At 53.0% G+C, this 55,272-nt stretch carries 64 protein-coding genes (2 of these 64 cut by a window edge); 27 read left to right on the forward strand and 37 right to left on the reverse strand.

The features are described from left to right. Both H7F11_RS10135 and H7F11_RS10140 read right to left on the reverse strand, forming a co-directional pair. A protein-coding gene (locus H7F11_RS10135) for a glutathione peroxidase (protein WP_264674715.1) crosses the window boundary here: on the reverse strand, window positions 1–133 show its start. The gene continues 338 nt to the left of window position 1, outside the view; the window shows 133 of its 471 coding nt (coding positions 1–133); its start codon is at window positions 131–133; its stop codon lies beyond the left edge, outside the window. A 69-nt stretch (window positions 134–202) separates the two neighbouring features. Further along, complete coding sequence (locus tag H7F11_RS10140; protein WP_193650725.1) at window positions 203–946, reverse strand: hypothetical protein; 744 nt, start codon at window positions 944–946, stop codon at window positions 203–205. A gap of 324 nt (window positions 947–1,270) precedes the next feature. Here H7F11_RS10140 and H7F11_RS10145 point away from each other — a divergent pair, with 324 nt between their 5' ends. From H7F11_RS10145 to H7F11_RS10215, 15 genes are all read left to right on the forward strand, one after another. Continuing rightward, on the forward strand, window positions 1,271–2,239 hold the full coding sequence (locus H7F11_RS10145; RefSeq protein ID WP_193650726.1) for a cytochrome c oxidase subunit II: 969 nt from the start codon (window positions 1,271–1,273) through the stop codon (window positions 2,237–2,239). A gap of 29 nt (window positions 2,240–2,268) precedes the next feature. Further along, window positions 2,269–4,419, forward strand: a complete 2,151-nt coding sequence (locus H7F11_RS10150; RefSeq protein WP_193650727.1) for a cbb3-type cytochrome c oxidase subunit I — start codon at window positions 2,269–2,271, stop codon at window positions 4,417–4,419. Window positions 4,420–4,488: 69 nt separating this feature from the next. Then, window positions 4,489–5,127: a cytochrome c oxidase subunit 3 gene (locus H7F11_RS10155; RefSeq protein ID WP_193650728.1), complete on the forward strand. Its 639-nt coding sequence runs from the start codon at window positions 4,489–4,491 to the stop codon at window positions 5,125–5,127. Then, window positions 5,124–5,489, forward strand: coding sequence for a cytochrome o ubiquinol/quinol oxidase subunit IV (locus H7F11_RS10160; protein WP_010643010.1), 366 nt, complete (start codon window positions 5,124–5,126; stop codon window positions 5,487–5,489). Before H7F11_RS10155 ends, H7F11_RS10160 begins: the two co-directional genes overlap by 4 nt. Before the next feature lie 26 nt (window positions 5,490–5,515). Further along, on the forward strand, window positions 5,516–6,451 hold the full coding sequence (locus H7F11_RS10165; RefSeq protein WP_193650729.1) for a cytochrome C oxidase assembly protein: 936 nt from the start codon (window positions 5,516–5,518) through the stop codon (window positions 6,449–6,451). A gap of 21 nt (window positions 6,452–6,472) precedes the next feature. Further along, window positions 6,473–7,435: a heme o synthase gene (locus H7F11_RS10170; protein ID WP_193650730.1), complete on the forward strand. Its 963-nt coding sequence runs from the start codon at window positions 6,473–6,475 to the stop codon at window positions 7,433–7,435. A gap of 13 nt (window positions 7,436–7,448) precedes the next feature. Beyond that, complete coding sequence (locus H7F11_RS10175) at window positions 7,449–7,874, forward strand: RrF2 family transcriptional regulator (protein WP_193650731.1); 426 nt, start codon at window positions 7,449–7,451, stop codon at window positions 7,872–7,874. Window positions 7,875–8,366: 492 nt separating this feature from the next. Then, the gene (locus tag H7F11_RS10180; RefSeq protein ID WP_227485412.1) at window positions 8,367–8,777 is read left to right on the forward strand and encodes a DUF302 domain-containing protein; all 411 of its coding nucleotides are present in this window, start codon (window positions 8,367–8,369) and stop codon (window positions 8,775–8,777) included. 35 nt (window positions 8,778–8,812) lie between these two features. After that, window positions 8,813–9,316 (forward strand): thiosulfate oxidation carrier protein SoxY, encoded by a 504-nt coding sequence (soxY, locus tag H7F11_RS10185; protein ID WP_065973619.1) that lies wholly within the window; start codon window positions 8,813–8,815, stop codon window positions 9,314–9,316. Window positions 9,317–9,363: 47 nt separating this feature from the next. Then, on the forward strand, window positions 9,364–9,693 hold the full coding sequence (gene soxZ / locus H7F11_RS10190) for a thiosulfate oxidation carrier complex protein SoxZ (protein ID WP_227485413.1): 330 nt from the start codon (window positions 9,364–9,366) through the stop codon (window positions 9,691–9,693). Window positions 9,694–9,734: 41 nt separating this feature from the next. Continuing rightward, on the forward strand, window positions 9,735–11,468 hold the full coding sequence (soxB, locus tag H7F11_RS10195; RefSeq protein ID WP_193650733.1) for a thiosulfohydrolase SoxB: 1,734 nt from the start codon (window positions 9,735–9,737) through the stop codon (window positions 11,466–11,468). A gap of 42 nt (window positions 11,469–11,510) precedes the next feature. Next, on the forward strand, window positions 11,511–12,242 hold the full coding sequence (locus H7F11_RS10200) for a hypothetical protein (protein ID WP_193650734.1): 732 nt from the start codon (window positions 11,511–11,513) through the stop codon (window positions 12,240–12,242). Window positions 12,243–12,251: 9 nt separating this feature from the next. Beyond that, window positions 12,252–14,066, forward strand: a complete 1,815-nt coding sequence (locus H7F11_RS10205; protein ID WP_193650735.1) for a cytochrome c biogenesis protein ResB — start codon at window positions 12,252–12,254, stop codon at window positions 14,064–14,066. A 47-nt stretch (window positions 14,067–14,113) separates the two neighbouring features. After that, the gene (gene soxX, locus H7F11_RS10210; RefSeq protein WP_193650736.1) at window positions 14,114–14,497 is read left to right on the forward strand and encodes a sulfur oxidation c-type cytochrome SoxX; all 384 of its coding nucleotides are present in this window, start codon (window positions 14,114–14,116) and stop codon (window positions 14,495–14,497) included. A gap of 28 nt (window positions 14,498–14,525) precedes the next feature. Further along, window positions 14,526–14,945, forward strand: coding sequence for a hypothetical protein (locus H7F11_RS10215; protein WP_227485414.1), 420 nt, complete (start codon window positions 14,526–14,528; stop codon window positions 14,943–14,945). A gap of 55 nt (window positions 14,946–15,000) precedes the next feature. Here the strand turns inward: H7F11_RS10215 and tnpA are convergent, their stop codons facing one another. The 6 genes from tnpA to H7F11_RS10245 form a co-directional block, all read right to left on the reverse strand. Then, entirely contained in the window at window positions 15,001–15,432 is a 432-nt protein-coding gene (gene tnpA, locus H7F11_RS10220) for an IS200/IS605 family transposase (RefSeq protein ID WP_193649316.1), read from the reverse strand. A gap of 342 nt (window positions 15,433–15,774) precedes the next feature. Next, a complete protein-coding gene (locus tag H7F11_RS10225) occupies window positions 15,775–16,890 on the reverse strand; it encodes an anhydro-N-acetylmuramic acid kinase (RefSeq protein WP_227485415.1) in 1,116 nt (371 codons plus the stop codon). Window positions 16,891–16,964: 74 nt separating this feature from the next. Continuing rightward, window positions 16,965–17,447, reverse strand: coding sequence for an FKBP-type peptidyl-prolyl cis-trans isomerase (locus tag H7F11_RS10230; protein ID WP_193651234.1), 483 nt, complete (start codon window positions 17,445–17,447; stop codon window positions 16,965–16,967). A 55-nt stretch (window positions 17,448–17,502) separates the two neighbouring features. Further along, window positions 17,503–18,519 carry a ferrochelatase gene (gene hemH / locus H7F11_RS10235; RefSeq protein WP_227485416.1) on the reverse strand — a complete coding sequence of 339 codons (1,017 nt, stop codon included), beginning with the start codon at window positions 18,517–18,519 and terminating at the stop codon, window positions 17,503–17,505. Then, window positions 18,516–19,286, reverse strand: coding sequence for an exodeoxyribonuclease III (xth, locus tag H7F11_RS10240; RefSeq protein WP_193651233.1), 771 nt, complete (start codon window positions 19,284–19,286; stop codon window positions 18,516–18,518). The genes hemH and xth overlap by 4 nt, the downstream gene beginning before the upstream one ends. Window positions 19,287–19,291: 5 nt before the next feature. Continuing rightward, window positions 19,292–19,894 carry a glutathione S-transferase N-terminal domain-containing protein gene (locus tag H7F11_RS10245; RefSeq protein ID WP_193651232.1) on the reverse strand — a complete coding sequence of 201 codons (603 nt, stop codon included), beginning with the start codon at window positions 19,892–19,894 and terminating at the stop codon, window positions 19,292–19,294. Window positions 19,895–19,973: 79 nt separating this feature from the next. Here H7F11_RS10245 and H7F11_RS10250 point away from each other — a divergent pair, with 79 nt between their 5' ends. The 4 genes from H7F11_RS10250 to prmB are packed head-to-tail and all read left to right on the forward strand — an operon-like array spanning window position 19,974 to window position 22,810. Then, on the forward strand, window positions 19,974–20,822 hold the full coding sequence (locus tag H7F11_RS10250; RefSeq protein WP_193651231.1) for a 23S rRNA (adenine(2030)-N(6))-methyltransferase RlmJ: 849 nt from the start codon (window positions 19,974–19,976) through the stop codon (window positions 20,820–20,822). A gap of 33 nt (window positions 20,823–20,855) precedes the next feature. Next, the gene (locus tag H7F11_RS10255) at window positions 20,856–21,140 is read left to right on the forward strand and encodes a DUF2322 family protein (protein WP_193651230.1); all 285 of its coding nucleotides are present in this window, start codon (window positions 20,856–20,858) and stop codon (window positions 21,138–21,140) included. A 12-nt stretch (window positions 21,141–21,152) separates the two neighbouring features. After that, window positions 21,153–21,914 carry an exodeoxyribonuclease III gene (locus tag H7F11_RS10260; RefSeq protein WP_193651229.1) on the forward strand — a complete coding sequence of 254 codons (762 nt, stop codon included), beginning with the start codon at window positions 21,153–21,155 and terminating at the stop codon, window positions 21,912–21,914. Continuing rightward, the gene (gene prmB / locus H7F11_RS10265) at window positions 21,914–22,810 is read left to right on the forward strand and encodes a 50S ribosomal protein L3 N(5)-glutamine methyltransferase (protein WP_193651228.1); all 897 of its coding nucleotides are present in this window, start codon (window positions 21,914–21,916) and stop codon (window positions 22,808–22,810) included. The genes H7F11_RS10260 and prmB overlap by 1 nt, the downstream gene beginning before the upstream one ends. Here the strand turns inward: prmB and H7F11_RS10270 are convergent. Next, window positions 22,805–23,731: a LysR family transcriptional regulator gene (locus H7F11_RS10270; protein WP_193651227.1), complete on the reverse strand. Its 927-nt coding sequence runs from the start codon at window positions 23,729–23,731 to the stop codon at window positions 22,805–22,807. The genes prmB and H7F11_RS10270 overlap by 6 nt on opposite strands. Window positions 23,732–23,822: 91 nt before the next feature. Between H7F11_RS10270 and H7F11_RS10275 the strand changes: the two genes are divergently transcribed. Continuing rightward, window positions 23,823–25,391 (forward strand): MFS transporter, encoded by a 1,569-nt coding sequence (locus tag H7F11_RS10275; RefSeq protein ID WP_193651226.1) that lies wholly within the window; start codon window positions 23,823–23,825, stop codon window positions 25,389–25,391. Here H7F11_RS10275 and H7F11_RS10280 read toward each other — a convergent pair. Then, window positions 25,307–26,221, reverse strand: a complete 915-nt coding sequence (locus H7F11_RS10280; RefSeq protein ID WP_193651225.1) for a mechanosensitive ion channel family protein — start codon at window positions 26,219–26,221, stop codon at window positions 25,307–25,309. The genes H7F11_RS10275 and H7F11_RS10280 overlap by 85 nt on opposite strands. 161 nt (window positions 26,222–26,382) lie before the next feature. On the opposite strand from H7F11_RS10280, the gene argS reads away from it, so the two are divergent. Together argS and H7F11_RS10290 are read left to right on the forward strand one after the other, a co-directional pair. Continuing rightward, a complete protein-coding gene (gene argS / locus H7F11_RS10285; RefSeq protein ID WP_193651224.1) occupies window positions 26,383–28,122 on the forward strand; it encodes an arginine--tRNA ligase in 1,740 nt (579 codons plus the stop codon). Between the two features lie 6 nt (window positions 28,123–28,128). Further along, a complete protein-coding gene (locus tag H7F11_RS10290; RefSeq protein ID WP_193651223.1) occupies window positions 28,129–28,989 on the forward strand; it encodes an SPOR domain-containing protein in 861 nt (286 codons plus the stop codon). On the opposite strand, the gene H7F11_RS10295 is transcribed toward H7F11_RS10290, so the two are convergent. Beyond that, complete coding sequence (locus H7F11_RS10295; protein WP_193651222.1) at window positions 28,955–29,422, reverse strand: YbjN domain-containing protein; 468 nt, start codon at window positions 29,420–29,422, stop codon at window positions 28,955–28,957. The genes H7F11_RS10290 and H7F11_RS10295 overlap by 35 nt on opposite strands. Beyond that, window positions 29,419–30,222, reverse strand: a complete 804-nt coding sequence (rsmA, locus tag H7F11_RS10300) for a 16S rRNA (adenine(1518)-N(6)/adenine(1519)-N(6))-dimethyltransferase RsmA (protein ID WP_193651275.1) — start codon at window positions 30,220–30,222, stop codon at window positions 29,419–29,421. The genes H7F11_RS10295 and rsmA overlap by 4 nt, the downstream gene beginning before the upstream one ends. 65 nt (window positions 30,223–30,287) lie before the next feature. On the opposite strand from rsmA, the gene H7F11_RS10305 reads away from it, so the two are divergent. Continuing rightward, complete coding sequence (locus tag H7F11_RS10305; protein ID WP_193651221.1) at window positions 30,288–30,842, forward strand: HNH endonuclease; 555 nt, start codon at window positions 30,288–30,290, stop codon at window positions 30,840–30,842. Between the two features lie 35 nt (window positions 30,843–30,877). Here the strand turns inward: H7F11_RS10305 and pdxA are convergent, their stop codons facing one another. From pdxA to H7F11_RS10345, 8 genes are read right to left on the reverse strand one after another with little or no spacing between them, the layout of a single operon-like run. Next, entirely contained in the window at window positions 30,878–31,879 is a 1,002-nt protein-coding gene (pdxA, locus tag H7F11_RS10310; protein ID WP_193651220.1) for a 4-hydroxythreonine-4-phosphate dehydrogenase PdxA, read from the reverse strand. After that, window positions 31,879–32,127 carry an RNA-binding S4 domain-containing protein gene (locus tag H7F11_RS10315; RefSeq protein WP_193651219.1) on the reverse strand — a complete coding sequence of 83 codons (249 nt, stop codon included), beginning with the start codon at window positions 32,125–32,127 and terminating at the stop codon, window positions 31,879–31,881. Before H7F11_RS10315 ends, pdxA begins: the two co-directional genes overlap by 1 nt. A 14-nt stretch (window positions 32,128–32,141) precedes the next feature. Then, window positions 32,142–33,062 carry an ABC transporter ATP-binding protein gene (locus H7F11_RS10320; protein ID WP_193651218.1) on the reverse strand — a complete coding sequence of 307 codons (921 nt, stop codon included), beginning with the start codon at window positions 33,060–33,062 and terminating at the stop codon, window positions 32,142–32,144. Continuing rightward, complete coding sequence (locus H7F11_RS10325) at window positions 33,059–33,373, reverse strand: lipid asymmetry maintenance protein MlaB (RefSeq protein ID WP_193651217.1); 315 nt, start codon at window positions 33,371–33,373, stop codon at window positions 33,059–33,061. The genes H7F11_RS10320 and H7F11_RS10325 overlap by 4 nt, the downstream gene beginning before the upstream one ends. Then, window positions 33,370–34,011, reverse strand: coding sequence for a phospholipid-binding protein MlaC (locus H7F11_RS10330; RefSeq protein WP_193651216.1), 642 nt, complete (start codon window positions 34,009–34,011; stop codon window positions 33,370–33,372). The genes H7F11_RS10325 and H7F11_RS10330 overlap by 4 nt, the downstream gene beginning before the upstream one ends. A 12-nt stretch (window positions 34,012–34,023) precedes the next feature. Then, window positions 34,024–34,503 carry an outer membrane lipid asymmetry maintenance protein MlaD gene (gene mlaD / locus H7F11_RS10335; protein ID WP_075322054.1) on the reverse strand — a complete coding sequence of 160 codons (480 nt, stop codon included), beginning with the start codon at window positions 34,501–34,503 and terminating at the stop codon, window positions 34,024–34,026. Window positions 34,504–34,516: 13 nt separating this feature from the next. Beyond that, the gene (mlaE, locus tag H7F11_RS10340; RefSeq protein WP_193651215.1) at window positions 34,517–35,299 is read right to left on the reverse strand and encodes a lipid asymmetry maintenance ABC transporter permease subunit MlaE; all 783 of its coding nucleotides are present in this window, start codon (window positions 35,297–35,299) and stop codon (window positions 34,517–34,519) included. A 3-nt stretch (window positions 35,300–35,302) separates the two neighbouring features. Beyond that, window positions 35,303–36,127, reverse strand: a complete 825-nt coding sequence (locus tag H7F11_RS10345) for an ABC transporter ATP-binding protein (protein WP_193651214.1) — start codon at window positions 36,125–36,127, stop codon at window positions 35,303–35,305. Between the two features lie 315 nt (window positions 36,128–36,442). Between H7F11_RS10345 and speD the strand changes: the two genes are divergently transcribed. Together speD and speE are read left to right on the forward strand one after the other, a co-directional pair. Next, complete coding sequence (gene speD, locus H7F11_RS10350) at window positions 36,443–36,844, forward strand: adenosylmethionine decarboxylase (protein WP_010640598.1); 402 nt, start codon at window positions 36,443–36,445, stop codon at window positions 36,842–36,844. A 118-nt stretch (window positions 36,845–36,962) separates the two neighbouring features. After that, entirely contained in the window at window positions 36,963–37,799 is an 837-nt protein-coding gene (gene speE, locus H7F11_RS10355; protein WP_227485417.1) for a polyamine aminopropyltransferase, read from the forward strand. A gap of 22 nt (window positions 37,800–37,821) precedes the next feature. On the opposite strand, the gene H7F11_RS10360 is transcribed toward speE, so the two are convergent. Next, a complete protein-coding gene (locus H7F11_RS10360) occupies window positions 37,822–38,433 on the reverse strand; it encodes a histidine phosphatase family protein (protein WP_193651213.1) in 612 nt (203 codons plus the stop codon). Between the two features lie 125 nt (window positions 38,434–38,558). Between H7F11_RS10360 and H7F11_RS10365 the strand changes: the two genes are divergently transcribed. Further along, the gene (locus H7F11_RS10365) at window positions 38,559–38,930 is read left to right on the forward strand and encodes a rhodanese-like domain-containing protein (protein WP_227485418.1); all 372 of its coding nucleotides are present in this window, start codon (window positions 38,559–38,561) and stop codon (window positions 38,928–38,930) included. Between the two features lie 166 nt (window positions 38,931–39,096). Here H7F11_RS10365 and H7F11_RS10370 read toward each other — a convergent pair whose 3' ends face one another. Genes H7F11_RS10370 through H7F11_RS10380 form a run of 3 tightly spaced genes read right to left on the reverse strand, consistent with a single transcriptional unit; the run spans window position 39,097 to window position 42,301 of the window. Then, window positions 39,097–40,482 carry a sigma 54-interacting transcriptional regulator gene (locus tag H7F11_RS10370; RefSeq protein ID WP_193651212.1) on the reverse strand — a complete coding sequence of 462 codons (1,386 nt, stop codon included), beginning with the start codon at window positions 40,480–40,482 and terminating at the stop codon, window positions 39,097–39,099. Between the two features lie 3 nt (window positions 40,483–40,485). Next, on the reverse strand, window positions 40,486–40,866 hold the full coding sequence (locus H7F11_RS10375) for a hypothetical protein (protein WP_193651211.1): 381 nt from the start codon (window positions 40,864–40,866) through the stop codon (window positions 40,486–40,488). After that, the gene (locus H7F11_RS10380; RefSeq protein ID WP_193651210.1) at window positions 40,802–42,301 is read right to left on the reverse strand and encodes a sensor histidine kinase; all 1,500 of its coding nucleotides are present in this window, start codon (window positions 42,299–42,301) and stop codon (window positions 40,802–40,804) included. The genes H7F11_RS10375 and H7F11_RS10380 overlap by 65 nt, the downstream gene beginning before the upstream one ends. A 246-nt stretch (window positions 42,302–42,547) precedes the next feature. Here H7F11_RS10380 and H7F11_RS10385 point away from each other — a divergent pair, with 246 nt between their 5' ends. Beyond that, window positions 42,548–44,734, forward strand: coding sequence for a TonB-dependent receptor (locus H7F11_RS10385; RefSeq protein ID WP_193651209.1), 2,187 nt, complete (start codon window positions 42,548–42,550; stop codon window positions 44,732–44,734). Window positions 44,735–44,855: 121 nt separating this feature from the next. On the opposite strand, the gene H7F11_RS10390 is transcribed toward H7F11_RS10385, so the two are convergent. The 13 genes from H7F11_RS10390 to lptB form a co-directional block, all read right to left on the reverse strand. Beyond that, window positions 44,856–45,101: a hypothetical protein gene (locus H7F11_RS10390; RefSeq protein WP_193651208.1), complete on the reverse strand. Its 246-nt coding sequence runs from the start codon at window positions 45,099–45,101 to the stop codon at window positions 44,856–44,858. A gap of 482 nt (window positions 45,102–45,583) precedes the next feature. Beyond that, window positions 45,584–45,856, reverse strand: coding sequence for an oxidative damage protection protein (locus H7F11_RS10395; protein ID WP_010640613.1), 273 nt, complete (start codon window positions 45,854–45,856; stop codon window positions 45,584–45,586). A gap of 76 nt (window positions 45,857–45,932) precedes the next feature. Next, complete coding sequence (gene mutY / locus H7F11_RS10400) at window positions 45,933–47,045, reverse strand: A/G-specific adenine glycosylase (RefSeq protein ID WP_193651207.1); 1,113 nt, start codon at window positions 47,043–47,045, stop codon at window positions 45,933–45,935. Further along, window positions 47,042–48,280 (reverse strand): hypothetical protein, encoded by a 1,239-nt coding sequence (locus H7F11_RS10405; RefSeq protein WP_193651206.1) that lies wholly within the window; start codon window positions 48,278–48,280, stop codon window positions 47,042–47,044. The genes mutY and H7F11_RS10405 overlap by 4 nt, the downstream gene beginning before the upstream one ends. A 31-nt stretch (window positions 48,281–48,311) precedes the next feature. Next, window positions 48,312–50,024: a phosphoenolpyruvate--protein phosphotransferase gene (ptsP, locus tag H7F11_RS10410; protein WP_193651205.1), complete on the reverse strand. Its 1,713-nt coding sequence runs from the start codon at window positions 50,022–50,024 to the stop codon at window positions 48,312–48,314. Then, window positions 50,021–50,293, reverse strand: coding sequence for an HPr family phosphocarrier protein (locus H7F11_RS10415; protein ID WP_075322050.1), 273 nt, complete (start codon window positions 50,291–50,293; stop codon window positions 50,021–50,023). The genes ptsP and H7F11_RS10415 overlap by 4 nt, the downstream gene beginning before the upstream one ends. A gap of 129 nt (window positions 50,294–50,422) precedes the next feature. Continuing rightward, window positions 50,423–50,830 carry a PTS sugar transporter subunit IIA gene (locus H7F11_RS10420; protein WP_193651204.1) on the reverse strand — a complete coding sequence of 136 codons (408 nt, stop codon included), beginning with the start codon at window positions 50,828–50,830 and terminating at the stop codon, window positions 50,423–50,425. Beyond that, complete coding sequence (gene rapZ / locus H7F11_RS10425) at window positions 50,827–51,726, reverse strand: RNase adapter RapZ (RefSeq protein ID WP_193651273.1); 900 nt, start codon at window positions 51,724–51,726, stop codon at window positions 50,827–50,829. The genes H7F11_RS10420 and rapZ overlap by 4 nt, the downstream gene beginning before the upstream one ends. Beyond that, window positions 51,726–52,658 (reverse strand): HPr(Ser) kinase/phosphatase, encoded by a 933-nt coding sequence (hprK, locus tag H7F11_RS10430; RefSeq protein WP_193651203.1) that lies wholly within the window; start codon window positions 52,656–52,658, stop codon window positions 51,726–51,728. The genes rapZ and hprK overlap by 1 nt, the downstream gene beginning before the upstream one ends. 20 nt (window positions 52,659–52,678) lie before the next feature. Further along, the gene (locus H7F11_RS10435; RefSeq protein WP_193651202.1) at window positions 52,679–53,125 is read right to left on the reverse strand and encodes a PTS sugar transporter subunit IIA; all 447 of its coding nucleotides are present in this window, start codon (window positions 53,123–53,125) and stop codon (window positions 52,679–52,681) included. A 9-nt stretch (window positions 53,126–53,134) separates the two neighbouring features. Beyond that, window positions 53,135–53,476, reverse strand: coding sequence for a ribosome hibernation-promoting factor, HPF/YfiA family (gene hpf / locus H7F11_RS10440; RefSeq protein WP_193651201.1), 342 nt, complete (start codon window positions 53,474–53,476; stop codon window positions 53,135–53,137). A 116-nt stretch (window positions 53,477–53,592) separates the two neighbouring features. Beyond that, on the reverse strand, window positions 53,593–55,026 hold the full coding sequence (locus H7F11_RS10445; RefSeq protein ID WP_193651200.1) for an RNA polymerase factor sigma-54: 1,434 nt from the start codon (window positions 55,024–55,026) through the stop codon (window positions 53,593–53,595). A gap of 12 nt (window positions 55,027–55,038) precedes the next feature. Continuing rightward, on the reverse strand, window positions 55,039–55,272 hold the 3' portion of the coding sequence (gene lptB, locus H7F11_RS10450; protein WP_193651199.1) for an LPS export ABC transporter ATP-binding protein. 492 nt of this gene lie beyond the right edge of the window; the window shows 234 of its 726 coding nt (coding positions 493–726); the start codon falls outside the window, past its right edge; it ends in the stop codon at window positions 55,039–55,041.

Genomic DNA, 55,272 nt, shown 5'->3' on the forward strand with positions numbered 1-55,272 from the left:
TTGTGTATAATTTATTCAGTCCAGCATATTGCGGAGTGAATCCGCACGCGCTGGCAGTGTTGACGATCAAGACAACCTGCCCCTTAAAGCGGCCAAAACTTATTGCTTCTCCGGTAATGCTGCGGCCCTGCATATTATAGAATGGGCTCATTTCAGTGCGGTTCTCCTCAAATTATGCTAGTACCCAATTTTTAACATTTAATTATAGCGGTTCAATGCTACCTTCAAGAAATTTCCCAAGCGTTTCTGACTCCTGCCTGTCCTTAAAAATAAAGGCAAAACCCAAAAGAGTAAAGCCGTTATGGTCGACGGTCACGCCGTCAGAATCGGATGGATTTTGTGTTACCAGTGCCGAGCGCTGCAGTTCAGCCTGGCTTTTCCAACTGCTGCGATCAGATTTGAGCAGAATGATTTCTCCATGCTCATGCAGGTGTAAGTTCAGTTTGCCATCATCATAGGCAGCCATATGCATGCCACCCAGAAAGCCACCATAACTCACATCCATGACCTGTCCATACATGGGTTCATCCAGTTGTGGGTTACTCCAGTAGGCGGTCATATTAACCGTTAGGCTGAAACGTTCATGTTTTCTGGTATTTCGAAGCCATAACTGTTTTGGATAGTCGATATACATTCCTGAGGCGTCGATTGCCCTGATGGTAGAGAGGAATCCCAGGGACTGGTCTGTACCGTAGTACACACAGAGTACTTTTTCCCTGATTTGTCCGAGAAGACTCAAGGGGTTGTCCGTGTTTATCTGAATAGAGGTGGGCGTCATTTTTGTAATGGCAATTTGCTGGGTGAGGGCAGTTTGTTCGCGAAACAGAGTCAGATATTTATTTTGTAGGCGCAGTTCAATCAGCAATTCCGGGATATTTTCGGAATCTGCGGTGTTCCAGGAAAGGAACAACTCCTGCGCGTGTTCGTATAGAGGTTTGTTAATCATGACAGACACTCTGGTGGATTTTGTAAGCATATCATGGTTAGCGATATTCGCTAATCAAATAATCACATTTTAATTATATTAAATATTAATAATATTAATTTTATCCACTTTTAATAAGAAAGGCGATCCCATAGATTTTTTATAGTTGTTCTACAGATAGTAGTAATGTATATATCGCATAACACTATCCAATATAAATCAGGATTGAGAGTATAAAGAGTAGAGCTAATTATTTAACCTGATGAATATAATTATAAATTTTCACATTGGAATAGTGGTTTAGTACCTTTTTCTAATAAATACCTCATTGAAGGAGAGGTGAATATGTTGAAGAAAGCAAAGCTAAGTCATTTGCGTTATTTGGCGATTGTTCCGTTACTGCTGTTATTGAATGGCTGTGCAAAACATTCCATCTGGTGGATATTTAATCCCAAGGGAGTAGGTGCCAAAGCCAGTTATGATTACATGATGATTGATGTGGCCGTCATGCTGGCGATTGTTGGAATTACGGCCATTTTGATTGTCTGGTTCATGTGGAAGTACCAAAAAGGCAAGAATCGTGGCACCTATGATGGGAAATGGGAGCATTCCAGAAAACTGGAGGTGGCATTCTGGGGGATCCCGATCGTTGCCGTTGCTTTTCTTTCCTGGGCCGTAGCCATACATGGCAGTTTCGCGGTCAATCCCTACAACCCTACCATCATTACCAAGCACATGAAGCCGAAAGGCGATCCCATACAGGTCGATGTTATTGCGACGGATTGGCAATGGCTGTTTATCTATCCTCAGTTTAACAACATGGCCGTCGCCAATGAACTGGTCGTGCCAGCCCATACGCCGGTGTTTTTCAAGTTGACCTCTACGGCGGTCACTACGGACTTTTTTGTACCCCAGTTGCTGGGCATGATTGATGTGATGCCGGGCATGCGCACTAAAGATGCTTTAGAAAGCAACAATCTCGGGACCTATCAAGGGATTGCTGCAGACTATTGCGGGGCAGGGACTTCGTGGATGCTCTTCAAAACCAAAGTGGTCAGTATGGCCGATTTCAAACAATGGGCTGAGGGTGTTGAAAATAACCCGAATACCATGGATTACGCAGAGTTCAACCGTTTTGCTGAGCCCTATATCAATGTAAAGGATAAAACCCCGGTTTATGGGCATGTTGAGCATGGTCTTTTTAATCATCTGCTACTGGAGGTAATGGACGGTAAAAAATGGCCTTTACCGATGTTTATGACTGAAAACATGTTTCACTACTTAAAACTGCAAGCCGCAGAACATCGCGCCTGATAACTACAGACTCGCAATGGAGAACCGCTATGCTGGTTAACGTACCTGGACCCTGGAGTCCTTTGCTGGGGCGTCTCGCCCTGTCCGAGATCCCTTACACCAATCCCATTCTTGCGCCGCTCTTTGTGGTGATCGTTCTCGCTGGAATAGCGCTGGTGGCAGCTATCACTTATTACGGAAAATGGGGTTATCTCTGGAAAGAATGGTTTACCACGGTAGATCACAAGAAGTTGGGTGTCATGTATATCATCCTTGGTCTGGTTATGCTTTTTCGAGGATTTATTGATGGTCTGATGATGCGTACCCAACAAATGCTGGCGGTGGGGCCTGGTGATAATGGTATGAAAGCCATGGGTGCAATTCACGGCTATTTGACCCCATTTCATTTTGGTCAAATATATAGTGCGCATGGATTAATCATGATTCTGCTGGCGGCTACACCACTATTGGTAGGCATCATGAATATTATTGTCCCTCTGCAAATTGGTGCTCGGGATATGGCTTATCCCTATCTGAATGCTTTGGGTTTATGGATTACTGCCGCCGCTGTGTTTTTGATCATGATTTCTCTCTTTGTAGGGGACTTTTCGCACAATGGCTGGTTTGGCTATGCGCCGATTTTTGAACTGGCCTATAGTCCGGGTGTAGGGGTAGATTACTGGATATGGACACTGGAACTGGTGGCCCTGGGTACGACGCTGGGCAGTATTAATTTTCTGGCTACCGTAGTCAAAATGCGGGCACCTGGAATGACCTGGAGTCGTCTGCCAATTTTTACCTGGTCTGCTGTTTCGGCCAATATTATTGCTTTAACTTCCTTTCCCTGTTTGCAGGTGGCCTTGGCACTGGTGGGTGCGGATCGCTATCTGGGTACTCACTTTTTTACCGCCGGATTTGGTGGAAATTTGATGTTGTACACCAACCTGTTCTGGCTCTGGGGTCATCCAGAAGTTTATTTCGTCATTCTTCCGGCTTTTGGCATGATTTCTGAAATTATTCCTGCTTTCTCCGAAAAGCCGATTTTCGGTTATACGGCTATGGTATTGGCTACTTTTGCCATTGCTGGCGTGTCCTGGATTGTCTGGCTGCATCACTTTTTTACCATGGGTATGGGTCCTTATGTCAGTACGGAGTTTAGTATTGCGACTATGCTGGTAGGTATTCCTACGGGTGTAAAAGTGTTCAATTGGGCAGCAACCATGTACAAGGGAAGGCTCACTTTTAGCGCAGCCATGCTCTGGGCCATTGGTGCTTTGTTCCTGCTGTTGATTGGTGGTCTGACCGGAATGATGCTTTCTATTCCAGCGGTTAACTACATGGTGCACAACAGTGTATTTGTGGTGGCGCATTTCCATATGATGCTGCTTTGTATTGTCTATGCGGTTTTCGGTGCAGTGATTTTCTGGTTTCCCAAGGTTTTCGGTTTCAAGCTCAATGAAGCCTGGGGAAAAATCATGTTCTGGTTATTTAGTGCCGGTACTTTCCTGGTTTTTTTCCCGATGTTCATGCTGGGCTTTATGGGCGAAACACGGCGCCTGGATTGGCCCTTTGATCCGCATTGGGCAGTATGGTTTGATGTTCAGGAAATCGGCATCGTCGTTTATGTACTGTCAGTACTGGCATTTCTTTGGATGATTTATGTCAGTATTCGGGATCGGGCGCATCATCGTGTGGGTGCAGATGCCTGGGGTACTTCCCGGAGTCTGGAATGGCTGACCGATTCACCTGTGCCTTTTTATAATTACGCTATGGTTCCTCATATCAATGCTCGGGATGAAGCGGCCTGGCGTCGGGAACACGGTTTTTCACAAAGTCGGCCAGATCACTTTGCTGCCATACATATGCCCAATAACACAGGCGTAGCCGTTTATATTGGTGCATTAACCTTTGTCATAGGTTTTGGACTGACCTGGCGGATCTGGTGGTTGACCGTTGCGGCGTTGATTTTAACGGTACTGATCATGATTTATCGTTCCGGTAAAGGTGATCCGGGTTACGTTATTTCTGCAGAAGAAATGGAAAAGCTGGATCGGGAATCCCGGCAGAACATGTCTGATGGTCAACAACATCTCCCCAAAGGCGGTGGTTATACCGGAGGAACAGTAACGGCTTATTCCGCCGCAGCAAGTGATCAAAGACCTCAGGGTACTCCGCCTGGAAATTCCCGACCGTTGTCTTGATTCCACCGGATAGCGTGGCGGGTTGAATACTGCCACGCATTGGCCCAGCACTTAATGAAGGAGTTTGATATGAGTTCTTCTCATGATAAGCCTGTAGATCCCAACCAGGTGGTTTTGTGGTCGGATGATTACGAAGGGCATGATGTAATTTCAACCCGAACCTTCGGGTTCTGGATGTATATTTTAAGTGACGGAATGTTGTTTGCGACACTTTTCGCAGCTTATGGCGTGCTGAGTTATTCTCATAGTTATTATACCGGTCCGACACCGGCACAATTTGTTGCTCCATGGTACACCTTTATTCAGACCATGGCCTTGTTTCTGAGTGTGCTGGCTTACGGGTTTTCCATGGCTTCACTGAAAACCGGCAGTAAGGCCGGCGTTATCAATGGAATAATGGCCTCCATGGTTTTGGGTATCGTCTTTGTTGGTCTGGATATTCATGACGTGTTGCGCATGATCAGCATCGGCGTAACGCCGGAAGTCAGTGGCGGTCTTTCCGCCTTTTACGCCCTGACCCAGGTCCACGCCGCCCACATTTTTGTAGGCCTGATCTGGATGCTGGTGATGTTGTATCAAATCTTGAGAAAAGGCTTTACGGAAGATGTGGTTGGACGTCTGATCAGTTTGCGCATGTTCTGGCAGTTTCAGGCGGTAATGTGGGTCTTTATTTATGTGTTTGTTTATTTGTGGGGGTATATGTCATGAGTCATGGTCATAGCAATCCGATTGAACATCCGGAAGTACAGATGGCGAGTCGTGGGAGTTATTTGACAGGATTTATTATTGCATCTTTATTGATGCTGGCTGCTACCATTCTGGTCAGTGGTCAGGTCCTGGCACCTTTCCCCCTGTTGCTGACCATTATGGGTTGTGCGGGTCTGGCGGCCATCGCCCAGATTTATTTCCTGCTGCATATCGACATTTCTGAACACAACATCTGGAATACGGTGGCTCTGGTAATGTTCATTCCCTTGTTTGTCATCACGATCGGACTGACCTGGTGGATGTTCTCACAGTTATACCTGCGCACTATGCCGATGATTCCGGGTATGCCAGGCATGCACTGAAGGGTGACTATATGGGTGAGAAAATCATGAGACAAGCTGCTGAGTTAGGTGGGGCAGGCGGGGAAGGGCAGCTCCCCCACGCCATAGAAGGGGAGATGACGCCGGTAGTGCGTTGGATTGGCCGGATGATCACCGCAGCCCTGCTGCTGGCGGTGGCGGCGGGCCTGTGGCAGGGCTTCAGCAGTCACGGACTGCTGAATGGCCTGGTCAACGGCCTCAAGGCCAGCGAAGTCGGCTTTGCCATCGTCCTGATCCTGCTCGGCAGCATCGTTGAAGGCTTTGGCTATGGCCTGTCTCTGGGGACCAAATGGCCCTACACCCGCAATATTGTGGTGCTGATGGTCCGGGGTGACCCGGAAGCCGCCCATCGGGTCGTCGCCACCCTGGTCGGACTGGTTGCCCTGGCACTGGTCATTCTCGCCCCCACGGTCACCACCATCAGTGGTCTGATTCTGATTATCGTGACCGCCCTGTTCGGCATGGGCACCCTCTACGTGCTCGCCGGCCGGGCCCCGGCTTTTGTGCACGGCACCCATGGCCTGCTGGCTTATGGCGTGTTTCTGATTTACCTCACCGGGCTGGCCTATCCCGGTCTCAATTTCTGGACCTATCTCGGTGCCATGGGCGCGCTCCATGCGCTGCTGCTCGCGGTCTTTCTGGGGGGCATGACCACCGGACAACGCGGCTTCGGCACCGCGATCGGCGCCTTCGTACAACCCCGGAAAGCCTCGCAGTGGACCGTTGCCGCCCACATCACGGCGGGCCTGATTCTGGTCGCCACCCTGGGCTACATGATGCCCGCCTACCCGATTGCCTTCTATCTGGCCGTCGGGCAGTTCGCGGTTGGATTTTTACTTTTTCACGCCGTCAGCCTCAAACCCAAGGACCCCGGCATCATGGTCGCCTTTCACCAGAGCATGGTACTGCTCATGGCCCTGGCCATTGTCCTGGTCTGGCGCTGAGACACGGCCACAGGAACCCCCATGAAAAGTCACGTGATCACCGCTACCCCCACCGACCCCGACGGCATTCTGCCCGCCGCCAGCTCGGCACAGAAAAACCCCTTCCGCCCCGGCCTCTTTCTCCATGACCTCTGGGTCCTGGCCAAAGCCCGGGTCGTCTCCCTGCTGGTATTCACCGCCGCCGTCGGCGAAATACTCGCCCCCAACGCCCTGATCCACTGGCAGTCCGCTCTCGCCGGACTGTTCGGCATTGCCCTGGCCGGTGGCGCGGGGGGCGTGCTCAACCAGATCGTCGAACCGGACCTCGACCAGCACATGCGCCGCACCCTGCACCGGCCGCTGGCCGAAGGGCGCATCAGCCGCCGGGGCGCCATCGTCTACGCGGCTCTGCTCATGAGTGCCGCCATCGCCATTCTCGCCTGGGGCACCAACCCCCTGACCCTGATTCTGACCCTGGCCGGCACCGTCGGCTACGGCGTGGTCTACACCCTCTACCTCAAACCCAGCACCCCCTGGAACATTGTCTGGGGTGGACTGGCGGGTGCCCTGCCTCCCCTGATTGGCTGGACCGCCATCACCGGCAGCATCGCCGCCCTCCCGGTGGTTCTGGTCCTGCTGGTGTTTGTCTGGACCCCCGCGCACTTCTGGCCCCTGGCCATCAACTGCCGGCGCGACTACGCCAAAGCCTGCATACCCATGCTGCCCTGCACCCACGGCATCGACCGGACCCGCAAGGAAGTCCTGAACTACGCCATCCTCACCTGGGTGGTCAGCATGATCCCGGCGTTTCTGACCGGAGACTGGATTTACGGCGGCATTGCCTGGCTTTCGGGGGCCTGGTTTGTGGGCATGGCCTTACGCCTGAAAGCCCTGCCCGAAGGCCAGGAAATGGATCAATACGCCCGCAGCATGTTCGCTTATTCCATCTCTTATCTGTTTTTGCTTTATACCGCACTCATTCTGGGCAAATTGCTTTTAGGATAAAGAGGATTGGCAAATGATGTTCAGCAAAAGCAGTGAATGCGCGTTGCGGGCCATGATTTATATTGCCGCCCAAAAACCGGGTACGCCGGTGTTAAGTCGCGACGTAGCTGAATATCTGGGAATGCCGATTCAGTGCATTACCAAAATCATGCGTGGACTGGCCAAGCGGGGATTGCTGGAATCTTTGAAAGGACGTGGTGGCGGTTTTGTACTTACGCGCAATGCGGACAGTTTGAACATTCTGGATGTTGTGGAAGCGGTGGAAGGGCGCTTAACCCCGCATTGCCTGCTGGGTTTGAAGGTGTGTGCCGATGAAACCGCCTGCCCGGTTCATTGTCAGTGGGCGCAACTGCGCGGGCAGGAAATGGAAGTGCTGCGTCAACAAAGCATTGGTGCCATGGCACAGATGCTGTTTGCTAGCCCGGGGAATGTGGCATAGGTCCCCATGTGTTCATTGGGAGGTTGTGCACATATCGGGACCAAGATTAGCTGGTTCTGTGCCATCTGGACCAGTCTGGTCCTGGACCAGGAATAAGCGGCGAATGGATGGGGTGCTGCGGGGTCCTACAGAGAAGCAACTGCCGTGTGTCTTTACCACAAATATACAATCAAAGTTTTGTTCTGTTTGATAAAATAATTAAATAAATGGCGCCATCAGGGATTTTTTTGGGTCTCAACGGGCGCATTTCAAGGTTTGGCATACAGTTTGCTAAAGACTAATCAGTTTAGATTTGGCGGCTCCCATGATGAGCTTGATCAGATTGCTGATGTGAAAAATCAACAGAACGTGATGTTTTTGTCGTGAACAATTGGAAAGGGGTCGCCCAGAATGAAATTTCGAGGATTGGTAGCACTGAGTGTGAGTGTTTGTGCAAGTTTATTCGTCACTGCGGTAGCAAGCCCGGTGTATATCGAGAAAGTCGATATGCCCATGAAAGCGGCCATGTCAGAAGTCAAAAACGTTTTGCATGATGGTGGTTATAAAATTGTGCTTCATCTCAATATTTTGAAGCTGATTCAATCCCAGCAGAAGCAACTGAAAATACCCAATTTTAATCAGCATAAATTTACCGATGTACAAGCTTTGGTATTTTGTAATCCGTATGACTTCAGTAAGTTGCTGAATGCCGATTGGCCTGCTGCCGCAGGTTGTCCATTGACTTTGGATGTGTTTTCAAAAGGACAAAACAGTTACATCGTTTACGGATTACGGGCTGACTTTGCGAATACGCCGGCTTCCAAAAAAATCACACAATCTTTTGACAGTGCCGTTATTAAAGTGCTGCAGGGTATTCCCATGTCTCGGCAGATTACCAAAATCCCTGACTTTTCAGGGGAATGATTTGTAAGTTCACGTTTGGCTAGAAGGAGAGATCAATGGAACAGATGAAAAGACGGAAATTTTTGGGAGTGTCAGCAGTGGGTATGGCGGCAGTAGCCGGTTCCGGGGTGTTGGTACCCGCTATAGCCAATGCCGCCAATGTGGCAGGTTGGCCTGCAGCGGCATTTGATGCCAAAAAGCTGGATGAGGCGATGAAGGACAGTATTGATACAACCTCGGTAAAAACTTCGGCGAAAGTCCGCCTGACCGCACCAACCATAGCGGAGAATGGCGCGGCAGTTCCGGTAACCGTGGATGTGGATCATCCCATGACCGCCGATGATTATATAGAATCAGTATATTTATATGTAGATCATAATCCTACGCCATTGGCCAGTGCCTTTCATTTTACGCCGGATAGTGGTCATGCCTATTTTCAGGAACGCATCAAGATGGCGAAAACCGATATGGTCAGAGCTGTAGCCAGGACCAACAAGGGCGTGATGATGTCTTCCAAGCCCCAGGAAATCAAGGTAACCATCGGCGGTTGTGGCGGATAAATATCAGAAAATTCCCAAGCAGCTGAATTGATTAAGGAGAAATTATTATGGCAGCAATTGGTAATCCAATGATCCGGATGGCTTCACACGCCAAAAAAGGACAAATTGTTGAAGTACGTTCGTTGATCATGAATCCGATGACTACGGGACTGAGCAAAAATAAAGCGGGCAAGTTGATTCCTGCGCATTTTATTCAGACAGTCACCGTGACTTTCAATAAAAAGCCACTCTGTAATGTAGATTGGAGTACAGCGATCAGCGCCAATCCCTATATGGCTTTTAAAATGCGCGCTGTTGAAAGCGGTACGCTGGAAATGACCTGGAAAGACAATACGAATGGTGTTTGGTCCAGTAAGGCAGCTATTACTGTCGCCTGAATGAACGAACCTTTTCACAAAAGATAACCCGCGAGGTGAGTATGAATCTGTCACGTAGAGATTTCATGGCGATGATGGGTATTGCTGGAGCAACAGGATTTTTATCGCCATCTGCAATTGCTTCTTCCTGGGGTTCAGGTAAGGACCCCTATGAAATACCCGAATACGGTAATGTCACGTTACTCCATATTACGGATACCCATGCACAGTTGCTGCCCGTTTGGTGGCGTGAGCCGGGAACCAATATTGGCACGCGTGAACAAAAGGAATGGGGCGTCACACCACATATGGTGGGTGATAAAAAGCTCGAATATTACGGGATCAAAGCCGGGACGCCGGAAGGTTATGCTTTATCCTGCATGGATTTTGATACTCTGGCGCATAAATATGGAAAAATCGGCGGTTATGCGCACATTGCCACCCTGGTCAAACGGTATCGGGAGCAGGTGGGCAAAAAAGCCATTCTGCTGGATGGCGGCGATGCCTGGCAAGGATCTGCAACCAGTCTTTGGACCAAAGCCGAAGATATGGTGGGCGCCCAGAACCTGCTCAAAGAAGACTACTTTGTCGGCCATTGGGAGTTTACCTATGGTGCTGACCGGGTTGAGTATCTGCTCAAGCATAAGCTCAAGGCGAAATTTCTTTCCCAGAATGTGTTTACGATTCCATGGGACGAACCCGTGTTCGACCCCTACGACATTCGCGAAGTGAGCGGACGGAAAGTGGCTGTTATTGGCCAATCATTCCCTTTTACACCTATTGCCAACCCCGCTTATTTTGTTCCTAAATGGTCTTTTGGCATTCATCCCGGACACATGCAGAAAATGGTGGATGAATGTCGGCAAAAGCATAAAGCCGATATTGTTTTAGTACTTTCCCACAATGGCGCAGATGTCGATAAAAAAATGGCATCCCAGGTCAATGGTATTGATATTATTCTTGGTGGGCATACCCATGAAATCATGGGACCACGTCCGGTGAAAATCAATAATACCTTGATTATTAATACCAGTACCAATGGTAAGTTCCTCGCCCGCTTTGATCTGGATGTGGGTAAAGGTAAACTTAATGGCTGGCGTTTCAATTATCTTCCCATCATTTCCAACATGATTCCGGAAGACCAGGAAATGGCTGATTATATTAACAAAGTACGTGCACCCTATGCCAAGAAACTGGCTGAGCCTTTGGCCGTTACCGAAAGTCTCCTGTATCGCCGGGATAATTTCAATGGAACTTTTGATCAGATTCTCTGTGACGCGTTGCGTGAAGAAATGGATTGTGAAGCGGCGTTTTCTCCGGGATTCCGCTGGGGATATTGCAAACTCCCGGGGGAGACCATCACCATGGAAGATGTCATGGGGCAGACGGCCATCACCTATCCTCAGGTGACTGTCACTGAATACACCGGCGCCGAGCTGAAAAATGTGATGGAGCAGGTGGCCGATAACTTGTTTAATCCCAATCCCTATTATATTCAGGGTGGGGATATGATTCGGGTGGGCAATATCCAGTACACCATGAACCCCGGTGAAACCATCGACAAGCGTATTACCGATTTGCGGGTAGGTGGCAAGATGGTTCAGGCCAACAAGCGCTATAAAGTGGCTGGTTGGGGTGCCATGCAAAAGGTGGAAGGGACGCCAGTCTGGGATATTTTCGCCAAATGGTTGCGGTCTAAAAAGACCGTGTCGGCCAACCCGCGTGACTTACCGGTGCTCACTAAAAACATGGCCGGTAATCCAGGAATTGCATTTCCCAAAGAATACGATCTCTAAAAGATTTTATGAGTTTGGGTTTGATTGGGAGTCGAGCCGATTATGCGTAGCTTGGCAGATCTCAGTATGGCTGAAAAAATCATGCATACGGGTTTCATTTTTCTGGTGGGTTTGGGTCTCCTGGTTGCGGAGGCCTACACCTATGTCACCCATGCAGGACTGGATGGTAAGCCGGGTATATCTGTTCAGAATGTAGCCATGTCTTACTATGGAAATCGCAAGTCCAGCAAGCTGCAGGAAATGTTACCAGCCATGATGCCCATGGCGCATGTGCCCGTCAGTGAGCGGCCTAAAATGGTCCAGGCCGTCAACCATTGGATTGCCAATGGCGAAACCCGCAATGATTATGAACAGGAGGTCAAGCCATTAATTAATGGCTCCTGTTTGAAATGTCACACCATGGGTATGCCGAATATTGGTACCTATAAACTACTCAAGGCCCAGGCTCATGTAGATATGGGTATGCCTTATTCAGAGATGCTGATGTTGGGTATGGTCCATCTGACCACATTGGGTGTCATTTTCTGGATTGCGGGCTGGATATTCAGTAAGGCACGTTTCCCGCGTGTTCCTAAATATTTGATGATTGGTGTACCGTTTTTCGCTTTTTTCCTGGATTTTGCAGGTTGGTTCCTGACCAAGCAGGACCCTAATTGGGTCTGGTTGGTATTAATTGGAGGGATACTGTCCTGTCCACTGGTATTGGTTGGCATGGCCATCAGTTTATATCAGATCTGGTTGTTTCCCCGCCAGGAGGAAGTGCCACCCTTGTGAGAGAAATTTATGCCAGAAACCCAAGCCTGCGTTTATACCGAGCCCTTGAGCTTCCGGATTGTTTTCCGGGTTCTGGGCTCCATGCGCCTGGCGGTCCATTTACTGCTGTTTGTCGCCATAGCCTCAATCATTGGCACTATTCTGCCGCAGCAGGAAGTGTATACAGATTACCTGCATCAATTCGGAACCTTCTGGTTTAACGTATTTGGCAATCTGGATTTGTATGATGTTTATCGCTGTGGATGGTACATGGGGATTGTCGCCTTTTTGATTGTGTCAACAACTGTCTGCGTATTTCGTAATGCACCTCCCATGCTACGGGAAATGCGTCATGTGAGATCCAACCCATCAGATAGTTTTTTAGAAAGTAGACCGGTTCAGTTCGAATATTTTTCATCAAAATCTGATACAGAATCTATTCAATCGGCAATAGCCACCCTGGGCGATTTTGGTTATCAGGCCCGGGTACTCAAGACCCCCACCGGAGACACGGTCATTTTTGCTCAGAAGGGTCGATTTTATCGAACCGGGTATTTGTTAACCCATGTGGGAATTATTTTATTTTGTGCGGGTGCATTATATAACGCCAATCTTCCCTTGAAATGGGCTGAATGGACGGGTACCGTACATCCTGAAAAGAATTTTGATCTTCCTCTGTCAAAAATTCCGCAGTCCAGTTGGCTATCCGCTTCAAGTTCAGCATTTCGTGGAATTATCACCATTCCGGTTGGACAAACAGTCAACGCCATGTTTGAGCTGGTAGGTGATGGTTTTTTGGTTCAGCATCTTCCATTTATGTTGCGGCTGGATGCTTTCAGGGTCACGCATTATTCCAACGGTCTTGCCAAGGATTTTGTCTCGACGATTTCTCTTTATCATCACGATGGGAAAAAGTTCAAAACCGGTATTGTCCGCGTCAATCATCCCATGTCGGTGGATGGTGTGCAGATTTATCAGTCCAGTTATTCCGACAGTGCTTCAAAATTACACCTGCACAATTACCTGTTGTCTGCACCAGCGTTGCCACCAGCCACTATTTCCACCAGTGTGGGTGAGCATCTTAAAACTTTTGGTTCACAATATGCGATTTCCATTACTGACTTCAAAACCCAGAATGTCATACCCCGTAAAGCTGTAGGACTTTCTCCAGGACCGGATCATGGAATGATCAATATGGGGCCGACCGTGAGTTATCTGGTGAATAATGATCGGGATCATACCTGGATTATTCTTAAATCCTACATGAAAGCTTTTTCCCGGCATGGTGAAGCCTATCGGTTGATTGGGTTTAGAGAGAACGGATCGAGTGCTTATCACTATCTGACAATTCCACAGGGGCAAAAAGATGGTATCCACTTGTTTATGAGGTATCTCTCGGACCTGGAGCAGGCGGCCAGAAATGGTGAGAATGCCTCAAAAACAGTTTTTATCAGTAATCTGAAAAAGGCCGAAGCACAAACTCAGGTTTTCCTAACGCCTCATGAGATGGATGTTTTTTTGCAGTCCAGCCTGAAAGCCATGCAGGAGTTGCGCGCCTATCCATTGCCATTTCTGACCGTATTTCATGATTATGATTTGCATTGGTCCGCAGGCCTGGAAATAACCCGTTATCCCGGCATGAAAGTTATTTATGTGGCCTGTTTCGCCCTGGTTTTTGGAATATTCATTTTATTTTATGTTCCACGTCGGCGTATCTGGATTCAGATGAGTGAGGATGATGATAAAGGGCGTCGGCTTAAGCTGTTTGGGGATAGTTCAAGAAATGAAGAAGATTTTCATCGAGACATGGAGGAACTGAATGATAAATTGCAGGAGAGACTATGAAGGGACACCTTTTTAACGCGTGTTGGGAATTTTAACAGGAGGTCGTTATGAAAACATCAAAACTAGTTGTCATAGCCGTCATAACATGCGCTGCTGGTTTTATAGGATCTGAAACTGTCGCTGTGGCTGCACCTATGACTAATGCGCAAAATATTGCAGCCGGAAAGTCCATTGCATTTAACCGTACGCAAGGTAATTGTTTGGCCTGCCATGTGTTGCCTGGCGGGACAATGGCAGGTAACGTCGGTCCCGATCTGTCGGTCTTGCCCCTTAAAGCCATATTTAAAACAAAAGAAAAACTCGTAGATTTTTTGTATGACCTGGAAAAGGTGATCCCGCACATCAATATGCCCCAGTTTGGTAAAAACAAAGTGCTGACGCATCATCAGATGGAGTTGGTGGCCGATTACTTATGGTCATTGAAGGGCTAGGATCGTTATCCCGATATGGAGTACAATCATGAAAAAATTATTGATAGTTGCTGCCGCGATCAGTCTGGTAGGCGTTGCCGGGAGTGCAGAAGCGATCGTCTGGTGGAATCTGGGTAATATTAAAGTGGGTCCTGAACAAACCCTCAAGGATTTTCACCAGTATTTCAAGGAACAATTTCCGAAAATGTCCCTGCAAAAATATGCGCTCGGCAGTTACGCCTTCAGCCCGGAAATGTATCAACAATATCAGGAAGCCATTCAGTTTAATCCGGGAGATCTGACGCTCAGTCAGGGTAAGGCCGCCTGGGAGAAAAAATTTCCAGACGGGAAAACCTATGCGTCCTGCTTTAAGGATGGCGGCAAAGGTGTGGCCGCCAGTTATCCGTATTGTAAATATCTCCCGGCAAAGCCGGGAGCTTTAGTTCGTGAGCCGCTCAAAGCGGCTTAAAACGGGGACGCTAACGCGGCCCCTCAGTTTTGGCGCCACCACTGGGTGGCCCGGATCAACTCCATATGTTCAACTGATCTACTCGTTCATCCTCTTTTTCCTGATGGCGAATATAATCTCGAATCATCGCCTCATCTCTACCCACCGTCGATACAAAATACCCACGCGCCCAAAAATGCTGGCCCACGAAATTACGCTTCCGTTCACCGTAAGTCCGCGCTATATGGATCGCGCTCTTGCCCTTGATGTAACCCACCACACTGGATACTGCGTACTTCGGCGGTATCGAAATCAGCATATGAACATGGTCTACCATCAGATGCCCTTCTTCTATCCGGCTTTCCTTATGCCGGGCCAAAGCCCGAAATACCTCCCCAAGATCATTCCGTAACTGACCGTACAACACCCTACGTCGGCACTTCGGAATAAATACTATGTGATATTTGCACTCCCACTTGCTGTGCCTTAGGCTCAATCCTTCGTCCATCGGTTTCTCCTTCATCGTGTGCTTGGCGGCTCACAACGTCGGTTCTCCGATGGACTCCCCTATATGTCAAACATCTACTGTCACCCCGGCAGAGCCGGGGGATTTCCTATTTTTGGTTAATCACAAATCTAAAAAACGGCAGAGGGTCGGGAGGCTTTGCCGCGACTTTGTCCCGCGCCGTTGTTGTTCTTGGCGAAATCCTGCGCCCATCAGGAGAGCTGTTTGAGCCCGTAGGGCGAGTTCTCTCCTGACAGCAGGATGAGCCTTAGAACAACAGGCAAGGGGCGTTGGAGCAAAAAGCCTCCCGACCCTCTGCCGTTTTTTAGATGACAGAACCAGATATTAAGCGTGGGCCAGTCGAGATAATAATTCCGCCCAGTTCCTGCCCGGCAGAATATTGCCCAAGACCACGGCTTCCCGGACTCCCGTCACCTGACCATAGGCTAGTGCTTTTCCTCGCAAGCATTGTTCACCCAACCAGGCAAAAGCCAAAGCCTCAAGTGCCTGACTGGGAATCCCGCTTTGTTCTGCACCATGATGTACCTGCAACTCAGGTAAAGCCGACTGCAATTCCCGCATCAGCGTTGGATTTTCAGCGCCGCCGCCAAACACCAGCAATTCTTTTGCATCCGGTGTCCATTTTCGCAGGGCATCTGCCACCGTTATGGCCGTCAATGCCGTTAACGTAGCAACAAAATCCGCCCCCGAATATTTCCAGTCATTCCACCATTGATGGACCAGCCGATCATCAAAACTTTCCCGACCGGTACTTTTGGGTGGAGATTGCCGGAAATAGGGGTGTTTCAGCCATTGGGCGAGGGGCAACGCCTGAACTTTACCTGCCGCAGCCAATTTGCCGTCCAGATCGCAACAGGCTTCGCCTCCGCTCAGAATCCGGACCGCAGCATCAATCAATACATTCCCGGGCCCGGTATCGAAGGCCTGCAAAGCCCGGGAGTCATCACCGCCAGGGATCCAGGTTAAATTTGCCATACCGCCCAGATTCAGGACCAGACGTGGCTGCTGTGCCTGAAACAGGCGCTGATGAAATGGGGGAACCAGTGGTGCGCCCTCACCACCAGCGGCAACATCTGCTCGCCGAAAATCATGGACCACCGTCAGACCCGTAGCGATAGCTACATCGGCGGCTGAACCGATCTGCAGGGTAAAACCGGGAACAGCACGCGGCTGATGCCGAATGGTCTGGCCATGCAGGGCAATAAAATCCACCGGCCCCAGTTTACTGATGGCAGTCTGTGCCACCTCCGCATAACAGGCCCCCAGTTGCCGATCCAGTACGGCCATTTGCTCGACACTGAGGAGGCCATTGGCGGCAAGCACCATCTTGCGCAAGGGCGCGGCAAAAGGCTGGCTGATTAAACCGGCATAACCCTGTGCAGGAGCAACATCGAAATCCAGCACCGCCGCATCAACGCCATCGGCACTGGTTCCGGACATCAAACCCAAACCGCGCAAGCCGTTACCGCTTCACTACAGGATTCAGAAATTGTTCCTGCTGCGAACAGCCTCCCTCAATGTTCGTGACCGTGCTCACCATGTACGTGACCGTGAGCCAGTTCTTCTGCTGTCGCATCACGTACATCCAGTACCGTGACATCAAAATTCAGCGTCATTCCGGCCAGTGGATGATTCAAATCTACGGTCACATCATCGCCTTCAATATCAATCACCGTGGCCAGACGGGCACCTTCGTCCGTCTCGGTTTCAAACTGCGTCCCGATTTCGAGATCTTCCGGATCATCAAAATCTTCCTTGGCAACCACTTCCACCAGATCCTCATCCCAGTCGCCATAACCTTCTTCGGGCGGAATGGATACTTCAACCTTGTCGCCCGCGCGATGCCCGGCCAGAGCCTGCTCCAATCCGGGAATGATTCCGTGGTGTCCGTGCAGATAAATAAGTGGTTCTTCACCTACAGAGCTGTCAATCAGCTCTCCCTCTTCATCGGTGAGGGAATAGTCGATGGTGACTACTTTGTCGTTGCTGATGATCATATTGGGCGTCCTATAGATGAGGGCTGGAGGATAAAGACTGATTTCAGTGAGAATTCTAGCTTGACTGGGCAGAAACGGCAAAATTTTCCGGGGCCTCCCAAAACTGCCAGGAAGGCGCAAGAATCTCACTGAATGCCTTGATCCACATAGGATTTTCATTAAGTGCCGGAATATATCGTAAAGTTTTTCCGCCAACATTCAAAAAAGTTTCTTTGCCCTCCAGCGCAATTTCCTGGAGGGTCTCCACACAATCCGCCGAAAATCCGGGGCAGAGGACATCCATTTCCCGAATCCCCTGCCGGGCCAGACCCATCAGGGTTTTATCCGTATAAGGCTCAAGCCATTTAGCCGCGCCAAAACGACTCTGGAAGGTCTGAACCCATTCGCCCTGATTCAGGCCCAACTCCTGCACCAAAAGTGCCGTGGTGGTTTCGCACTGCTGACGATAAGGATCACCCAACTGAATGGACCGCTGTGGCAGGCCATGAAAGGAAATGAGCAACTTTTCAGCGCGACCGTTTTCCTGCCACCAGTGACGGACACTTTCTGCCAGCGCATGAATATAGGCAGGGTGGGCATGCCAGTCCCGGAGCATGCGTAATTCGGGAATATCCCGCATACCGCGCAACACATCGGCGACCTTGTCGAATATGGAGGCCGTAGTAGCAGCGGCATATTGGGGATAGAGCGGCACCACCAGTATTTTTTCGCAACCCGATTGGCGCAGTTCTGCCATTTTCTGCTGTAACGACGGCTTTCCATAGCGCATGGCCAGTTCTATGCGTAACTGTCCGGGAAAATGGGTATCACAATACTGCTGTAAGCCATCCGCAAGGCGCTGACTATATACCATTAAAGGAGACCCTTCGGGCATCCAGATGCTGGCATAATTGCGCGCCGAACGCGCCGGACGGAAAGTCAGAATCGGACCATTTAATATGGGCCACCAGATAATCCGGGGTAATTCCACCACCCGCCGATCACTGAGGAACTCACGCAGATAACGGCGTACGGCTGCCGCTGTAGGAGCCTCAGGCGTACCCAGATTGACCAGCAGAACACCAATCATCATTCCTCCTGCAGTTGAATCAAAACCGGCGCGTGATCTGAAGGTCGTTCAGCAGCCCGTGCATTCCGATCGATGGCTACATCCTGAACCTCCGCCATCAAGGCGTTGGAGGCCAGAATCAAATCAATCCGCAACCCGCGATTACGGCGGAATCCTGCCGCCCGATAATCCCACCAACTCCATTCCTGAAGATCACCATGTTGGTGACGCCAGCTATCCTGCAGCCCAAGATTCAGCAGGGCCGTCAGGGCTGCCCGTTCGGGGGGAGAGCACAGGACATCTTCACCCCAGGCGACCGGGTCATAAACATCCCGGTCATCGGGTGCAATATTAAAATCTCCGACGAGCAGCAGTCGGGGCCACTGCTGCAATTCCTTTGCAATCAAAGCTCGCAGACGCTCCAGCCACTGTAGCTTGTAGGGATATTTGTCACTTTCCAATGACTGGCCGTTGGGCACATACACATTTACCACCCGGGTGCCCGCGAAAGTGCCCGCGCAAAGCCGCGCCTGACCGTCGCTTCCATCTGGCCAATCGCAGCGCCCATCTTCCGGTACGCTGCGACTGAGTATCGCCACGCCGTTATAGGTAGGCTGCCCATGATATAGTGCGTGATAACCCGCTTCAGCCAGTTCGGCAACGGGAAATTTTTCATCGGTGAGCTTGGTTTCCTGCAGACACAGCACATCCGGAGATTTTTCCTGCAACCACTCGAGCACTTGCGGAAGCCGCACCTTCAGTGAATTGACATTCCAGCTGGCCACTTTCATGGACATTACTGCGGTAGTGTCGCATTAACACTGGGCCGTAAACGCATACTGTGCATCCAGGCCAACAAATCGGGAAACTGGACCAGAAAGTCCGGAGCCCGCAGATCCACATAACCCACTGCAGCTACCGTCGCAATTTGTGACAGATTCAATACTGGCGCAGATGCCGCGTCTTTCCACACCCTGGTTTCCTCCTGAAGCATGGCCAGCGCCGTAGTCACCTTGCCACGCGCGCGCTGCAACATGTTCAGATCCTGACAATCAGCCGCGTGACGTTGTTCCAGAACCCAGGCAATGGTCGTATCCATGATGCCGCTGGCCAGTGCTTCCACACGCAGGGCTTCAATACGCGCTTCTGGATCTTTGGGAACAATCGCCGGATCAGGACGCAACACCTCCAGATACTGAACAATCACAGCAGAATCATAAACCGCCGAACCATCACTACGCAGCAGTACGGGGATTTTGCCCAGCGGATTGTGGGTGAGGGCAGCATGGTCCTGAGTCCGCAAATTGACCCACTCGACTTCGCAGGGGATGTTTTTTTCCAATAGCACCATACGGACCTTGCGGGCATAGGGGCTGGTTTCGGTAGCGAACAGGCGCATCTTTTTCTCCTTATGGGTAGGCCAGCGTTGACTCTGTTATCATGACTTAAATTATCATCCCTAGCCAAGCCCAGGAATCATGAACTACCAACATCATTTTCATGCCGGTAATGCGGCAGATTGCACCAAACATCTGGCGCTTTTTCTTGTTTTGGAGGCCTTGACCCGCAAGGACACCCCACTGGCCTACATCGACACGCATGCCGGAGCAGGCAGTTACCCAATGGGCAACAGCGGAGAACATCTTGGCGGCATTACGCGCCTCTGGGCAGATCGACGCAGCCTGCCCCAATCCGGGGAATGGCTCAAATGCATTCAGCAGATCAATCACGACAAACAACTGCTGCACTACCCCGGCTCGGCCCGGCTGGCCGCCGAACTGCTCAGGCCTCAAGATCGGATGATTTTATGTGAAACAGAGGCGGAAATTGCCTTGCAGTTACGAGCAAACCTGGGCAAAAGATCGCATACCAGCATTTTGAACGAAGACGGATATCGCGCCCTTTTTGCCCATATTCCTCCGCAGGAAAAACGCGGTCTGGTGTTCATTGATCCGCCCTTTGAGCGCCGGGACGAATGGGAAATGCTCGCCGATACCATACTGCGTGCCTATCAACGCTGGCCTCAGGGAACCTATCTTATCTGGTATCCCATAAAAATACGGGGTACGATCACGCGGTTCTGGCAGGCCATACGTGGCAAGATTGCGGCGCAGGTGTTTGAACTGACACAACGGCCGGAAGATGGACGCGAAGCCCTGGCCGGTAGCGGATTGTTGCTGATCAATGCGCCCTGGGGCGTCAAGGAAGCCCTCAGCGCCGGTCTTACGGAACTTGGCCCGCTACTGGCCGACCCACAATCGGGAGGATTCTGGTCTCTGCGTTGCAGCGGCTGGGCCGCTCCTGAAAAAGCCGGTCAAAAAAAATGATTCATCTCAATCACGCAGAGAAAGGTTAAGCGGATGGACAAAGAAACTCTTCCCAATATCGATCATATTCAAAAGCTGCTGCTTTATGGCGGCCCTTCCGCGCAGCTACAGCAGGAGCTGGTCAAAACGTCCGGTGCCGAAATCAGTGTCGCCGTCCTTTATCAGCTGGCCCTGCGTCATGGCGTCATCAGCCCGACTGCAGCGCGTGAAGGTCTGGCCCTGCTGGCGACTGCGGGAACAGCCGGCGACAGTGGTCGTAAAATTCTGGAACAAGTGATTGCCGACAGCGATTTTCTGGCTGTACGGGTCATGCGCTGAGGGAAACGGACATTGCGTCTTTATAGCTGGAATGTGAACGGCTGGCGGGCAGCCTGCCGCAAAGGCCTGCGGGACTGGGTGGAAGAGACCGGTCCCGATCTGCTCTGCACTCAGGAAACCAAAGCGGATCCTGCAAAACTGACCGCTGTGGAAAGCCGCCTGGAGGGATATGGCAGCTGCTGGGCCGTGGCCGAACGGGCCGGTTACAGCGGCGTCGCCACTTTCAGCAAAATTCCCGGGCAAACTTCTCATGCGGGTCTGGGCATAGAGCATTTTGACCGCGAAGGCCGGGTGGTTGTCACCGATTGCGGCGATTTTGATTTGTACAACGTCTATTTTCCAAACGGCAAAAAAGACGGCGAACGACTGGCCTTCAAGCTGGATTTTTATGCCGCCTTTCTGGCGCATATTAACCAGAAAGTGGCGGCAGGCCGCCCGATTATTTTTTGCGGCGATGTGAACACGGCGCATCAGCCCATCGATCTCGCCCGCCCCAAGGAAAATCAGCGCATTTCCGGCTTTCTTCCCGAGGAGAGAGCCTGCATGGACCAATGGCAACAGGCTGGTTGGGTGGATAGTTTTCGTCACCTTCATCCCGATGAGGCCCGTTACTCCTGGTGGAGCCAACGCACCGATGCCCGCAGTCGCGACATCGGCTGGCGCCTCGATTATTTCTGGGCACACCAGAGCCTTCTGCCGCGCCTGCGCGCTGCGGGTATCGCTACGGAAGTCATGGGTTCTGACCATTGTCCCGTCTGGCTGGAGATTATTTGATGCGCCTAGAACAGTATGTGCAACTTGCCGAAAATGACCTGTTCACCGTGGCAGACTTGCGGCGCTGGGGTAGCAGCCGCTTTGCTGCCGCTGATCTGGACTTCAGTCAGGGGCAGCAAAATCCCCGCGCCGAGGCCGATCTGATCCTGGCGCGCGCCCTGCACCTGGAACCCGAAGATCTTGCGGACTTTTCAGGTGCCCGGCTGCTGCCGGATGAAAAGCGCCGGGTATTGCAACACTTTTATGCGCGTGAAATTCTCCGCAGGCCGGCCGCCTACATCACCGGAGAAACCTGGTTCGCCGGTCTGCGCTTTATGGTCGATGAGCGGGTATTGATCCCCCGCAGCCTCATTGAGCCCTTTATTGAAGAGGGTTTTGCGCCCTGGGTAGAAGAATCCCGAATCCTGCGTATTCTCGAAATCGGTACCGGTTCCGGATGCATGGCCATTACCCTGGCCCTGCGTTTTCCCCGTGCTGAAATAGATGCCGTGGATATTTCTCCAGAGGCCCTGAACGTGGCGCGCAGCAATGTCCAGAAACACGGGCTGGAAGATCAGGTGCATTTATATCAGTCCGATTTGTTCTCGGCTTTGCAGGGCCAACGTTACGATCTGATTATCAGCAACCCCCCCTACGTGGATGCCGCAGCCATGGCCGAGCTACCCCCGGAATACACCCATGAACCACGCCTGGCCCTTGCCGCTGGTACGGATGGACTGGATTGTCTCCTGCCCCTGCTGGAACAGGCTCCCCGGTATATGGAAGCAGGCGGAGTATTGATTGTGGAAACCGGCGACGCAGAAGTAGCCCTCAGCGAACAGCGACCCGATTTGCCGCTGATCTGGCTGGAGCACCCTGCGGGTGGCTCCGGTGTTTTCCTGATGACCTATTCATGAGTCAGTACGAGTGCCTTCAATGGGATGTTTTTCCTCGCTGAACAGCAGCTGTAAAAACACCCGCACCGCCCGCGACTGAAAATCTGTCTGCGGGCGAATGAGAAACAGCGTCCAGAATAAACCACGCGGCGGCTCCAGACGCAGGGAAGCCAAGGGCCAGCGGACCTTGTCCAGTGCCTCTACCGAGGCAAAGCCAATACCCAATCCTGCCGCGACCGCGTCGCGCAGGGCTTCGACACCCGTCACCTCCACGCTGTAACGGGCACACAATCCGGCATGGGCAATGGCGGCCTCCACGCGGCGCCGGATTCCTGAATGGGCTTCTCTCCAGACAATGGGTTGTTGCAGAATTTCCTCCCAGCGCGCCGATTGCCGTCCTTCCTGCACCCAGGGATGATCCCGGGGCAGAATGGCCACCAGTTCATCTTCCCGCCAGGCTTCCTGCTCCATGTGTTGGGGCAAATGATCTGCAACAATTTGTTCTTCGGTAAACAGCAAATCCCAACTCCCCAAAGAAAGGGCATCCGGCAAAGGACCCGTTTTCAATTGCAACTGGATACTCGGGTAGGCACTGCGGAAGCGCGCCAGATGTTCCATCAAAAAATAGTTGGCGACCGTATTGGTAGCCGCAATGCGTAAACTGCCTTCCTGCAGGTTCTGACGCCGCGCTGACCAGCTTTCGACCTCCTCCAGGCTTTCGCGCAGGCGGCGGGCATAGGGCAACAGGGACTCACCCGCTGCCGTCAGCTTGATACCGCGACCACTGCGTTGATAAAGCGGTTCTCCCAAATTCAGCTGCAATGCCCGCAGCCGCTCGGAAACAGCGGGCTGGCTGCGCTGCAACATCCGGGCCCCACGTCCTACCCCTTCGGCTTCGGCAACAGCCAAAAAGGCCAACAATTCTTCTGCATGTATTTTCAATAGGATTTTCCGATGAATGCGTGCAAATCAATCTATTAGTTCTATATTAGTGACAGCGCTACAGTAGGGCAAATTTGATGGGAGACACCCGATGGAGCGCATCCAGCCATTGTCCAGATCCTGGCCACTTTTTGCAGGCGTAGCACTGGCTTTGGGTATGGGCTCTTTTGATGGCGCCTCGGTACAGGGTATTTTTCCTTATGTGGCGGGCGGCCTTTCCACCAGTAACGATCACGCCCTGTGGACCCTCACCTACTTCATCGTACACTGGTCCCTGGGTATTACCCTCATGCCCTGGACCACCCAGCGTTTTGGCATGCGGCGCGTATTCCAGATGGCCGTTATGGTCGCCGGCATCGGCACCATCATCAGCGCCACCACCAGTAATCTCTGGATCATGCTGCTTTCCCGTGCCCTCGAAGGGATTGCCGCCGGACTGCTGGTCCCCCTGAGCCAGAGCCTGTTTCTGCGCCATAGCCCCGAACGACAGCATGGCCTGGTCACCATTTTCTGGAGTAATGCCATGCTGGTTCCCTTTTTTTTCGGGCCGGCCCTGGGCGGTTTACTGGCTACAGACCTGGGTTATCGCAGTATTTTTCTGCTTTCCCTGCCTTTCTGGATACTGTCATTACTGCTCGGTAGCAGTGGTATCCCCAAAGATCAGGGTCGAAAAAACATGCCACCCTTTGACGGCTGGGGATTCGGCCTGCTCTACGCCGGACTGATGAGCCTGCAAATCGTACTTGATCAGGGCGAGGAATATGGCTGGTGGCACTCCGCATTTATTCTGAAAATGACCCTGATTGCTCTGGCTTGTTTTTTGCTGTTTGCCTGGCGCGAAAGCGAAACAGACCACCCCTTGCTGGAAATCCATTTTCTGAAGCGGCGCAATTACTGGTTGGGGCTTTTGTTACTCTGCCTGGGATGGGCCATGTTCATGGGCTGGGCTTCCATTTTACCGCTTTGGGCGGAAGAAGATTTGGGCTTCAACGGATTCTGGGCCAGCCTCGTTCTTTTTCCCATTGGGCTGGGGGCGATCCCGCTGTCCACCCAGATGGATCGTCTCCGGGGTCTGCTGGGCTTGCGTCGTCTGGCTACCTTGTGTTTCAGCATTTTTGCCTTCGCCTATGGCAATGCTTATCTCAGCCCCATCAGCAGTCTGTCTGACCTTTTTATTCCCATCCTCCTGATAGGCATTGGCGTCGGCATGCTCTTTGTGCCCCTGACTCTCATCATTCTTTCGGGTCTGGATAGCGAAGAAATCCCTTCAGCGGCAACGACCAGCAACTTCATCCGGGTATTCAGTGCAAATATCGGCGTCAGCCTGCTGAGTGTCTATTGGACCCGTTACAGCGCCATGGCTGCCGATCACTTGCGCGGACAGATCAGCCGCTTCCAGAGCCATCAGGATTTTTCAGCCACCATGTTGCACAGCATGATCATGGTCAAAGCCGACACCCTCAGTATCGACAACCTGTTGCGGCTGTCCATGTGGATTTGCCTGGCCGCCGCCCTGATAGCCTACTTTTTCATCTTCCCCCCGAGCCGCATGAAAACAGCCAGCGGCCCGCAAAACTATGTGGAAGAGGAGGAAGAAGAAACCGGCTTTGCCGCTTCGACAAAAGCCGAAGCAACCGACGGCGCCAGAACCACTTCCTGACGTGGCCGGGGAATTTCTATACCAGCGTTTTCGAGAGCTTCCGCCAACGCCCAGTTAAAAGCCGCATGGGTACTGCCAGGGCGCATCAATCCGTCACGCTCTACCCAAACAATCATCTCGCAATCATATCCTGCTTCACCAAAAGCGTTGAGCCAGAGTGAAGGTGGGTACTGCTTGTTTGGCGTACATAAGGGATGCGCCAAGGCGGTATTCACCACCAGCTCACGGAGTTTTTCCCGGTCAGTCCCATAGGGAACCCGAAAAGGAACGTGAATACGCATGACCGGATCATCCAGACTCCAGTTAATCACTTCCCCATTCACAAACTGGGAATTAGGGACCAAAACATCCACATGGTCGTTCGTCATTATCTGGGTATAACGCACGCTGAGTTTTTTGACTTCGCCGTGCAGGCCATTTTCCTTGATCTGAATATAATCTCCGACCTTGATACTGTGTTCAAAAAGCAGAATCAGACCAGAGGCAAAATTGCTGAAAATATTCTGCAGACCAAAGCCCAAACCAACACCGACTACGCCACCGAGAATACTCAGACTGCTGAGATTGACGCCCACCGTTTGCAAGGCAATCAAAATACCCAGAGCAATGACGATATAGTAGGTCAACCTGGAAATCGCATAAGCAGTAGCCGCGCCCAGACTCCGGGTCAGGGTTTTCCGCGTCAGCCTTCTCAGCCAGATAGCGCCCCACCAGAGGAAAAACAGGATCAGCACAAATTCGATAATCCCCAGGGGTTCAATCAGAATATTGCCCGGCAAATGCCATGGCGTGGTAAACCATCGCCAGAAAGCCCCCCAATAATCATGCATATTCGGTTTCTCCATCGATTTTTTTGTCCAGGTTAGGGTGTTTGTCCTGGATTATTCCTAGTCTATCAGAATGCGCTCCGTGACAAACATACAACAACCCCTGCCGCAAAGCGTCCACATCAGTTACACTAAAGCAAAAATTGACTGGATAAGGTAGCCCCGTGAAAGCATTTGTTCTCCAGCCCCTGCAAGAGGCCCTCAATGCCCTGCTGCAGCAGGGCGTCATCCCGGAAGTTCCGGCTCAGCTCGAACTGGATCGTCCCAAGCAGGTGGAGCACGGCCATCTGGCCAGCAATATCGCCCTGCTTCTCGCCAAAAAGGCGGGGCGTAAACCCCGTGACCTGGCCGACGCCATTATTGCGGCCTTGCCCGCCAGCCCGTGGATAGTGCGTACGGAAATTGCCGGACCGGGGTTTATCAATTTTTTCCTGAGCCCTGCCGCTTTTCATGCGGTCATCGAAAAAATACAGACCGAACAAAACCAGTTCGGGTCCAGCCAACGGGGTGAACAGCAAAAGCTGCAGCTGGAATTTGTTTCGGCCAATCCCACCGGTCCGCTTCATGTGGGGCACGGTCGGGGTGCTGCCTACGGTGCGAGCCTGGCCAATATTTTGCGCTTCAATGGGTATGATATTTTCTGTGAATATTACGTGAATGATGCCGGTCGGCAGATGGATATTCTGGCCGCCAGTGTTTATATGCGTTACCTCGAAGCGGCCGGACTGCTCCCCTGGTCCTTTCCTGACAACAGTTATCGCGGCGCTTATGTGCGCGAAATTGCGGCACAGCTACGCGCGCAATGTGGCGACCACTTGGAGCATGCCGCAGCAGGCATCCCCAACCTGCCGGCCATGGAAGACGCCGATGCAGCTGTGGACGCACTGATCGCCCATCTCAAACAAAGTCTGGGGGATGATTACCGCGTGCTGCACAGTGCCGGGCTTGATGAAATCCTGAACGACATCCGCAATGATCTGGAACAATTCGGCGTGCATTACGAACGCTGGTATTCAGAACGGCAACTGGTCGATTCCGGTGCCGTAGACCGGGCAGTGGCTGAACTGCAATCTGCCGGACATTGCTATATTCAGGATGGCGCGATCTGGTTCCGGTCAACGACTTTTGGCGATGACAAGGACCGGGTTCTGCGTCGGGAAAACGGCGCGTACACCTACTTTGCATCGGATGTGGCTTACCATGCCGAGAAATTTGCCCGTGGTTTCACCCATGTTGTGGATATGTGGGGAGCCGACCATCACGGCTACGTTCCTCGCGTCAAGGCAGCGCTCCAAGCACTGGGGCTGGACGCCGAAAAGCTGGAAGTCGTACTGGTCCAGTTTGCCATTCTTTATCGTGGTGCGGAAAAGGTATCCATGTCCACCCGTGCCGGAGAATTTGTCACCCTGCGCGAGCTGCGCGAAGAAGTTGGTAATGATGCCGCCCGCTTTTTTTATGTGCTGCGCCGCGCTGATCAGCACCTCGACTTTGATCTGGATCTGGCCAAAAAGCACTCGGAAGAAAATCCGGTGTTTTATATCCAGTATGCCCATGCCCGGGTTTATTCCATGCTCCGCCAGGCTACAGAAAAAGGCTTGAGTCTTCCTGCCGATAATGAGCGCGCACTGGATTGTCTGCAAGATTCCCGCGAGCTGGTTCTGGCCGATGCATTATGGCGTTTTCCGGAAGTCGTACACAACGCCGCCCGGGATCGGGAACCACATCAGATTGCTTTTTATCTGCGCGATCTGGCCGCCGCTTTTCACACTTATTACAACTCCACCAAGATTCTGGTGGAAGAAACACCCCTGCGCCACGCCCGCCTGACGCTTTGCAAAGGAGTCGCCCAGACCATTGCCAATGGCTTGAAACTGCTTGGGGTCTCGGCACCGGAGCAGATGTAACCCGTCATGCGCGATTATAAAAATCAGACCAGCCGCCCACCTTCCGGAGAGCAGCGCCCGGCGCCTCCACCCCGCAGGCCGAGGGAGCCCGAACCCGAGCAGGAAATGGATGAAGAGCAGGAAGCACTGCATTCTAACGAAGATCGAGGTCCCAGACGCTGGCCATGGTTATTGCTCTTCATCATCCTGCTGCTCAGCGCCCTGGTGTGGTGGTGGATCGCGCAATTACCCATCAATACCGGCAAACTGGGGCTCCTGTCGAAAAATTCAGGCAGCACTGCCGCCACCGCATCAACCAGCAGCACCGCCAAGCCTGCAACAGGGGGCAACTCATCAAGTGCCAGTTCCATGGCATTGGCTACGGCCATCGCGTCCTCCGCTGCCCCTGTCCCCAGCACCAGCAAAAACGGGACAGCAGCCAGTACCCCGTCAACAGCCGCTGCCGCTTCCACACACAGCGGCGTGGATTTCAACTTTTATCAGATCCTGCCGAAAATGCATGTCGATATACCGGCAGACATTCTCGGCAGTGGTCCGGGCATTCCCTCCGCAAGCACCAACAGCGCTGCTGCCGTGGCCGTACATCAACCGGTGACGATTCAGGTGGGAGCGTTTACGAATAGGGCTGCCGCCGTCGTGCTCCGCGACCGCCTGTCGCTACTGGGCGTCAGCACCGGCATGACCAAAGTGGATGGCAATGGCAGTAACACGCTTTATCGCCTGCAAACCCAAACGTTTGATTCTTTGGCCGATGCCCAGCCCACTCTCGCCAAAATCCGTGGTATGGGCATCACCCCTTTGCTGATTGGCAACGGCATCATCGGTGCAGCAACTAATGCACCGCTGTCCCAGTCTCCAGCGCCTTGATGGCTGCAGCGGGAGTTTCCTGACCGGCCAGCACCTTGTCCAACCCGGGCAGGTAATGGTTTATGGTTTCCACACCCAACAACAGGTAGGGACGCAACAAGGCCGTGGATAATACAGCTGCCGGTGCCTGCAAAATCGTCTTGAAATTGATTTCACCATCTTCCATATCCAGCTCGAAATTACCCAGAGACAGGCCATAGTTGGCACGGGTCACAAATTCGGCCACCGCCAACCGCTTGTTCGCCGTAATATCGAGATTCTGTGGACGCAAATAAAACAGGATGCGCTCACGATCTGCATGAACATGACAGAAAATATCCAGGGTGCCATTGGGTACCTGCAGTGCACAGGTCATGACCGGATAATCCGGAAGCATTTTGGCTTCCCAGTCCAGTTCCATAAACAGTTTTTCAACCACTTCCACATGATTCATTGTTGGGATCCTTGTTCAGAAAAAGCCTCGGCGAGGCGAAAAAAGGCAGCCTGATCCAGTGTTTCTGCACGACAGGACGGATCAATGTCCAAGCTCTGCAACTGCTCCGCGCTGAAAATGCCGCGTAAATTATTGGCGATGGTCTTGCGGCGCTGCGCAAAACTGCTGGTGACAATCCGGGCAAAAGCCGGGCGCAGACCATCGGTCAGCAAAACCGGCTTACAGGGTAGCAAACGCATGAAGGCTGAATCCACCTTGGGCGCCGGAAAAAAATTCCCGGGACCCACCGTGAAGAGGGACTCCACTTCACACCAGGCCTGAATCATCACCGATAGTCGTCCATAGGTTTTGCTCCCGGGGGCCGCCACCATGCGTTCGACGACCTCCTTTTGCAACATGAAGTGCATGTCCTGAACCCGCTCTACCGACTCCAGAATATGAAAAATAATGGGGGTCGCGACGTTGTAGGGAAGATTACCCACCACCCGCAGCGACTTGTCGCTGTCACCCAGACGCGCAAAATCCACCTTCAGGGCATCGGCCTGCAGGATCGTCATTTGCCCGGGGGCCGCCAGCGCTTCAAGGCCGGGGATCATGTCCCGATCCAGCTCAATCACGGTCAGATGATCCAGAACCTGGAGCAGCTTTTGGGTCAACGCTCCAGGCCCCGGCCCGATTTCCAGCAGAACGTCCTGCCGATCCGGGCGAATGGCATCCATGATGCGCTCCACAATATAGGGTTGCACCAGAAAATTCTGTCCAAAACGTTTTTTGGCTGCCGGCAAGGCCCCCACTTGCATTCTCAACCTCGCTTCATGCTATATTTGGGTGACGCCTCTAGCAGGCGATGCGAAACGGAAAGTCCATGCACCTCGTGCTTCGTCTTGACGTCGGTGGTCGTCCCATGGCCTGGGAAACCTGGGAAGAAGCCGCCGCCCATTATGTCCGGGGTAATGTGGCCTGGACCCTCGGGAATCCTTTTTTCACTGCTCACGGTGGAGTATGCCGGCGCAGTGGCATCCATTCCCAGCTCGATATTCATCCGGTCATTGCCGTGCGCGGTCGGCATCTTGGCAAAATCAGGCCTCCCGCCCTGACTAATCAAACCCTGTTCCACCGCGATCATCATCTCTGCATGTACTGTGGCAAACATTATCCGGTGCGCGAATTGACCCGTGACCATATTATTCCCATTTCTCGCAAGGGCCGGGATATCTGGACGAATGTGGTGACCGCCTGCCGCAGTTGTAACAGCCGTAAGGACGATCGAACTCCGGACGAGGCGCACATGCCCTTGCTGGCGGTACCTTTTACGCCGACCTGGGCGGAATATCTGTTGCTCAGCAATCGCCGTATTCTCGCCGATCAGATGGAGTTCCTGCTGGCTCAAGTGCCCGAAGGGCGCAGCCGGATAGGCTGAGCGCCTGTCGCTCTCGACCTGAACCAACTTCTCCATCAGAGCAGGTTCATATGCCGGTTACGGACAATTTCTGTTGCAACATCAAGTGCATGGAGGAGACTTTCTCCTTGCGCCCGCCCCGTGCCCGCCACATCCAGGGCCGTGCCATGATCCACACTGGTGCGCACAATAGGTAAACCCAGGGTAATATTCACGGCCTCACCAAACGCATGATATTTCAGCACCGGCAACCCCTGATCATGATACATGGCCAGAACTGCGTCGGCGTCCTCCAGCAAGCGGGGCGTGAACAGGGTATCTGCCGGCCAGGGGCCAGAAACCCGCATACCCTCCTGTTGCAGAGCATGAATAACCGGGATAATGATGTCAGTTTCTTCGTGCCCCAGATGCCCACCCTCACCGGCGTGCGGGTTTAAACCCGCGACCATGATACGGGGCGCAGCCAGAGCAAAATCCTGAATCAGGGAAGCCTGCAGAATCCGCAGGGTCCGTTCCAGACCACCCTGGGTAATGGCGCTTGGCACTGCGGCCAAAGGCAGATGGGTGGTGGCCAGAGCAACCCGCAACCCGCGTCCGGCCAGGAGCATCACCACCTCGCTTTGCCCGCAGGATCCAGCGAGGTATTCGGTATGTCCCGTAAAGGGAATACCTGCGTCATTGATGACGCCCTTGTGCACAGGAGCAGTGACCATAGCGTCCGACAGCCCCACGCGCAGCAAATCCAGGGCCTTGTCCAGACTGCGCAACACCGCCGGAGCATTGGCAGGATCCAGATGTCCCGGCCGGCAACTGTGCAGCAGGGGTATATCCAGCACGCACAAAACACCGAGCTCGGGCTCAGGCCACGGATCCCCTTCCTGCCAGGACTCCAGACGCACGGGCAACCCTAATATCGTCGCCCGGCTGCGCAGGCAATGCAGATCCCCCAGCAGAATGACGGCTGCAGGCAGGGGATGAGTAGCCAACTGCAGACAAATATCCGGACCAATTCCGGCAGGTTCGCCAACAGTCACCAACAAACGCGGCAATGTATTCATCACCCGAATTCCTCTGGCAGCATTTCAACGATGCCCTCTGGTCCTTCCACACGCTGAGGCAAGCACAATATCCGCGCCCGCAGCAAACGGTCACGAATATCCACGGTCAACACATCTCCTGGTTTTACTTCTGCTCCGGCCTTGGCAGTCCGACCATTGATCTGCACACAACCCGCATCACAGATTTCCTTGGCCAGACTGCGGCGCTTGATGAGGCGCGACATTTTCAGGAACAGATCCAGGCGCACTGAAGCAGAGCCTTTCAGCGCATCTGTCCAAGGATGTCGGTGAAGGCATCCTCCAGACGTGGTTCCTGCAAATGCAGATCGAGAATTTGCGCAGGCAACTGCTGCAACTGGGCGAGGACTGCACCCAGAGGATTGCGCTGAGCATCAATGCGGAATACCCGGATATTTTCACTGGCCCCAGTCAGCAAATCCTCCAGCGCTGGACCCAGTTCTCCCGGGTCATGATCAAAAGTCACTTTCAGGATTCGCCAGCTTGCCGCACTCAACAAGTTCTCTTTTCTGTCGAGGGCGACAATTTTTCCATGCTGCAGGATGGCAATCCGTTCGCACAACTCCTCAGCTTCTTCCAGATAATGGGTGGTCAAAATGACCGTTCGGCCTTCGGCATTGTAGCGCCGTATGAACTGCCAGAGTCCCTGGCGCAACTCCACATCCACGCCTGCAGTCGGTTCGTCCAGTACCACTACCGGTGGCCGATGTACCAGTGCCTGGGCAATCAGCACCCGCCGTTTCATGCCTCCAGATAAATTTCGCAGATTGGCATTGGCCTTGTCTGCCAGATCCAGTTCTGCCATGAGTTCATCAATCCAGTCATCATTATGGCGCAGGCCAAAATAACCGGATTGCATGCGCAAAAATTCACGCACGGTAAAAAAGGGATCATACGCCAGCTCCTGAGGAACTACTCCCAGCAATTGCCGGGTTCGACGAAAATCTCTTTCGACATCGAACCCGAAAATTTCCGCCACACCACTGGAGCGGCGGACCACGCCCGCAAGAATATTGATGAGAGATGACTTACCCGCACCATTAGGGCCCAGCAAACCGAAAAACTCACCGGCGTGAATATCCAGATCCACACCCGCCAGCGCAAGATGTCCGCTCTGATAGGCTTTACGTAAACCCTGAATGTGAATGGCCGGGCTATCAGTCATGGTCCAATGTGCAGCATGTCCTGTAAACGATAAAGCGCCACCAGTTCGCGGAAGGGCTGCGCCATCCCGCGAATTTGCAAGGTCATCCCTCTGGACGTCTGGACCTGGGTCCATTCCATGAGCAGGGCCAGGGTGGCACTGTCTCCGGCCTCAAGCTCATTCAGGGCAATCACCGTACAGCCCTGACTTTCCCTGCTCCAGTCAAAGCCTTTGAGCAAGCCATCCAGATACGCAACCCGCCAGTCGCCCAGCAGGAAAAGCTGGGACTGCCCATCGACTTCACGGCGCTGCCAGCTGGCTCTCAGACTCAAGCGGGCTGCTTCCCGGAGCTTTTTTCAGTCGCATCTTTCTCGGTCATTTGCTGGAGCAAGGCGGGGATTCCGCGACTGGAAGCTATCTGCCCGAAACTCTGTCGATAATTCAGAACCATACTCACACCATCGATGTAGGTGTTATATATCCGCCAGGTATGATCGGTGTAGAGCAGGGCATAAATGACCGGAATATCCGGACCACCATCGGCTTGGCGAATAACCATGTTGACCTGGGCTACGGGCGGGTCCTGGGAAACCTGCTGGCTACCCGTGATTTTTACCGTCTGACCTTGATAATGATTCAGCGCATTACTGTAGGTACGCACCAGCAGATCCTTGAAAAGGACTACAAACTCTTTCTGCTGCGCAGGATTCATCTGCCGCCAGTATTGCGCCATGACATATTGGGACATGGTAGTGAAGTCCATATGCGGCAACACAATATCAGCTACCTGCTTTTTGACGACCGGAGTGATGGGTTTACCCTTGTTGGCACGCAGCACCTTCAACACATTATTGGTGAGTTCATGGACAACGGTGACGGCGCCCTGGGCGTTGGGGGCATCCGTAGCACTGGCCGGCACAGTCCAGGCGAAAATCAAACATAACAGCGCAATCCAGGTGATCTGACGCATCAAAATTTCTCCTTATTGACTTCCTGAAGACTTGCTACTTCCTGCAGCCTTGCTGAACACCATCTGACCAATCATCTGATCGATATTGACTGCACCCTGGGTCATGGTAATGGTCGCACCGGGCTTGAGGTTCTGCGGCATGCCACCCGGCTGAATGGCAATATACTGTTCTCCCAGCAGCCCCTGAGTATAAATCGAGGCTCCCGTATCAATCGGCAGCTTGATGGACGGTTCGATACGCATGGTCACATTGGCCATATAGGTTTTCGGATTCATACCAATATGGGTAACTTCACCAATAGTGACGCCACCAATTTTAACCGGGCTGCGAGTCTTGAGACTGCCGACATTGGTAAAATCGGCATGCAGCACATAACCACTATCATAGGCAAAGCCGGAAAGATTCCCTACCCGTAATGCCAGCACCACCAACGCTGCAATGCCCAGCAGTACGAATATGCCGACCCACCAATCTATTGCCCGAGTTTCCATGTGCTTCCTGCCCTCAGCTGAATAGCAAAGCTGTAAGAATAAAATCAAGACCCAATACGGTCAGCGAGGCTGTCACCACACTCAGCGTCGTGGCATTACCTACCCCTTCCGCCGTCGGCCGCGCCGTATATCCTTTCCAGGCGGCAATCCAGGTCACCACCACACCAAAACACAGTGCCTTGAACAAGCCCGTCAGTATATCTCCTGAAAAGGTCACGTTAGACTGCATCTGCGCCCAGAAAGTCCCACCATCCACACCCAATACCGGCACGGAAATCAGATATCCGCCAAAAATTCCGACCAGATCGAAAATCGCGCAGAGTATGGGCACCGAGATGATCCCCGCCCAGAGACGGGGAGCCACCACCCAGGCCAGGGGATTCACCGCCATCATTTCCATGGCACTCAACTGCTCGGTGGCTTTCATGGAGCTGATTTCTGCGGTCAATGCAGAGCCCGCACGCCCGGCAAATAACAAGGCGGTCAGCACCGGCCCCAGCTCGCGCAGCAACGACAGGGCAATCAGCGTTCCCAAAGCCGAAGTGGCCCCAAAGCGCACCAGCGCGTAATAACCCTGAAATCCCAGAACCATTCCTGTAAAAAACGCCGCGACCACCATAAGAATCAGTGAACGCACACCAAAACCATAAATCTGCCGGAATAATTGCTGAAAGCTGAAATGCCGATTAAACACACTCAGCAGGCTCGATAACAGAAAACGACTGGCGACACCCAGGCCGGGAACGGTTTGCAAGGCGCGTCGGCCCAATTGCGGAATAAATTCGAGCATAGCCATGGGCTATAGCACCTCGCCAGCGGCATGACTGTCCCGCAACGCTGCGGCATAATCCTGGCGGGCCGGATAATGGAAAGGCACCGGCCCATCGGGCTGCCCCCCCAAAAATTGTCGAGCCAGGGCGGAATCACTGGCACGCAAGTCTGCCGGGCTGCCCTCAGCAATGATTTTGCCGCCCGCCAGAATAAAACCGTAATCGGCAATAGAAAAAGTTTCTTCCACATCATGGCTCACCAATACGCTGGTCGCCCCCAGGGCCGTATTCAGCCGTTTGATGAGTGAGGCGATAATTCCCACGCTGATGGGATCCAGCCCGGTAAAAGGTTCATCATAAAATATCAACATCGGATCCATGACGACCGCCCGGGCCAGGGCGATTCTGCGCCCCATTCCTCCCGAAAGCTCTGCCGGAAACAGACCCGCAGCGCCACGCAACCCCACCGCCTCCAGCTTCATCATGACCAACTTGCGCAGCAGGTTCTCCGGAAGGCGGAAATGCCGGCGCAGCGGAAAAGCCACGTTTTCAAAGGCACTCAAATCGGTAAACAAAGCACTGTGCTGAAATAACATCCCCATCTGCCGACGCAGACCATACATGGCATCCTCACTGAGCTTTTGCAGATCCTGCCCGGCAATACGAATCTGGCCGGACTGTGGACGCAAGGTTCCGGCCATCAGATTGAGCATGGTCGTCTTGCCCCCACCACTGGCCCCCATCAGCGCAACAATGGCACCCCGGGGAATATGCATGTCTACCCCCGCCAGCACCGGGTGCGAGCCACGGGCAAAGCGCACATTTTCCAGCTCTACAAGAGCCTCAGCAGCCATGAGCATCCCTGTTCCATTATCAGTCAGGGGTCAGAGTATAAACCGAACGGTCAACAGGGCACCAGAACAGCAGAATATCGGCCTGCGGGCAGATCTAAAAAAAGCTGAAAAATCCCTTGCATCCCATGCGGATAAGTGTATAGTTCGCATCCTGTTTCCACGGCACCGAAAGCAGTTACTAAGGGGGTCAGTCCTTAAGAGACTTGGAGCACGGCATGGCCACGTTCCAGCAAGGTAGGGCATAAAACCAAGTACTGTCTGGGGGTGCACGGGAGCTACTTCTTAACCTTTTTAACTTTGGTAAGGGGGGCACCTATGCGCTCGTTAGGACATCAAATCGTTGCAGACTTTTATCACTGTGACGGCAGTACCTTGTCTGATGTAGATTTTGTCACGGATGCCATGCTGGAGGCCGCTCGGCGTGCCAACTGCACCATTGTGACGCAAACCTTTCACCACTTTTCTCCTTACGGAGTCAGTGGTGCCGTTATCGTTGCGGAATCCCATCTGGCCATTCACACCTGGCCCGAATATGGTTATGCAGCGGTAGATGTATTCACCTGTGGCGATATCATTCAGCCGGAAGATGCCTTGAATTACCTCAAGGAAGCTTTTGGTGCCGGCCAGGTCTCCACCATGGAGATGAAACGCGGGCAAGTAGACATGATGGGCATTCCTGCCCATGAACTGCGCGTCAAGCCGGTTCTCTGCGCCTGAAAGTACCCGTCACCACAGCGGGCGGGCTCTGAATACCGGAGCCCGCCTTTTCTTTTATCTCATTCTTCCGCAAAATCCACGCGGGGACATACCATTCCGGTCACAATGAGAGGCAATCATGAGCACAGAACTTTGGTATACCGAACGCTATGAAGAACATGGCGCGAGCTTGAGCCTGAAAATCCGCGAAGTACTGCATCGCGAACAAAGTCCGTACCAGACCATAGAAATTTTTGAAACGGAACATTTTGGCACCCTCATGACTCTGGATGGTCTGGTGATGGTCACCGATCGTGACAATTATCTGTACCACGAAATGATGAGCCATCCTGCCCTGTTCACCCACCCCGCACCCAAACGGGTGCTGATTATTGGCGGCGGAGATTGTGGCACCCTCCGGGAAGTGCTGCGTCACCCGGAAGTGGAAGAAGCCACGCAGGTCGAACTGGATGAAAGAGTGACCCGGGTTGCCGAACGCTTTTTTCCCGAGCTGTGCGAAAAAAATCATGATCCCCGCGCCCACTTTCACTTTACAGATGGCATAGCCTGGATCAAGGAGGCCCCTGCCGGACGTTATGACGTCATCATTGTGGATTCCACGGACCCGGTAGGACCGGCTGCCGGCCTGTTTGCCACCGATTTTTATACCGCCTGTTACCACGCTCTGGCCGGGCAGGGCGTTCTGGTTGCCCAATCTGAATCCCCGCTACTGCATGCTGATCTCATTCGTCAGTGCCACAGCCGCATGACGGAGGCAGGCTTTGATGCGGTGAACAGCGTGTATTTTCCCCAGTTTTGCTACCCCTCCGGGTGGTGGAGCGGCACTTTGGGGCGCAAGGGTCTGAGCATGGACGCGTTTCGCGCTGAAGATGCCAAAGCCTTTACCGGCACCCACTACTACCACGCGGGTATGCAGCAGGCCGCTCAGGTAGCCCCGGCTTTCCTGCTCGGCTAAACCTGCTCGGAACTGAACCGCTTCATTGGGCAGACTGCCCCGGTCCGATATGGGTGTACCGGGGACAGTAATTCCAGAGATGCAAGGCTGGCGTATCATGTTCCCAGGCCAGACGGGAAATGCTCCCGGGGTCCAGATGCAAATGATCTCCAAAGCGGAGATCCAAACCCAGCCAGCGCGTCGCCAGGGCGCGCAAAATATGCCCGTGGGCAAAGCAAAGAACATGCTTGTGCCCTTTTGTATCCCAGTCGTGAAGCAGCCGATCGCAGCGTTCCGTCACCTCTGCGGGGCTTTCTCCCTCCGGCCCGCCACAGCGGAATATGCTCCACTCTGGATTTTCCTTGTGAATTTCCTGAGTAGTCTTGCCCTCATAACGGCCATAGCGCCATTCCATCAAATCATCATGCAATTGCGGATGCGCAAAACCGGCAAGAATGGCCGTGTGATGGGCGCGAATCAGCGGGCTGGAATAAATCCCGTCAAAATGCCCCTGATTTTCAAACACAGCCCAGAGCGCCTCGGCATCTGCGCGTCCTGCGGAGGTCAGACCAATATCCGTGTCCGAAGTATGCTTACCCTGATCCGCCCATTCGGTCATACCATGCCGTACCAGGGTAATGGATTCAACTTGCATGATGGCTCTCCTGTTTTTTGCCAGATACCCTTCAAACTATAGACGCTCCGACAAGAGGCTTGCGCGAATGGTCGCGGGTCGTTATGGTTTAATCAGTTTATCTAATTTATCTGATCAAGGGGCGCATGATGAACAAGACAGCAATGGAACTGGTCAAGGAAGCCAAGGCAGAAATTCGGGAAATGGATTTACAGCAGGCCCATGGCAAACATCAGTCGGAAGAAGTGGTTATCATAGATGTTCGCGAAACCCATGAATTTTCTGGTGGCCATATCCCTGGTGCGCACCATATATCCCGGGGCATGCTCGAATTTAAGGCAGACTCCCATCCGGCCCTCAAGGACAAGGATCGGGAAATCCTGGTTTACTGCAAAACCGGGGGCCGTGCCGCACTGGCCGCCCAGCAATTAAAGAAAATGGGTTACACCAATGTTCATTCCATTCAAGGTGGCATGGACGCCTGGGATGACGCCGATCATCCGGTGCACAAGCCCTGAAAACATCAGGGCGAGGCTCGCCTGAAATCCAATTCAGCCGCAAGTGGATTGGGCGAGTTTCAATCGCTGACGTCATGGGTGCTTTGGCACCTTCACTGAGCGGCTGCCTGCTGCTAAAGGCTGCCAGCGCGGCGGGGACAGTCGTTTATTATAATCTCCCCCACCATCATTCTTCGCCTTCTTCTTCATCTGCCGTTCCATTTTCCTTGAAGGCTGATGGATCCAGATGATAGCGTCTTAACAAACGATAAAATTCGGTGCGGTTGCGCTGTGCCAACTGCGCCGCCTGACTCACATTTCCCCGCGTCATACGCATGATCTGAATCAGGTAATTCATTTCAAAACGCCCTTTGGCATCGGCCAGGGGCATGACTTCGCCCTCCTTGTCGCGCAGGGCGTGGCGAATCAGTGGCGCGCCAATACGTGGTGTGGTGGATAAAACCACCGCCTGCTCAATGACATTGGCCAACTGCCGGACGTTGCCTGGCCAGGGTGCCGCCACCAGGAGCTCCATCGCCTCCGGAGCAATACCGCGCACATCCTTGCGGTTTTTGGCGGCGGTATCGCGCAGAAAAAACTCCGCCAGCAAGGGAATATCTTCAGGGCGTTCGGCCAGCGCGGGCAACTCCAGTGTCACTACGCAAAGACGATAATACAAATCGTCCCGGAAACGCCGTTCAGCCATCTCTTTTTCCAGATCACGGTGACTGGCGGAGATGATGCGGACATCAACGGCGATGCTTTCTGTCGACCCCACCGGGCGAATCATGCGTTCCTGCAGAGCACGTAATAATTTGACCTGCAGGGAAAGCGGCATATCGCCAATTTCGTCCAAAAACAGGGTGCCCTTTTCCGCTGCCTGAAATAATCCCTGATGATTATTAGCCGCCCCGGTAAAAGCGCCTTTCTTGTGGCCAAAAAGTTCTGACTCCAGCAACTGCTCCGGGAATGCTGCACAATTCAGGGCAATAAAAGGCTGCGCACGGCGTGGACTGGCCTGATGAATGGCTTGAGCCAGCAACTCTTTGCCCGTACCGCTGGCACCGTGCACAAAAACACTGGCATCCGAAGCTGCCACCAGGCGCGCCTGATCCAGCACCCCCTGCATTTTAGGGCTACGGGTCAAAATTCTATCCCAACTGGTATCCTTGCCCTTTTTCCCGGCAGAAGGCGCTACTGCCGCAGTCAAACTGAAAGCCCGTTCAACCTGGGTCATCAGATCCTTACCATCAAAAGGCTTGGTCAAAAAGGCAAAAACCCCCTGGTTGGCAGCCAGCAAGGCGTCAGGTATGGAACCGTGGGCTGTCAAAATGATGACGGGCAAGGTGGGATACTCGCGACGAATGGCATCCAGCAAGGCCATGCCATCCATCTGGTCCATTTTAAGGTCGGTAATCACCAGCCCCGGATGCTCCATGGCCAGCAGCGCCAGAGCTTCATTGCCATTAGCCGCCGTACTGATGTTATATCCTGCCGTTTTCATGCGGAGCGACAGCAAGCGCAGCAAATCTGCGTCATCATCCACCAGCAGGATTTTACCTTTATCTGTCATGATTCAGTGTCCCTGCGGGAAGCGGGCGTTTTTCTCTATTTGTACCAATTCGTTCAGTTTACGACGTAATTCAGCTTCATGCTGCTGCGACTGAAGGAGACGGTTTTGTAAATCGTTCACCTTGTTTTCCAGCTTTTGGTATCCGGGGTCTCCCGCTCGAGCATCGGCCAACTGTTTAACCAGGACAGCCGCTTCGGCTTTTTCGGAAATGCAGGATGCAGTCACCGGGGTCACTTTTTCCAGTTCGGCTATTTGTGCCTTGAGGGTTGCCAGCTCACTGGTTTTAACAATCTGTTCTCCCGGTTTGAGCAGTACGGCATTAGACGGAAGCGCTGGGACTGGGGTGCTGGCGCATCCCGTCAGCATCAGCGGAATGATGAGCATGGGAAGCATCCTGCCCAGCAAGGGGTAAACGCACTCTAAACCAGGCACCTGGTGTTTTTTTATCCTGCAATTCAAGACTTCCCCCATAACTCAACACATATTCCCTGGCAATGGCCAACCCGAGACCACTACCTTCTATTTTTCCGGAATCCGAAGCTTCGCCGCGATACAAAATATCAAAAATCTTTTCCCGCTCATCGAGATCCACTCCAGGACCCTCATCCTGAACGTCCAACACCGCCTGTTCGTCCTGTACTTGCAAATCCACCCGTATGGTACCGTTTTGAGGAGAGAATTTCACGGCATTTGACAACAAATTATCACAAATAGTGCGGAGTCGATCTGCATGCCCCCGAATACGCACCTCCTCAAGCCGGGTTTCCAGATGTAATGCATTACTTCTTAGACTGGGCTTGTAGCTCAGCAGCAGATCCTCTACAACATGAGTCAGAGATAACTCCTGCACCATGCCGGCACCCACAGGCCCCTCCGCCAGGCTAAACCGCAACAGATCTTCAATGAGGCGCTGCAAGCGTAAGCTGTTATCCCCCACAATCTGTACGATTTCCTGCTGCTCGGCACTAAGATTTTGTCCGAGATCGTCCTGCAACAACTCCGACCCTTCGCGAATGGCTGTAAGAGGCGTTTTCAGCTCGTGGGAAAGCTGACGCAGAAAATGCAGCTTGGCCGCTTCCAGAGCGTTCAGACGGTTCCGCAACCATTCCAGGCGATCTCCCAAACTGGCTATGTCGCGGGGCCCTTTGACCGTTATGGGTGTTTCCAGATCACCTGCACCCAGCCCGGACACCGCTTGATCCAGACGCCGCACCGGTCGGGTAATGAGAATAATGAACACAACAGCTACCGCGACTGACAGGGGTAAAACCAGAAGCACCTCAAAAATGGTCAGCCGTTTTATAGCCAACGCACGCGTGCCCAGTTTACCGACCTCTGTACTGATTCCTTCATTCACATCACTTTGCAGACTTTGGGCCTCCCCGCTGGCCCGGCTGAAATCACCTGCCAGAGCACTCCGGTTGCCCTCCAGGGAAACCAGGGGTAATAGCTGACGGGCACGGGAAAGATTTTCGGCCAGATGATGCAGCCGCTCCCGGTCCACCGGCGAGGGACCTGCCGCCGCAAACTGGGTACTGGCTTTTTTGTACTCGCTAAAGCTCTGATCATACAAAACGAGTAATGCCTGATCCTGCAGTACGGTGTACTGCAGGCCATAACGCTCCATGGAACGCACGGCGTTATTCATGCGATTGGCCGCATCACTCATGGCCACTGCCCGGAGAATACTGACCTGCCCCTGTTCGGCAAAATGCGCGATGGAAAGTGTCACACTGACAATGACCAATACCAGCGGCACGATGGCCAGGCCGAAACCAAACACGACCAGCTTGGAAATGGAACTCGGACGAAGAACCATGAAGGTTTGCACTCCAAAAAATACCCAGGATCCAGCGTAAATTCGCCGGAAACAAATCGCAATAATATCAGATAACCTTAATATACTTTAATAATATCCCTCTATTGCCCAGCAAAACATTAGAATTACAAACTACTGTGGAGATCGAATACGATTTTACCATGATAAAAGTGAGGAAGCGTTCACACGCGTTATCCTCAACCGCCGCAAAATTCCAAAAATAACTTTAATTATCAGGAGAATTTCATGCGACGAGCACCTATCCACCCGCTTATCGGTGCGGTCTTGCTGGCACTGGCCAACAGCTCCGAGGCAACAACCCCGATGACCATTAACATTAATCTACCAGGATTCATGACGGACTCTGCAGATGGCGCTCTGAACGCCTCGGCCAATGCGCGTGATAATGCCCATCTGGCAAGCAATACCGCGAAAATTTTGCAGAACATCCCCGGAGGTTCTGTTTCCGCCGCAGGTGGAGTATCCGGATTGCCAGTTTTAAACGGCTTGAGTGACAATCAACTGCTCTTGCAGGTTAACGGATTCAGCACCCCCAATGCCTGTGCCAATCATATGAACCCACCGCTTTCGTATCTCCCGCCAGCCGCCATTGGTCAGATAACCATCTATCCCACGGTGGTCCCGGTAAGTGTGGGGGGCAACGCTATTGGTGGAGCCGTCATCGTCAAATCGCCGCAACCAATTTTCGCAAAGCCCGGCAGCCATTTTGTGAGTGGCGGCAGCGTAGGCGGATTTTATCAAAGTAATGGCAATATTTACGGAACGCATCTGAATGCTGCGGCGGCTACCAGGCACTTCAGCATTAACTATAGCGGCTCCTATGTACATGGCGGCAACTACACGGCAGCAAAAGCTTTCAAGCCTGAAACCTACGGCATTCCCGGCGATATGGTGGCTTCATCCCTGTATGAGGCAATATACCAGAATCTCAATGCTGCCTACCGCTGGAAACAGCAGGTGTTGGAACTGGGCGTGCAATATCAGAGCATCCCCTACCAGGGATTTCCCAGTGCCCGCATGGATATGACCGGAAATCACAGTACCCGCCTTAACCTCCATTATCAGAGCCAATTTCAATGGGGTAAATTGGAATTACAGGCTTACAATCAGGTAGTTCAGCACAGCATGAACTTCCTTGCAGACAAAAACCTGGGCGCCATGATGGGCATGCCAATGAACACCCAGGGCGTGAATAACGGCGTAAAGGGTAAAATTGCTGTGCCTCTGGACACACGCAATCGCCTGGAATTCGGTGCCAGTTACAACCATGAACATCTGAACGACTGGTGGCCCCCAGCAACCAGTAAAATGAGCATGATGGGCCCCAATACTTATATAAATATCGACAATGGCAGAAGGGATCGCTATGCCGCTTTCGCCGACCTGAAAACGCAATGGGATCCACAATGGAACAGTGATCTTGGCCTGCGGCTGGAAGATGTGCGCATGAACTCCGGCCCAGTCCAAGGTTACAATGCCATGATGTATGGAAACCCGGACAACCCGCAAAGCCTGCCGGGGACATTCAACCGGAGTGATCGCCAGCGCCAGTACACCAACTGGAATTTTTCGGCCATCGTGCACTACCAGCCCGATAAACACAGTAGCTATACCCTGGGACTGGCGCGTAAAGCCCAAGCCCCCAGCCTTTACGAACTCTACCCCTGGTCCAGCAATGCCATGGCCATGAATATGATCGGCTGGTTCAACGATGGTAATGGTTATATTGGTAATATCAACCTGAAACCCGAAACAGCCAACACGGTCAGTCTGGCTGCCAATTTCCATGGCTCAGACCCACAAATCTGGCACGTGCAAATTCAGCCTTACTTTACCTACATTCATAATTATATTGGTGCGGTCCGCTGTCCGACCAGCCTTGGAGGAGCCTGTACAGCGGCGAATCTGCACGCGGAGAGCGGTTTTGTCTATTTGCAATTCGCCAATCAAAACGCCGAAATATGGGGTATCAATATGGATAGCTCTGCCCGTCTGGCAAAAACCCGGCGTTATGGAACATTTACGCTGTTGGCAAATGCCGCCTATGTGCGCGGGGATAACTTGAGCAGCCATACGCCCCTCTACCACATGATGCCCTTAAACTTGCGACTTGCCCTGCATCAAAACTGGGGAGCATGGCGCAACACCATCGAAGAACAGCTGGTTGCCGCAAAAAACCAGGTAGACACCCTGCGTAATGAACCGCAAACAGCTGGCTATGGCTTATTGAATCTGCGCACCGCATATCGGCAGGGCCACTGGCAGGCCAGCCTGGAACTCGCGAATCTCCTGAACCAGTTTTATGAACAACCACTGGGAGGGCTTTATCTGGGCCAGCGCCCCATGACTTATGGCACAGCACTGCCTGGTCCAGGACGTTCCGTGAACATGAGCCTGCAATATCAATTTTGATATTTCATCCAAACGGCAGTTGCCATTTTTTGATTTACCGAACGTAAAAAACCCGGAGAAGATTCCCCGGGTTTATCAACACGACTGGGATCCGCGCCATCAGGTCGCGGATTGAGGCTACTTACGCAGCCGGTTCAGCCTTCTTTTCTTCCACTTTCTTGGCCATTTCAGGCTTCTTCATTTCAGCCTTCTTCACCATTTTCTTGTGCTCAATTTTCTTGTGCTCGGCCTTCTTCACCATTTTGTGCTCAGGCGCTTTGTGCTCAACCATCTTTTCAGGAGCCTTGGCAGGCACTTCGGTGGTCGCAAAAGCAGCAGTAGCAGTCAAGAAAGACAATGCAGCAGTCAGGGCAACAATTTTCTTCATAAATAAGCTCTCCTCAAAAGGTGGTTCCAGATTTCCGCTTGTAGCGGCGCTGTTTCAGCAGCGATAATCTCTTAGCATAACGCGTGCCAACTTTTTAATTTAATGATTATAATAAGAAAATAAAATATAAAAACATTCATGGCGCTGAAACAGGCAGAATCAACCTTAACGTCCCATCTCCAGTCAATAAAAATCCGGGCACGAAAACTCCCAGTGCAAAATTATTTATGCTTAACTATCAGTCAGATAAAAATAAGTTTCTGGTTTATTCCATAGCCTGGCAGCGATCGCCGCCACCCAGGAACGCATGGTAATACGTCACTTGTTAGCGACAGGTGGAAAGGATTTTGTAATAAATGGATGATCTGACGCCATGCGCGCCTGTCGTCATTCAACGACGACGCCGGAGAAACAGCTTATGGAGATGATGGGAAATATGGGAGGCCGTCGAAACGACTTCCTCCGGGTTCTTTTTGAACTGCTCAGGCAGAAGGCGGAACAAAGCCTTCAGGTTGCTGCGCGCCGTCACCAAAAAAGTAGGCTTCCATCTGTTTTTCCAGAAAAGTTCTGGACTTGGGATCTATCGGCGAAAGACGATATTCATTAATCAACATCGTCTGATGCTTCAGCCAACCCTGCCAGGCTTCCTTGGAAACTTCCTGATAAATACGCGCGCCCAGTGGGCCAGGATAAGGGGGACGATCCAGACCTTCAGCTTCGTGACCCAGTTTTACGCATTGCACCATTCGAGACATAAGAAACTTCCTCACTAGAACATCAGGATATTAAGGAGACGCCGCCCATCTTACCTGAACCTGTCTCTCGGGCAAGTTACGAAGTCTGACTGAGAATCTTGCGAACAGGGGTTGGCAATCCTTCTGCCAGGGCATTTTCCCGAGTAAACCAACGTCCTGTCAAAATCTGATCTGCGACACCCGGCACAATTTGATCGTCTTGCACAGTCGCGAGAATGCAGCGGAAGTGTAATTGAAAATGGGTAAATACATGCTTCTGAAGTATTTTCAGCGCCTTTACTTCTACGGTAAGGCCATGGCGGAGGGCACAGAACTGTCGTACCCGTTCGCGCAGCAGGATCCCATCGGCAAGAGCCTTTTGCTGATCATCACAAAGGAAGGGGAGCGCTGAACCTTCCGGATTTAATTGAGGCAGACACCAAAGCCCGCCCCATATGCCAGAATCCGGTCTTTTTTCGAGAAATATCTGTCCACTACGATCTTCTAACTGCAGAAAAAAAACGCAGCGAACGGGTTTTTCCGGCTTGCGGGTGGGCAGCGGCAGTTGTTCACTCAACCCACCCGCATAAGCCAGGCAACGCCGTTGTAAGGGGCATGCGTCGCAGTGAGGATGCCGTGGAACGCAAATCATTGCGCCGAAGTCCTGAATGGCCTGATTGTATGTGTGGGCATCAGCGGGCGTCAGTGCCTCAGCCAGCTTCCACAAATGCTGCAGGGTTTTGCTGGCCTTGGGATCGCTACGAATGGCCTGGGTCCGGATCAGGACACGACGGGCATTGGCATCGAGAATAGGGCGTTGCTGGGCAAAAGCACTGGCCAGTACTGCAGCAGCCGTACTACGCCCCACTCCCGGGAGACTTTCTGCACTTTCCGGCGTATCGGGAAATTCACCCGCAAAATCCGTCATGATTTTTTGCGCAGCACGTTGGGCGTTGCGGGCCCGGGCGTAGTAGCCCAAACCGCTCCACAAGGCCAGCACCTGATCCTGGGGCGCAACAGCCAAAGCCTCCCAATTGGGCAGGGCGTCCAGAAACCGCTGGTAATAGGGCTTGACACTTTCCACCTGGGTTTGCTGCAACATGATTTCCGCAAGCCACAAGCGATAACTGTCCCGGGTTTGTCGCCAGGGCAGACCATGGCGGCCATTTTCGCCGTACCAGTCCAGCAATATGTCGGCAATCTGCATCATGGTTTCCGACTACGGATAAGCACGTCCTCCGCCCGGATTTTTCCCCAGATCAGCTGCCCGATCTGCAGCGAGCCGGTGATCGGCCAGGTTGCGGGAAGCCTGGGTAGTACGGCCCCTGGACCCGGTTTGGGCGCGGGGAGATAGGCACCAAGGTCCAGGCGCTGCATCTTTAAGTCCAGATGAATTTCCAGGGGTTGCCAGGTTCCCGTAATATTTCCAGACCAGGGACTGCTATCCAGCAGACCATGGCGGATGGTCCAGTCGAAACGGGGATTTTTCCAGATCAGTTTACCGCTCATCTTGAAATATCGCGGGACCTTGGGGTTCGTCAATTTCGGCCAGGATAATCCCCATTTTTTAGCCAACTCCGGCAGGTGCTCTGCGCTTACGACATAACTTGTCTGACCGGTCCATTGCGCCCAGGAAAAACGGGCATTATCAACGCGAATGTGGAAATCTGACCCCGCTTGCACCGTTGCGCTGTGCATCGCAATTTTTTGCAGCCCTGGCTGAGCCTGTAAATCCTCCAGCGAACACTCCATCCGCTGCTCATGATTACCTCGCCAATGGACTTGCAGCGCGGGAATCTGCAATGCGTTATCCTGAATTTCCAGGCGCGGCATCAGCAGTTTGAAGGCATCTGGAACCTGACGAGTGCCAATCAGCAATTGCAAATTGCGCAAAGAAATTTCGCTCGTGGAGTGAATATCCATTTGCAAACGGCCTTGACCCGCATGTTGATTCCAGAACCAGCGTCCTGTAGCGGTTCCGGCACCAGAACGAGGGAAACTGGCCTGCACATCGGACAGTTGCAATACATGTCCCGCCAGACCAGACCAGCGCAAACTGCCATCGCGGATCTGGATGTCTCCCGGCAGACTGACATGCATATTGGCGGAAGAAGCTGCCGAGCCCGGGCTGGCTGGCCAGGGACCATACACAGAAGGCTGATCCAGAAAAATCTGCTGGATTTTTACATGCCCGGTAAGCAGGGGTCGCCAAAGCAAGCTCAACATCAGTCGCCGTAACTGCAAGCGGGGCTGCGCTTGTGTTCCGATCCGCAAGCCTTGCAGGGTCACCTGCAATTGCTGCTTGCCCCAATAAAAGCGGGGATTAGCCTGCAGGTTTACGGGGGCCTGCAGGCGGGTAGCGAGAATTTCTTCCAGAACAATTCGGGGGCCACCGATGAACCAGAAAACAAACATTCCGATCACCAGCAGCATCAGGAGCAGCATCAGACCTACCCCTATACGGCGCATTGGTGATCTAGCTATGTCCGGTCTCCAGGGCCACAGAAAAATCTCCTGCCAGAGCACCCATTGCCAACTGTTCGGCTTCGGCAATGGATGTCTGGCGGATAATTTCCTTCACCTCGGGGATTGCGCCCGGGTACATACTGAATTCCCGCAAACCCAAGCCCAGCAGTAATGGCGTAAAAGCCGGATTGGCCGCCATTTCGCCACACATGGCTACCGGAATACCTTTGGCGCGCCCGGCAGCAATGGTGTGCTGAATCAAAGCCAGGACGCCGACGTGCAACGGATCAAAAAGATCATTGACATCATCATCGCCACGATCAACCGCTAGGGCATATTGAATAAGATCGTTGGTCCCGATGGAGAAAAAATCGGCACAACCGGCAAAATAGTGCGCAGCCATGGCCACGGCGGGCACTTCTACCATAATCCCGAGAGGCATATCCGGATCACAGGGCAGTCCCTCGCCACGCAATTCTGCCTGCAATTCACTTACCAGCGCCCGGCTTTGCAGCAATTGGCTCATACTGCTGAGCATCGGCAGCATCAAACGCACCGGCCCCAGGGCCGAAGCCCGCAATATGGCCCGCAAATGCGGGCGAAACCACTCGGGACGACGCAGACAAAGGCGTAGTCCGCGCAAACCCAAAGCCGGATTCAGGGCATTATGTGTGGTCGTTTCGTCGTCACTTAACCCCTTGTCGGCACCAATATCCAACGAGCGGATGGTCACGGGGGCTCCCGCCATTTCGGTCACAACCCGGGAAAAGGCCTGATACTGCTCTTCTTCATCAGGAATATCGGGACGATTCATAAACAGAAACTCACTGCGATACAAACCCACACCATCGGCATTCATGCGCCTCACCAGACTGGAGTCGTCCGGTAATTCGATGTTGGCCCGCAAATGAATTTCCACACCATCGGCAGTAATGGCGGGCAGATCCCGTTGTTCTTCCAGAAGACGGCGGCGGCGCTGCCGTTGCTCCTGTAAGCCTTGATATTGGCGCAGTAACAGCGCGTCCGGTGCCACCAGAATAATGCCCTGATCACCATCGACAATGACCATGTCGCCGCTGCGTAGCAGACGACTGGCAGAATGGGCGCCAACGACTGCTGGCAGTCCAAGACTCCGTGCGAGAATGGCGGCGTGCGAGTTCGCAGCACCAAAGTCGGTCACCCAGGCCAGGACCTTGTCCTTTTTCATGAGCACGGTATCAGCAGGGCTCAACTCTTCAGCAATGATGATCTGTCCTTCCGCACTCTGCAGCGTCGGCGGCTCCCAGCCGACGAGCTGCCTTAACACCCTATCGGTCACCTGAATAATGTCTTCCCGCTTGGCACGCAGGTAGGCGTCTTCCATGCGGTCAAAAATTTCCAGCAGACGCTCCCGTTCCAGCTGAATGGCCCAGGCCGCATTGCGGTGATCTTCACGAATGGAGCGTAACGGCCTTTCCCGCAAGGCTGGGTCATCCAGCATCAGGAGATGCGCATCAATAAACAGGCGGGTATCCTGGGGTGCGTCGGCAGGAATCACGTCCCGTACCGCAAAAAGTTCATCACGGGCACTGCTGAGAGCTGCACGTAAGCGCAGCACTTCTGCCTCCACAGCTTCTGGAGCCAGAAGATGTTCGGGAATATCCAGCGTCGTCGGCTCCAGCACCAGCGCTGTGCCAATCGCAATGCCACCAGAAGCCCCTATACCTGCCAGTTCAAAACTCATGCCTCTTCCCCGAATCGGTCCTTAGCCAGCGCCAGCAAGGCATCGGCACAAGCCTGCTCTCCCTCTCCTTCGGTTTCCAATGTCAGAATGGTTCCCTGGGCTGCCGCCAGGGTCATCAAGCCCATGATACTTTTACCATTGACCCGCTGAGCATCGCGCTCCAGCCAGACAGCACAGGGGTAACGTGCCGAAAGACTGACAAACTTCGCCGAAGGCCGGGCATGCAAGCCCAACGAATTAATAATAGGATAGTCAACACGGACCGTCACAACACTCACCCCCTGACAACAAGGTCAGACTCAAATGTTTTCAGCATAACCCGACCGCGAAGGTGCGACCATAGCGCCGACAACACCGGGTATTGTGGCGAATGACCGCTACCCGTTCCAGGCTTATGTTCAGGTACGCGGCGCAGCACGCAGAGCAAGAATATCCACAACGCCCTGCACAGCCCCATCCAAGGCCCCCTGACGGGCTGCGGTCAGACCTTCTTCGCGCCGCGATAAAGCCCGCAGCAGCATCGCCAGATTCAAACCGCTGATGGCTGCCACGCGGTCTTCGGGAAGAATTGCCGGAATCAGGTTTGCCGGGGTTGCTCCGTAAAGATCGTTGAGAATCAGCATGGCATCGCCTTCCGGCAGTTTTTCAATGAATTCCCACAGGCGCCTGCGCCCGGTTTCGGGATTAGCGTCGGGCAAAATCTCCACAACTTCGACGGCTGCTGGCATGGTCCCGAAAATATGTTCCAGGGTATTGGCAAATGCCACGCCCATACCTGCATGGGTCAGCAGAACAAGGTGAATCATGTCAAAGTCTCGGTGACATTCAGTTCACGATGCTGAATCAGAATGCGTTGGCCTTTACCCAATAATTCGCGTGCCAGAACTTCCACCATGTACACACTGCGGTGCTGCCCCCCCGTACAACCCAGGGATACCGTCACATAATTACGATGTTCCCGGGCAAAGGGGGGTAACCACACCTGCAAAAAACTCCGCAAGGATCCCAGCGCTGTCTGTAGCTCTGGACGCCCTGCCAAAAAAGCCTGTACGGCAGCATCACGCCCCGTTAAAGCCCGCAACTCCAGATCATAGTGCGGATTGGGCAAGGCGCGCAGATCAAACACAAAATCAGAATCCAGTGGCAGCCCCCGCTTGAAGGCAAAAGACTGCAGCAGCAATACCAAACCGCCATAGTGCTGCGACGCCAGACTCCAGGCCTGCACCCGCAGGCGCAACTGGTGGGTATTGATTCGGGAAGTATCCAGCCTTTTGTCTGCCATATCAGCGAGAGGTTGCACCATTTCCCGCTCTCTTTGCAGCGCTTTCAGCAGGGATTCACCAGGAGTAGCCGCATTGTCATCAGTCAGGGGATGGCGGCGGCGGGTTTCACTGTAGCGCTGCAACAGGGTGTCTTCGCCCGCTTCCAGAAACAAAATACGTGGATGCAGACCATACGCATCCCGTAAATCTTTGAGGGCCTGTGGCAAGGCCGCAAAAAAATCGCGATTACGCACATCTATGCTGACGGCCGCCAAAAACGACTGCCCCTCGCGATGCGCCAGCTGCGCGCCAAAAGCCACCAGCAGGGTAGCGGGTAAATTATCCGCGCAATAATAACCCTGATCTTCGAGCGCCTGGAGCACCGTGGATTTTCCCGATCCTGACAGTCCGCTGACAATAATGAAGTCCCGCTCCGCCATCATTCCTCCCCGGCACTCAGACGTACCTGTTCTTCAAAGTCAGCGAGCATGTCGCCTCCGGACTCTTTCACATACTGGCTGCGGGCTGCCGCTTCCACCAGCACGGCAAGATTGCGCGCTGCCGAAACCGGAATGCGCAAGCGCGTCAGCGGAACCCCCAGAATATCCAGGTTGTCGACCTTACCCTGCAGTCGGTCGATGTCGGCCAGCTCCATATCCTGCATATCCTGAATTTCGACCACCAGACGAATGCGTTTGGAACGGACGATAGCCGCCGCACCAAAAAATTCCCGGATGTTGATAATACCCAGGCCCCGCACTTCCAGAAAATTCCGCAAAGGAGCCGGACAATGCCCGGTGATCACCTGAGGCGCCTCACGCACACATAATACGCTGTCATCGGCTACCAGACGGTGACCACGGCTAACCAGCTCCAGCGCCAGCTCGCTTTTGCCGATACCGGCCTCGCCCTGCAGCAACAACCCAACGCCCAGTACATCCACCAACACCCCATGCACTTGCTGCCGGGGAGCCAGCTCGCGATGCAGGTAAAGTTGCAGACGGGCGAGCACCTTCGGGGCCTCCAAGGCAGTCGTCATGACCGCCACTTGCCGGGACTGAAGTGCTTCCAGAAGTTCCGGACTCAGCGTTTCACTTTCGCACAGTACCAACAGGCTCAGCTTTCCCGTCAGAAATTGCTCGAAACTCAGGGGGTTATCCCGCAAAAACTGGAGTTCACAGGTTCCGGCGATCTGTACGACGTGAGGACGAATAAAATTCAGAAAACCGACCAGAGCCGCGCCACCAACATCGTCTTCCGCCCAGGGGTCGCCACGCAGCTGACAATCCTTATCCGGTCGATGCAGACAATCCCAGAACATCTCCTTGTGGAGATCTTCGCAAAGCCGACGCAGACTGATTTGTCTTTCCATGTCCGCGTCTTCCCTGAAAGCTAATCAGAATGGGTCATTGCGGTAAAAAATCCTTCAGCATTGCGCACCTTGAGCAAGTCTGCACGTACTGTCTCAGAGGCCAAACGTACCGCCAGGGTCGAAAGAATTTCGAGGTGAGCCGTAGCCGCCGTTCTGGGTACGGCCACCGCAATAAATACCTGCACATCCAGACCATCCGGTGCGGCAAAAGAGATTCCCTGAGCACTGCGCAGGGCCGCCAAGGCTACCTCAGTTACACCGTCAATACGGGCATGGGGAAAGGCGACACCATGGCCGATTCCGGTGGAACCCTGCTCTTCACGACTTTTCAGGGCCTGAGCAATGACGGAGGCTGTTTGTCCGGTCGACTCTGCGAGAAGTGCCGCCAAGGCGTCCAGCACGGCTCCGGCATCCGTAACCGGAGGATCAATAAGAACTTGTTGGGGAGTTAAGGGCAGAGTCGTCATGATTGAAGGTCATTCTATCTCGGCAATGGCTGCCAGACCGGAAGGATTGTCATTACGCCGGTCCTGGCGTTTTTCCTTGTAACTGTCAACCTGGCCTTCCAGTTTTTCGGTGACCAGGTCCAGGGCGCGATACATGTCGGCATGCTGGGATACGGCGTGAAACACATGACCAGCTGCATACATAGTCACATCAGCGGTATTTTCGGGATTTTCATGGGGCGCATGTTTCAGAACAACCCGGGCATCAATCACCTGATCAAAATGTCGATCAAGTTTGCCAATTTTATCTTCTGCATGGTTTTTCAGGGCTTCTGTCAGGTCCAGGTGCTGACCGGTAATGGTAATTTGCATGGCGCTCTCCTGTCCTCTTGCGAGGATTGTTTATGATAATTGCCCCTGATCGGGGTCCGGCTTCAGTGTAGCGCCAACCGCCGCCACAAAAAACCCTGTCTTATGGATGTCGAAAACTAAAGCCGCCGACGCTGGCTTGCCGGCGGGATATTGGCCGCTTCCCGATATTTGGCTACCGTCCGGCGGGCAATCTGAATGCCCTGATCGGCGAGAACCTTGGCAATTTCTGCATCACTCAGAGGATGTTTGGGATTTTCCGCCTGAGTCAATTTGATGAGCAAGGCGCGAATGGCCGTCGCCGATGCCGAGCCGCCACTGTCTGTTCCCACATGACTGGAAAAAAAGTACTTGAACTCGAAAAGACCTCGGGGGGTAACCATGTATTTCTGGTTGGTCACCCGGGATACCGTGGATTCATGCATTTCCACGGTTTCGGCAATATGACGCAACACCATGGGGCGCATGGATTCCGGTCCGTTGATAAAAAAATCCTTTTGCTTGTCCACAATCGCCCGGGCCACTTTCAAAATGGTTTCCTGGCGACTTTGCAGGCTCTTGATAAACCAGCGTGCCTCATTGAGCTGATCCTGAATATATTTATGGGCGGCATCCTTGCCCCCGGCCATTCCCGCATAACGGCGATTAATGCGCAGCTTGGGCATGGCCTCGGGATTCAGGTCCACCCGCAGGCGTTTACCGGACCAGCGCACAATCACATCGGGAATGACATACTCGGTATTTTCGCTTCCAACTTCTTCACCCGGTTTGGGGTTGAGAGCGGAAATAAGCGCCATGGCTGATCCCAGCGCGGCTTCATCAACCCCCAGGCTTGCGCACAGCCTTGGATAATCATGGCGACCCAGGGCCTGCAAATGGTCTTTGACAACATCCATCGCCAACTTTTGCACGCTGGCATCCACATCCGTCAACTGCCTGAGTTGCAACAAAAGACATTCACTCAGATCACGCGCCGCCACACCAGGAGGGTCGAAGTCCTGAACGCGCAGCAATACCCCCTGGAAGACGGCAGCATCAACGCCCATGGCAGCAGCCAGATCGTCTGGATTTTCGATCAGGTAACCGCGATCATCAATGGCGTCAATAATCATCTCCGCCATGTTGCGCTCCTCAGGACTGAAGTGCGTCATATCCGCCTGCCAGCGCAGATAGTCCTGAAGGCTTTGACTGTGACTGTTCCGTGCTTCAAAGTCGGGAAGCTCATCATCAGAACCCCCGCCTGATGCACTGGTGCCCAAATCAAACACGTCATCCCATTGACTGTCGACCGGCAAATCATCAGGCAAAGTATCTTCCGCAGCCAGATCCAGCTGGCGATCTTCACCGGAGCTTTCACCGGGTTCAGGAGCACTACCCGAAGCGCCGGATTCTTCAACGGATGCATCCTCATCCAGAAGGGGATTGCTTTCCAGCATCCCCTGAACTTCCTGTTGCAGATCAACCGTCGATAACTGCAGCAGGCGAATGGCTTGTTGCAGTTGCGGGGTCATGGCCAAATGCTGACCGAGTTTGAGTTCTAGACCTTGTTTCATTGCTTTCCAGATTCAGATTCGAAACTGATCTCCCAGATATACCTGACGGACCATGGGATCATCCACGATTTCCTGTGGGCTCCCGGCCGTCAGCACCTTCCCATCATGCAATATATAGGCACGTTCGCAAATGCCTAATGTTTCGCGCACATTATGATCGGTAATCAGGATACCAATGCCGCGTTCACGCAAGTCCTGAATAAGACGTTGGATTTCCAAAACAGAAATCGGGTCGATCCCCGCAAA

The organism is Acidithiobacillus sp. HP-2 (assembly GCF_015100155.1).
Taxonomy (GTDB): Bacteria; Pseudomonadota; Gammaproteobacteria; order Acidithiobacillales; family Acidithiobacillaceae; genus Acidithiobacillus.

Coding starts and splice junctions, on each gene's coding strand:
- H7F11_RS10140 (WP_193650725.1), bottom strand. CDS start 946: ATGATTAACAAACCTCTATACGAACACGCGCAGGAGTTGTTCCTTTCC.
- H7F11_RS10145 (WP_193650726.1), top strand. CDS start 1,271: ATGTTGAAGAAAGCAAAGCTAAGTCATTTGCGTTATTTGGCGATTGTT.
- H7F11_RS10150 (WP_193650727.1), top strand. CDS start 2,269: ATGCTGGTTAACGTACCTGGACCCTGGAGTCCTTTGCTGGGGCGTCTC.
- H7F11_RS10155 (WP_193650728.1), top strand. CDS start 4,489: ATGAGTTCTTCTCATGATAAGCCTGTAGATCCCAACCAGGTGGTTTTG.
- H7F11_RS10160 (WP_010643010.1), top strand. CDS start 5,124: ATGAGTCATGGTCATAGCAATCCGATTGAACATCCGGAAGTACAGATG.
- H7F11_RS10165 (WP_193650729.1), top strand. CDS start 5,516: ATGAGACAAGCTGCTGAGTTAGGTGGGGCAGGCGGGGAAGGGCAGCTC.
- H7F11_RS10170 (WP_193650730.1), top strand. CDS start 6,473: ATGAAAAGTCACGTGATCACCGCTACCCCCACCGACCCCGACGGCATT.
- H7F11_RS10175 (WP_193650731.1), top strand. CDS start 7,449: ATGATGTTCAGCAAAAGCAGTGAATGCGCGTTGCGGGCCATGATTTAT.
- H7F11_RS10180 (WP_227485412.1), top strand. CDS start 8,367: ATGAAAGCGGCCATGTCAGAAGTCAAAAACGTTTTGCATGATGGTGGT.
- soxY (WP_065973619.1), top strand. CDS start 8,813: ATGGAACAGATGAAAAGACGGAAATTTTTGGGAGTGTCAGCAGTGGGT.
- soxZ (WP_227485413.1), top strand. CDS start 9,364: ATGGCAGCAATTGGTAATCCAATGATCCGGATGGCTTCACACGCCAAA.
- soxB (WP_193650733.1), top strand. CDS start 9,735: ATGAATCTGTCACGTAGAGATTTCATGGCGATGATGGGTATTGCTGGA.
- H7F11_RS10200 (WP_193650734.1), top strand. CDS start 11,511: ATGCGTAGCTTGGCAGATCTCAGTATGGCTGAAAAAATCATGCATACG.
- H7F11_RS10205 (WP_193650735.1), top strand. CDS start 12,252: ATGCCAGAAACCCAAGCCTGCGTTTATACCGAGCCCTTGAGCTTCCGG.
- soxX (WP_193650736.1), top strand. CDS start 14,114: ATGAAAACATCAAAACTAGTTGTCATAGCCGTCATAACATGCGCTGCT.
- H7F11_RS10215 (WP_227485414.1), top strand. CDS start 14,526: ATGAAAAAATTATTGATAGTTGCTGCCGCGATCAGTCTGGTAGGCGTT.
- tnpA (WP_193649316.1), bottom strand. CDS start 15,432: ATGGACGAAGGATTGAGCCTAAGGCACAGCAAGTGGGAGTGCAAATAT.
- H7F11_RS10225 (WP_227485415.1), bottom strand. CDS start 16,890: ATGTCCGGAACCAGTGCCGATGGCGTTGATGCGGCGGTGCTGGATTTC.
- H7F11_RS10230 (WP_193651234.1), bottom strand. CDS start 17,447: ATGATCATCAGCAACGACAAAGTAGTCACCATCGACTATTCCCTCACC.
- hemH (WP_227485416.1), bottom strand. CDS start 18,519: ATGATGATTGGTGTTCTGCTGGTCAATCTGGGTACGCCTGAGGCTCCT.
- xth (WP_193651233.1), bottom strand. CDS start 19,286: ATGAAAGTGGCCAGCTGGAATGTCAATTCACTGAAGGTGCGGCTTCCG.
- H7F11_RS10245 (WP_193651232.1), bottom strand. CDS start 19,894: ATGCGCCTGTTCGCTACCGAAACCAGCCCCTATGCCCGCAAGGTCCGT.
- H7F11_RS10250 (WP_193651231.1), top strand. CDS start 19,974: ATGAACTACCAACATCATTTTCATGCCGGTAATGCGGCAGATTGCACC.
- H7F11_RS10255 (WP_193651230.1), top strand. CDS start 20,856: ATGGACAAAGAAACTCTTCCCAATATCGATCATATTCAAAAGCTGCTG.
- prmB (WP_193651228.1), top strand. CDS start 21,914: ATGCGCCTAGAACAGTATGTGCAACTTGCCGAAAATGACCTGTTCACC.
- H7F11_RS10275 (WP_193651226.1), top strand. CDS start 23,823: ATGGAGCGCATCCAGCCATTGTCCAGATCCTGGCCACTTTTTGCAGGC.
- H7F11_RS10280 (WP_193651225.1), bottom strand. CDS start 26,221: ATGCATGATTATTGGGGGGCTTTCTGGCGATGGTTTACCACGCCATGG.
- H7F11_RS10290 (WP_193651223.1), top strand. CDS start 28,129: ATGCGCGATTATAAAAATCAGACCAGCCGCCCACCTTCCGGAGAGCAG.
- H7F11_RS10295 (WP_193651222.1), bottom strand. CDS start 29,422: ATGAATCATGTGGAAGTGGTTGAAAAACTGTTTATGGAACTGGACTGG.
- rsmA (WP_193651275.1), bottom strand. CDS start 30,222: ATGCAAGTGGGGGCCTTGCCGGCAGCCAAAAAACGTTTTGGACAGAAT.
- H7F11_RS10305 (WP_193651221.1), top strand. CDS start 30,288: ATGCACCTCGTGCTTCGTCTTGACGTCGGTGGTCGTCCCATGGCCTGG.
- pdxA (WP_193651220.1), bottom strand. CDS start 31,879: ATGAATACATTGCCGCGTTTGTTGGTGACTGTTGGCGAACCTGCCGGA.
- H7F11_RS10320 (WP_193651218.1), bottom strand. CDS start 33,062: ATGACTGATAGCCCGGCCATTCACATTCAGGGTTTACGTAAAGCCTAT.
- H7F11_RS10330 (WP_193651216.1), bottom strand. CDS start 34,011: ATGCGTCAGATCACCTGGATTGCGCTGTTATGTTTGATTTTCGCCTGG.
- mlaD (WP_075322054.1), bottom strand. CDS start 34,503: ATGGAAACTCGGGCAATAGATTGGTGGGTCGGCATATTCGTACTGCTG.
- mlaE (WP_193651215.1), bottom strand. CDS start 35,299: ATGGCTATGCTCGAATTTATTCCGCAATTGGGCCGACGCGCCTTGCAA.
- H7F11_RS10345 (WP_193651214.1), bottom strand. CDS start 36,127: ATGGCTGCTGAGGCTCTTGTAGAGCTGGAAAATGTGCGCTTTGCCCGT.
- speD (WP_010640598.1), top strand. CDS start 36,443: ATGCGCTCGTTAGGACATCAAATCGTTGCAGACTTTTATCACTGTGAC.
- speE (WP_227485417.1), top strand. CDS start 36,963: ATGAGCACAGAACTTTGGTATACCGAACGCTATGAAGAACATGGCGCG.
- H7F11_RS10360 (WP_193651213.1), bottom strand. CDS start 38,433: ATGCAAGTTGAATCCATTACCCTGGTACGGCATGGTATGACCGAATGG.
- H7F11_RS10365 (WP_227485418.1), top strand. CDS start 38,559: ATGATGAACAAGACAGCAATGGAACTGGTCAAGGAAGCCAAGGCAGAA.
- H7F11_RS10370 (WP_193651212.1), bottom strand. CDS start 40,482: ATGACAGATAAAGGTAAAATCCTGCTGGTGGATGATGACGCAGATTTG.
- H7F11_RS10375 (WP_193651211.1), bottom strand. CDS start 40,866: ATGCTCATCATTCCGCTGATGCTGACGGGATGCGCCAGCACCCCAGTC.
- H7F11_RS10380 (WP_193651210.1), bottom strand. CDS start 42,301: ATGGTTCTTCGTCCGAGTTCCATTTCCAAGCTGGTCGTGTTTGGTTTC.
- H7F11_RS10385 (WP_193651209.1), top strand. CDS start 42,548: ATGCGACGAGCACCTATCCACCCGCTTATCGGTGCGGTCTTGCTGGCA.
- H7F11_RS10390 (WP_193651208.1), bottom strand. CDS start 45,101: ATGAAGAAAATTGTTGCCCTGACTGCTGCATTGTCTTTCTTGACTGCT.
- H7F11_RS10395 (WP_010640613.1), bottom strand. CDS start 45,856: ATGTCTCGAATGGTGCAATGCGTAAAACTGGGTCACGAAGCTGAAGGT.
- mutY (WP_193651207.1), bottom strand. CDS start 47,045: ATGATGCAGATTGCCGACATATTGCTGGACTGGTACGGCGAAAATGGC.
- H7F11_RS10405 (WP_193651206.1), bottom strand. CDS start 48,280: ATGCTGCTCCTGATGCTGCTGGTGATCGGAATGTTTGTTTTCTGGTTC.
- ptsP (WP_193651205.1), bottom strand. CDS start 50,024: ATGAGTTTTGAACTGGCAGGTATAGGGGCTTCTGGTGGCATTGCGATT.
- H7F11_RS10420 (WP_193651204.1), bottom strand. CDS start 50,830: ATGATTCACCTTGTTCTGCTGACCCATGCAGGTATGGGCGTGGCATTT.
- rapZ (WP_193651273.1), bottom strand. CDS start 51,726: ATGGCGGAGCGGGACTTCATTATTGTCAGCGGACTGTCAGGATCGGGA.
- hprK (WP_193651203.1), bottom strand. CDS start 52,658: ATGGAAAGACAAATCAGTCTGCGTCGGCTTTGCGAAGATCTCCACAAG.
- H7F11_RS10435 (WP_193651202.1), bottom strand. CDS start 53,125: ATGACGACTCTGCCCTTAACTCCCCAACAAGTTCTTATTGATCCTCCG.
- hpf (WP_193651201.1), bottom strand. CDS start 53,476: ATGCAAATTACCATTACCGGTCAGCACCTGGACCTGACAGAAGCCCTG.
- H7F11_RS10445 (WP_193651200.1), bottom strand. CDS start 55,026: ATGAAACAAGGTCTAGAACTCAAACTCGGTCAGCATTTGGCCATGACC.